This window comes from Plastoroseomonas hellenica (assembly GCF_018129085.1).
Lineage (GTDB): Bacteria > Pseudomonadota > Alphaproteobacteria > Acetobacterales > Acetobacteraceae > Plastoroseomonas > Plastoroseomonas hellenica.
On the sequence record NZ_JAAGBB010000021.1, the window covers coordinates 56,216 to 110,611 of the forward strand.

A 54,396-nucleotide genomic window follows, 5' to 3' on the forward strand; every position below is an offset into this window, starting at 1 on the left:
CTGACGGCGCCAGCCTGAACTCCTAGGCGGTATCGACATTCAGCACCGGGAGGCGCCTGGCGAGGGATTTTTCGCGCTGGCCAGGCGCGCGGCGCTGCCGATGCTGGCGGCACTCGGCAAGCCGCGGGCGACCCCGAAGGCTGAATGTCGATCCGCCCTACGTCGCGGGCGCCGGCACCGGCTGGCGGCGCAGCATCCGCAGCAAGGGCGGCACCGCCAGCACCAGCGCGCAGAGCGACCAGCCCATAGCCTGCAGGTTCCGCGGATGCTCCAGCACCGCGCTTGCGATCGCGGCCAAGGCCAGCACGCCGCCGGCCAGCAGCTCCTCCCGCCCGCCGCCGCCGCGCGGCAGGTCGCGCAGCAGGGTGCGCGCGGCCACCGCGACCAGCGGCACCGCGAAGGTCGGGTAAGGGAAGTCGCGATAGCGCGGATCGACCAGCAGCATCACCTGCAGCACCGCGGCGACCCACAGGAAGACGAATGAGAGGTCGTCGAAGGCGAAGCCCCGCCAATCGCGCAGCGCGCGCCAGCGGAACAGCAGCAGGTCGCGCACCGTCGCGGTCGCGGCGCGCCCGTCGCGCGGCGGCGCCGCGCCTGCGCCCGCGAGGATCATCGCGGCGCGCCGCATCAGGAGTGCCGCGAGCAGCCCCTGCCCCGCCAGGTTGACCGCGACCGCGAGCGTCAGATGCTCGTCGAAGGCATAGGGGATGCCACCGCAGGCCGCATAAGCCAAGGCATTGCCGAGCGCGCCGGCCAGCAGCGCCTCCCGCCAGCCGGCCCCTGGGAAGGCCGCACGCGTCGCGCCGAACAGCGCCAGCGCCAACAGCAGCGCCAGCCCGGCATACCAGGGCCAGTCCGGGTTCTCGACGACCGGGCCGGAAAGCGGGAACTTCTCCTGGCGGTCGGCGGTCCAGAGGCCCCAGGCGGCGCCGACCGTGCCTTCGTTCTTGTATTTCCATACCTGGTCGAAGGCCTCGATCAGGTTGTAGTCGAAGCCCATCTCCTGGCTGAGCTGGATGAATTCGCGGATGAAGACCGCCTGGTTCACGCGCGACGGCGCCGCATCCTCCCGCCAGCGGCCACGGGACGGCCAGCCGATCTCACCGATCGCGATCGGCTTGCCCGGGAACAGCGCCTGCATGCGGCGATAGACGTCGCGCACATGCGCCATGGTGCGTTCGACACCGAGCGGCTCATCCTCCCAATAGGGCAGGATATGGATGGTGATGACGTCCACATGATCAGCGACCTCCGGGAACTGCACCCAGAATTCCCAGACATCGGCATAGGTCACCGGCTGGCGCACCGCCGCCTTGACCTGGTCGATGGCCGCGATGAGCTCGTTCACCGGCAGGTCGCGACGCAGCAGCACCTCATTGCCGACGATGACACGCTCCACCGCCTCCGGATGCGCGTTCGCGGTCGCGATCAGCCGCGCCAGCTCCTGCTGGTTCCGGACGCGGTCCTGGCCGAGCCAGGCACCCTTCCAGACCCGCAGGCCATGGCGCGCGGCGATCTCGGCGACCTCGTAGTCGCCCTCGATGCTCGCATAGGTGCGGATGGCGCGGGTCCGGCGCGCCACCAGGGCGATATCCTCCTCCACCTGCTGCGCGGTCGGGAAGATGTCGCGGAGCGGCGACTGGCCGGGGCGGAAGGGCGCGAAGCTGACCGAGTTGAAGCGTTGGGTCACCATCGCGACATCGCCGGCCTGTGGCCGGTTCGGGCCCCACCAGACGAGCAGCGTGAAGAGGGCCGCGGCGAGCAGCGCGGCGATGGTCGTGATCGGCTTCGGCATGTCGGTGAAGGGTGGCCCGGCAGGAAGTTGACGCGCCAAACTGCCTGGATTGGCTTTGCGGCGAAAGCGTGTGTCTTCATATTGGGCCCTCAAACGCCGGGCGCGGGCTCCGGCCGCTTGGCTTCCGCGCGGTCAGGGCGCATTGGCGACGGCTGGTGGTCGCGCGCGGGGCCGCATTCGCGGCCCCGGGGCATTGCTTCGCTTGCCCCGCAGGAATAGTTGGCGGCCTCTGGCCGCTGGGCCTTCGCCCTCCGAAGCCTTGGCGAAGGAGGGTGCGGCCGCGGGGATGACGGTGGCTTCACAACGCGACCGGCCCGCCGGCACTTGGTCTTCATCGGAGCAGCCTGCGCATGACCGACCCCGAGATCCGCGACCTGCTGCTCAGGACCAGCCGCATCGCGATGGTTGGCGCCTCCAACAAGCCGGAGCGGCCGAGCCATGGCGTGCTCGGTTTCCTGATCGCACGCGGCTATGCGGTGACGCCGGTCAATCCCGGGCTGGCCGGCGGCCATATCCATGGCGCGGCCGTGGTCGCACGCCTGGCCGATGCGGCCCCGCTCGACATGGTCGATGTCTTCCGCCGCTCGGCGGATGCGGGCGCGGTGGTGGACGAGGCCATCGCGTTCGGCGCGAAGAGCGTCTGGCTGCAACTCGGCGTGGTGGATGAAGCCGCCGCGGTCCGGGCACGGGCCGCCGGCGTCACGATCGTGATGGATCGCTGCCCCGCCATCGAATGGCGCCGCCTCGGCCTGCCGCCGCGCATCCCGACAGAGTGACCCCGCAGCAGGGCCTCGAAGTTGCGGCCGCCGGCCACCACCGGTTCCTGCGGAGCGAGGCGAAGCCGATGCTCCGGGGCCGCGAATGCGGCCCCGCGCGCGACCAGCAGGTTGCCGCCAGCGCGCCCTGACAGCGTGAAAGCCAAGCGCGCGTATGCGCGCGCCGGCGATTGAGGCTTGAATATTTCACCCCCTGGATTCCGCTTGAATCCCAGCCTGGTCCGGGCCACTTCGCCCCCAGGGCCGAAACGGCGCGACCAACGCGTCCGGCCCGGCCGGGAGAGGACAGGACAATTCCGATGACTGACGAAGAACGCCGCATCATCACGGGCTATGTGGAGCGGGTCAGCGGCGCGGCGCAGCCGGCCCCGGCCGCGTCCGGTCCCTGGGGCGGCAGCGTGCCGCAGACCCAGGCGCCCCCTCGCCAGCCGCTGCCCCCGGTCGATGCGGAGGCCGACCGGCTGATCGCGGATCTCTTCTCCCGTTATCCGGAGGCCCGCTACCGCATCACCCAGACCGCCTTCGTGCAGGAAGCGGCGCTGGTCGAATCGCAGAACCGCATCCGCCAGCTCGAATGGGAAGTCGAGAATGCCCGCCGCGAGGGCCAGGCGGCCGCCGCGCAGCCGCGCGGCATGTTCGGCGGGATGTTCGGGGGCAATCGCGGCCCGCAGCCGGCGCCGATGCCGCCGCCGCCGCAGCCCCAGTACCCGCCCGGCTACAATGCCCAGGCGCTGCAGCCGGGCCGCAGTGGCCCGGGCTTCCTCGGCACCGCGCTGATGACGGCGGCCGGTGTCGCCGGCGGCCTGGTGGTCGGCAACGCGCTGATGGGCATGTTCTCGGGTGGCGGCGCCGCGCATGCGGCAGCGGGCGCGGCCGGCGCCGGCGCGACCGGCACCGGCGCCTTCGGACAGGACGCGGTGCCGACCTCCTCCCCCTGGACCAACCCGACCGGCACCCAGGACGACGCGACGCCGGCGGCCGATCAGAACGCCGACCAGGGCGGCACCGATAGCTGGGGCCAGCAGGCCGATGCCGGGGCCGATCAAGGCGCGGATGATTACGGCGCCGGCGGCGGCGATGACGCCGCCGGTTATGATGAGGAAATCTAGGTCCTCAGGAGAGTTTGCTCGTCCTCAATCGCCGGCGCCGGCATCCGCCGGCTTGGCTTCCGCGCCGTCAGGGTAGCATCGGCGGCGGCTGATGGTCGCGCGCGGGCCGCATTCGCGGCCTCGGTCTGCATCGGCTGCCGCCTCGCAGCCTGGCCTTTCCGGTGGCGGCCTGCGGCCGCGTAGAATGGCCCTCTGATCAGGGCGGTCGGCCGGCCGATCGTCGTTGGTTGACGTGACGCGTGGCCGGCGGTTCTGCTGCCGGCCATGCGCATTCCCGACCTCGACCTCGACCTGCTGCGCTGCTTCGTCGCCGTCGCCGAGCGTGGCGGCTTCACAGCAGCGGGCCTGGCGCTCGGCCTGACCCAGTCCGCGGTCAGCCTCAAGGTCAAGCGCCTCGAAGACCTGCTCGGCAAACGCGTGCTGGCGCGCACCAGCCGCAGCGCGGCCCTGACCCGCGACGGCGAGACCCTGCTCGCCTATGCCCGCCGCATCCTGGCGCTGAACGACGAAGCGGTACGCCGCATGGTGGCGCCGCCGGTCACCGGCCATCTCCGCCTCGGCGTCGCCGACCATTTCATCCCGCGCAACCTCGCCCCCGTGCTGGCGCGCTTCGCCCGCACCTATCCCGGCCTGAAGCTGGAGGTCGAGGTCGGGCGCAGCCATGAACTGCGGGCCGCCCAGACCAGGGGCGCGCTGGACCTCGTGCTCGGCAAGCGCCGCGACGGCGACACCGACGGCATCCCGATCTGGACCGAGACCATCATCTGGGCCGGCGCCGCCGGCTGGGTGGCGCCAGAGGACCGACCGCTGCCGCTGGCCATGCTGCCGGCCGGCTGCATGTTCCGCGACCGGGCGCTGGCGGCACTGGCCCGCGCCGGAATGGCATTCGAGGTGGTCTATACCTCGGCCTCGCTCCTCGGGGTCACCGCGGCGGCCCAGGCCGGCTTTGCGCTGACCGTGCTCGGCCGCTCCGGCATGCCGGACGGCGTGGTCGAGATCCCCGGCCTGCCGCCGCTCGGCCACGCCGAGATGTGCGTCTTCGGCGAAGCCGGAGGGAGTGCGGCGGTGGTGGAGCCGCTGGTCGGCTTCATCCGCGAGAGCCTCGGGTAACGCGTCCCGCTACAGGGCGAGGATGCGCTGCCACCCGAGCCTTCGGGCGACCTCCGCCGCCAGCAGCGGCGCGCCCACGCCGAGGGTGGTGAGGAGGATCGCCAGTATCACGGGATCGTCGAAGTGGAAGAGCTTGACCAGGACGATCCTGGTGCCCGCGATCACCATGATATGGAGGACGAAGATCGCCATGCTGCGGGAGCCGAGGTAGCGGAGCACGGCCCGCAGACGATGCGGCAGGTGGAACGTCAGCGCCATGGCGGCCGAGAGGCCGAGCAGGGCCGTGAGCGCGTGCGGCCATCCCCAGGCGAGCCGCGTGATGGCGAGGGTCCTGAGGTCCGTGAAATCCACCTCCGCCATGGTCAGGCGGCAGGAGAGCCAGATCGCCAGCAGCGCCAGCACGGCGAGGCCCAGGGTCATCAGCCGGGAAACCGGCGGCGCCGGCGTCATCAACATCGGAGCCCGCCCCAGCCAGATGCCGAGCGCGAAGAAGGGCAGCATCCGGCTCGTCGTGTCGAAGACCGCCGGCAACGCGTTCAGGTCCAGGCAGTACAGGGCGAGCGACAGCAGGAAGAAGCCGGAAGCCCCGACCAGCGGCACGACGATCAGCGCCAGCAGCTGCGCCAGGAGCAGCCCGTAGAGGAACCAGAACTGCGCCGGAGGTTGGGTGAACATCTTCCCCAGCTCCGGCCAGAAATCATGGATCGGGATGTTCGTGTAGCTGGACGCGAGATAGGCGACGAAGGTCTGCATCGCGCCCCAGAGGAAATAGGGCCAGACCACGCCTTTCCCGACTTCCTTCAGGAAGCGGCCCTTCCCCCGGTCGATCCTCGCGGGGACGAACAGCCCCGACAACAGGAAGAACAGGGGCATGTGGAACAGGTAGATCGCGAGCAGCCCCGGCCGGAACCAGTCATGCCCCGGCACGACATCGGCATCGATCAGCCCGCCCAGGACATGGCCGGCCACGACCAGGATGATGCCCACGCCCTTCGCGGCATCCACCCATGCCAGCCGGGGACGCGCATCGGCCAGGATGGCGGACCGCCGCGTTCCGGCCTCGGCGCGGATGCCGGCGATCCCGGGCAGGCCAGCCAGGGCCGGCAATGATGGATTGCCTCGCATAAAAGATACTTCTTAATATTTTTGATACACCAATAGTATGACCTGCCGTGCCTCAGGTCAAGAACGCCTGCAGTTTCAAAGCCAAGAACAACCTAGAGTTGTTTCTCCTCCGCCGTCCCGGCGATCGCTTGCCGCCCTGCGATCAGCGCTGCGACCAGGGCGTCTTCTGCCAGAGCTCCTGGTAGCGCGTACGTGTCGCCGCCAGGCGGCGAAACCAGGCGTCGCCATCCTCGAAGCTCGGGAAGGTGAAGCGGCTTTCCAGCACGCGGACGAATTCCGGATCGCGCGCGATGTCGGCCGCCGCTTCCCGCAGCTTGGCGACGATCGCGGGCGGCGTGCCGGCCGGCGCGACCAGGCCGCGTTCGGAGGCCATCTCCACGGGGATGCCGAGCTCACGTAAGGTCGGCACATCCGGGCGGAAGCGGCTGCGCTCGGCGCCCGCCTGTGCCAGCATTCGCAGATTGTCGGGCGTCGCGGTCACCGGCCCGACATTCAGCCCCATCGCGTCCACCTGGCGCCCGAGGATCGCGGTGCGGAGCTGCGGGTCGCCCTGGAACACCACATGGGTGAAGCGCGCGCCGGTCGCTTCCTGGATCAGCACCATCTCCAGATGATCATCGGTGCCGACGCCGGGGGAAGCGAAGGTGATCGCCTCCGGCCGCGCCTTCGCCGCGTCGATCAACTGCTGCAGGCTGCGATAAGGGCTCTGCTCATGCACCGTCACCGCGCAGGGATCGATGACCAGGTTGGCGATGCCGGTGAAGTCCTCGAGCTTGTACTGCGCCTGCCGCTCGATCGGGATGGTGAGGAAGCCCGGCATGTTGGTGGTCGCGAGGCTGTGCCCGTCGGGCCGCGCCCGCGCCACGGCGCCGAGCGCCACCTCACCGCCGGCGCCGGCACGGTTGAGCACCACGACGGTGCCCCCGATCCGGGGCTCCAGCAGCCGCGCGAAGAGCCGCGCATCGAGATCGGTCGCGCCGCCGGCGACGAAGCCGACGGTGATCTCGACCGGTCGCTCTGGCCAGCGCGCGGTCTGCGCCAGCAATGGCGCGACCTGTGGTGCCGCCAGCAGCGCACCGCCGGCCGCGAGAACTCCCCTGCGTGTAACGCTCACTGCCCCCTCCCCTCGTTTCCCTCTTTCCACGCGATCAGACGTGCGAGCCCTTCCTCCATCTCGACCTGCGGCTTCCAGCCGATCACCCGCTCCGCCTCCTCATGCGCGATGCGGAAAGCGCCGCCGGAGGTGAGCCGGACCTTGCCGGGCTCCTCGCCGACGAAGTCCGGCTCCACCCCGCCGCCAGCGAGCTTGGTCACCATGCGCACCAGCTCGAGCGTCGTCATCGGACGCGGGCCGGAGGTATTCACCGCGACATCGGTCGCCGCACTCTCGAAGGCCATGCGGTTGGCGCGCGCGAGGTCGCCGACATAGACGAAGTGCTTGGTCTCCGATCCGTCGCCGAAGACCTGCGGCCGCTCGCCGCGCTTCACCTTGTCATAAGTCTCGATGATGTAGAGCGCGTTGGCGGCACGGTAGTGCTGGCGCTCGCCATAGACGGTCGAATAGCGCAGCACGACATAGTCGAGCCCGTGCTTGCGCTTATAGTGCCGGCAGAGCTGTTCGCCGATGATCTTCGACGCGCCGTAGAGGATCGCGGCCGGCGGCGCGCCGGCGCTGAAAAAGGGCGTCTCCTCGACGAGGTCGCCCTTCACGCCCGGGCCATAGCCATAGACGGCGTTGGAGGAGGCGAAGACCACCTTCTTCACGCCCGTGGCGCGCGCTGCCTCCAGCGCCTGTTGCACGCCGCGGATATTGACGTCGAGCCCGCCCCAGGCGTCGCGGTCCATGTTGAGCGTCATGTAGGCGGCCAGCAGCAGCGCGCCGTCCATGCCCCGCATCGCATCCAGCAGGTCCGGCATGCGCAGCACGTCGCCACGCACCAGCCTGAGGCGCGGATGGTCCTTCAGATGCGCGATCGCGGCATCCGAGCCCAGCGAGAAATTGTCGAACAGCACCACTTCCCTGGCGCCTGCGTCGAGCAACTCCGCCGCCGTCGCGGAGCCGACCAGCGACGCGCCACCCACGATGATGAATCGACTACCCGCGATCGCGATTGCGGACATGTGCTTCCTCCAGTACCCGATATTGCCCGGCATTCCAGCGCGGCAGTCACGGGACGGCTAGAGGGAAAGCGCGGAGACCCGGAATCGAGGCGGCGTCAGGCCGCGTGATCGCGACGCGCCTGCAGCGCAGTGAGCTCCTCCAGAAAGCGCTGCGCCGCGACATTTGGCGTCCAGGGCTGCCAGGCCTTGTCGCCATAGCGCGCGGCGAGTGGGTCGCGCGCCAGCACGGCACTGCGGATGCCGAGCGTCTCCCGCATCTCCGCCGCGGTCCAGCCGACGACGTGCACGGCTTCCGCCGCCGCGGCGGCGATATCGGCCGCCTTGTGGGCGCGCTTCTCCTCCGGCGCCCAGGCCGGCAGGCGATAGCGGGCGGCGATCGCCTGGGTCAGCCGCGCCACCAGCTCCGCGAAGGCGGGCCCCAGGAAGGGCTTCAGGGGCGAGATGCAGTCGAAGTTGATCAGCCCCTCCTCCGCGTCGTGCAGCAGCTCCCGCAATTCCTCGGCGATGTTGAGCCGGTTGCGGGTGCGGCTGCGGCGCAGCGCCAGCACGGTCAGCGCATGCTGTGCGACCGAGAGCGGCTCCGGCCAGGCCGAATGCCCGCCCCAGCGGAAGGTGCGGGCGAGGCCGATAGCGAGGTCGGCATCGGTCCAGTCGAAAGGCGTCGGCGCCAGGAGGTCGAGGCGGCGTCCCGAAGGCAGCCGCACCCAGGCACGCGCCACGTTCACCCTGGTCCCGCGAGCCTGTGCACCGCGTCGAGATCGGCGCTCGCCACCCGGACGCCATTGCGTGACTGCGCATGGTACAGCGCCATCTCCATCTCACCGGGCAGCCGCACCGGCCGCGCCGGATCGGCGGGCGGCGTCCCACGCAGGATTGCGCCGGCATCCCCGACGCGCGTGGAGAGCGCATCGCCCGGCAGCAGTCGCTTCGCATCGATCAGCAGGAAGACATGGCCGAGATCCTGCGCGGCACCCGGATCCTTGTCCCAGGCCTTCACATGCGTCAGGTACGCAGCGCCCGACAGCAGCCCCGCGAACATGTCGACCATGACAGCGAGGCCATAGCCCTTGTGCCCGGCGATCGCGAGCAGGAAGCCCTGCAGCGCCGCCTTGGGATCGGTGGTCGGCTGGCCTTCGGCATCGGTCGCCCAGCCTTCCGGGATCGCCTCGCCCTTCGCCGCCGCGTTGCGGATCTTGGCGCGCGCGGCGACCGAAAGCGCGACGTCCAGCAGGATCGGATCGGCGCCCGCACCACCCGGGATGCCGAAGCCGAGCGGGTTGTTGCCGAGCTTCGCCCCCTTGCCGCCCCAGGGCGCGATGGTGGTGGTCGCGTTGCTGGCGATGATCGCCGCGAAGCCTTCCTGCGCCGCCAGGAAAAGGTAGGGCATGATCGGCCCGAAATGGTTGGATCCGCGCACGAAGGCGCCGGCCATACCGGTGTCGCGCGCCGCCGCCATCGCCGCCTGCAGCGTCCGCATGCCGATCAAGGGGCCGATGCCGTTGGCACCGTCAACACGGAGCAGCGCCGGCGCCAACGCCTCCACCGTCACCGCGGCGCGGGCGTCGATGCCGCCGAGCTTCACCCGCTCCAGATACTGCGCCACGCGGCTGATGCCATGGGTGCGGATGCCAAAGAGATCGGCCAGCACCATGATGCGCGCCGCATCCGCGGCATCGGTCGCCATCATGCCGCCGGTGGTGAGCGCGCGGGTGGCGAGGGCTTCGAGCTCCGCCGCACCGATCGTGGCCTCAGTCATGGGCGTGCGGGGCCGAGATGTCGAATTCATGCGTCACTGCGAGATCCTCCTCGAACCAGCTCCGGATGCCGGCGCGGCGCTGGCCCATGTATTCGGGCCTGCCATCGGCATCGAGGCGCATCGTCAGGTCATGGCCCGGCACCACCAGGGTGCCCGGCACCTTCCGCCACAGCGACCAGATCACGGCCAGCGAATCGCGGCTCGCGGCCGCGTCCATGGTCATGTCGGTCGTCATCGACAGCAACTCAGCGCGGTTCTTCGCGGAATCGCCGGTGAAGATGATCGGCGCCGCGGTCGCCGTCAGGTAGAAGAAGAGGCAACCCGGCGTATGGCCCGGCGCCAGATGCGCGGTCATGCCCGGCAGCACCTCATCCCCCTCGTCCAGCAGCCGCAGCCGCGGCGACTTCGCGAGGTCCTGCACATAGAGCTCCGGCAGCGGGTTGAAGCCGGGCGGCTCGGCCACTGCCCAGTCCATCTCGGCGCGGCCGATATGCACCGTCGCGTTCGGGAACAGGGTGTAGTTCACCGAATGGTCCCAATGCGCATGGGTCAACACCACATCGGTGACCCCGGCGGGATCGACGCCGCGCGCCTTGAGCTGCTTGTCGAATTCGGGGCGCGTATTGAAGCTGCCGACATCGATCAGCGCCGTCGGCCCGCCCGGCCAGCGAAGCAGCGCGATGGTGCTCCAGCCGAGGCCGCCATGGCAGACGGATTTGCCAGGATAGCCCTGTACCAGGATATCCACCTGCACCATGGCGTCGTTCTCCCAATCCCAATCCGAAGCGGATCGGTCACTTGACCGATCCGAGGCCGCGAATGCGGCCCGCCGGGAGTCCGGCGAGCCAAGGGCGGCGGATGCCGCCCGCCCGGCGCTTGAGGGTCAATCAGTATGTCTCGAACATCCGGGTGATCTCCGCCTGATCCGTGGTCCGCGTCAAGGCGAGGGCCAGCAGGATGCGGGCCTTCTGCGGCGTCAGGTTGTCGGCCACGATGAAATCGCTCTTCGCGATCTTGGTGGTGCGGAAGACACGGCCGGAGCCGGCACGGCAGCCCATGGCGACGACGACACCCTTGGCGCGTGCCGCCTCCAGCGCCGTCACCATCGCGGGCGTGACGAAGCCGGGCGCGAAGCCCGCGGTGACGATGCCCTTGGCGCCGGCCGCGACGAAGGCATCGACCGCGGCGCCATCGGCATCGCAATGCACATAGGCGACGTCGACGCGCGGCAGCGTCTCCAGCCCGGTGATGTCGAACTCGGTGTCCGGGCCGGCGCGGCGCACGGGGCGGCGGTAGAACACCACGCGGTCGCCGTCGGCCTGGCCGAGCACGCCGAAATCCGCCGTGCGAAATGTCTGCATGCGGAAGGTCGAGGTTTTCGTGACGTCACGCGCCGCTTGAATCTCGTCATTCATGAGCACCAGGGCGCCCATGCCGCGCGCCTCCTCGCTCGCGGCCACGCGCACCGCATTGGCCATGTTGATCGGGCCGTCGCCGGAGATCGCGGTCGCCGGCCGCTGCGCACCGGTCAGCACCACCGGCTGACGGATTTTTATGGTCAGCGACAGGAAATAGGCGGTCTCCTCCATGGAGGAGGTGCCGTGGGTCACGACGAAGCCGGCGATGCCGTCATCCTCGGTGGCCATCTGGTGGATGATCCGGTGCAACTCCCGCCAATCGGCATAGCCGAGCTGGGTCGAGGGCACGGCGCGGAAGGGGACCGGGACCACCTCCGCCACCTCGGCCAGCTCCGGCACCCGGGCGACGAGCTCGGCCGCGTCCAGCAGCAGCCCGCGCGCCCCATAATCCAGGATGTCGAAGGGCCCGGTGCCCATGGAGGCGATGGTGCCGCCGGTACCGATCAGGACAACACGCTTCTTCATCATGCCGCTTCCTTCGCCCGCGCCGCCTGCAGGCGCGCGATCACCTGGTCCACCGTCATCACATCCCCGAAGATTTGCCAGAAGGCGGCGAGCGATGCGTTGTGCTCCTGATCCGACAGCGCCGCATTGGCATCCGCCACCATCACGGTGCGGAAGTTCAGCATCATCGCGTCGCGGGCGCTGCTCTCGCAGCAGACATTGGTCACGGTGCCGCCGATCAGCACCGTGTCGAAACCCTCCGCCCGCAGCCGCTCCGCGATGTCCGAGGAGCCCTGGATGAAGGCGCTGAAGCGACGCTTCGTCACACGCCGATCCTCGGGCCGCACATCGAGTGTCGGCCACAGCGCATGGCCGGCGCTGCCCTCGGTCATCGACGCCACGCGGTGGGCGCGGGCTGCCGGCGTCGCCATGCGCTGCATGACGCTCCATTCCGCGTCGCAGCTCGCATCATGCACGTTCTGGACCCAGAAGACGCCGCCGCCGGCATCGCGGAGCGCCGCGGCCAGGCGGTTCACGGCGGGCACGATATGCTCCGCCATGGGGCAGGGCGCATGGCCGATCACCGGGTCGATGAAGCCCACCTGCATGTCGATCACCACGAAGGCGGTGCGTGCGGGGACCAGATCCTCGAAGGGATGTTCGGTGCCGCAGCGCGCGGCGACCCGCGCCGGGATCTCCGGCGGGATGGCGAGTGGGTGCATGGAGGTCTCCTGGCTTGCGATCAGGCCGGCGCGTTCTTCCCGGCGCAAGCCTAGGCTGCCGGCGCGCGGCGGTCACCCCTTCGACGGCGGGTCCATCACCGCTGCGGTCAGGCGCGACACGCAGGCGAGCTTGCCGTCGGCGCGGCGGATCTCGGTCTGCCAGACCTGGGTGGAGCGCCCGACATGCAGCGGCCGGCAGGTCGCGGTCACCACCTGCCCCTTCGGCACGACCGCGAGATGATTGGCGTTCACCTCCAGCCCCACCACCATCTGGCCGGGTGGCGAGGCGCAGGTGGCCGCGAGCGACCCCAGCGTCTCGCTCAGCACCACGGAGACGCCGCCGTGCAGGATCCCGGCCGGCTGGATGTGGCGCTCATCGACCGGCATCTCGGCCTCCAGCCCCGCCTCGGTCACCGCGGTGATGCGGATGCCGAGCAGGCCGGGCGTGGTGCCGGGCATCCGGGCATTGATGGCATCCGGGGTGGCTGGGCGGCGCCAGAGGGAAGCGGGTTCGGACATGGGTGCTCCTGGACGGAATCCTGCCCCATCCGATCACGGCCGCATCCGCGCGTATAGCGGTGGCGGCGAAGGGGGGTAGTATGGGACGCATGACCTCGCCCGACATGACGCGGACCGGCCGGTGCTGATCGCGCTCCTCGCCGATATCCACAGCAACCTGGAGGCCTTCCGCGCCTGCCTGGACGACGCCGAACGGCATGGCGCCGCGCGGCTGGTGCTGCTCGGCGACCTCGTCGGCTACGGCGCCGATCCGCTGGCGGTGACGCGGCTGGCGATGGAGAGGGTTGCGGGCGGTGCCATCGCCATCCTCGGCAACCATGATGCCGCCGCGATCGGCCGCCCGCACCGCATGAACCCGGAGGCGGAGGCCGCGATCCTCTGGACCCGCACCGCGCTCGACGCCGAGGCGCGCGGCTTCCTCGCCACTCTGCCGCTGGAGCGGGAGGAGGAGGACCGGCTCTATGTCCATGCCGACGCCTCCCGCCCTGAGGCCTGGCGCTACATCACCGATGCCGAGGAGGCGCGGCGCAGCATGGAGGCTGTGCCGCATCGCCTGACCTTCGCCGGGCACGTCCATGTGCCGCAGCTCTATGGCCTGACGGCCACCGAGAAGATCACCCGCTTCCGCCCGGTTTCCGGCGTGCCGGTGCCGCTGCTGCGCCCGCGCCGCTGGTGCGCGGTGATGGGCGCGGTCGGCCAGCCGCGCGATGGCGACCCCGCCGCCTGCTACGGCCTCTATGACACCGATCGATCGCAGCTCGCCTGGATGCGGGTGCCCTACGACGTGGCGACGACGGCGGGCAAGATCCGCGCCGCGGGCCTGCCGGAACGGCTGGCCGCGCGCCTCTTCCGCGGCGCCTGACGGATGGCCCGTCCCCGCCTGACCGAAGGCGCGGTGTATGACGGCTTCACCATCGGACCGCTGCTGCATCGCGGCGGCATGGCGATGCTGCACGAGGTGACGCATCCCGACCATCCCGGCCCGCTGCTGATGAAGGTGCCGCTGCTGTTCGAGGGCGAGGATCCCGCCGCGATCGTCAGCTTCGAGATGGAGCAGATGATCATGCCCCGCCTCTATGGCCCGCATGTGCCGCGCTTCATCGCCGCCGGCGACTTCTCCGAACAGCCCTTCATCGTGATGGAGCGCATCCCCGGCACCTCCCTGCTGCCGCGCATCGCGACGCTGCCGCTGCCGGCCGAGGAGGTTGCGGCGATCGCGTCGCGAATCGCGACCGCGCTGGAGGCGATCCATCGCCAGCACGTCGTCCATCTGGATGTGAAGCCCTCCAACATCCTGCTGCGCGAGAGCGGCGAGGCGGTGCTGATCGATTTCGGCCTGTCGCACCACCTGCAGCTTCCCGACCTGATGGAGGAGGAGTTCCGCCTGCCCTACGGCACCGCGCCCTATATGGCGCCGGAGCAGGTGATGGGGGTGCGCGACAATCCGCGCAGCGACCTCTTCGCGCTCGGCGCGCTGATGTATTTCTTCGCGACCGGCACCCGGCCCTTTGGCGACCCGCTGACCTTGCAGGACCTGAAGCGCCGGATCTGGCTCGACCCGGCGCCGCCGCGCGCGCTGAACCCGGCGGTGCCGCCCTGGCTGCAGGAGACGATCCTGCGCTGCCTGGAGGTGGATCCGGCGCGTCGGCACCCTTCGGCCGCGCAGCTCGCCTTCGATCTGCGCAACCCCGACCACGTGGCGATGACCCCGCGCGCCGCGAAGCTGAAGCGCGACGGCTGGCGGCAGAGGCTGCGTCGTCGCTTTGACCCCGATGCGCGGCCGGTGTTCCGCCGTCGCACCGCGCTTCCCGGCGCCGCGCCGATGGCACCGATCCTGGTCGTGGCGCTCGACATCGGAGCCCCGGCGCCGGTGCTGGAGGCGGCGATGCGCGCCACCACCTCCCGCCTGCTGGCGACCCTGCCCGCGGCCCGCGTTGCCTGCGTCAACGTGCAGCGGCATCATTGGGTCGCGTCCGATTCCGCACTCGACGGCAGCGGCCGCAACCGGCATGTGCAGCGCCTGGTCGCGCTCAGGCACTGGGCGGCGCCGCTCGGCCTGCCGGAGGGCCGCGTCACCTTCCATGTGCTGGAGGCGGCCGACCCCGCCGCGGCGCTGCTCGACTACGCCACCGCCAACGCGGTGGACCACATCATCCTGGGCGCCCGCCCGGCCTCGTTCCGCAAGCGCCTGCTCGGCGGCATCTCCAGCGAGGTGGTGGCGCAGGCGCCCTGCAGCGTCACGGTCGTGCGGCCGCGCGCGGGAAATTAAGCGTGCGGCCGCGCGCGGGGGATGAGGAAGCAACCGCGGCGGCGGGTGACCACCCCGGTGCCGTTGCCAGCCGGCCCAGACCGCCGCATCCTGCGCGGAACGGAACGGACAAGGATCATCGCGATGGCGGGCTTCACCTTCGACCACCTGCACCTGCGCAGCCCCGACCCGGAAGCCGCCGCGCGCTTCTATGTCGACATGCTGGGTGCGGAGATCACCGGTCACGCCACCACGCCCGCGGGGTTGCGCGTGCTGATGTCGCTCGGCGGCATCACCATGTTCATCGAGCAGGTGCCTGCCGGCACCGCGGTCGCACCGCCGGCGCCTTACATTGGCAACGAGCATATCGGCCTGAAGGTCGAGAACATCCACGCGGCCGTCGCCGCGATGAAGGCGAAGGGCGCGCATTTCTCGATGGAGCCGAACTCGCCGCGCCCCGGCATCACCATCGCCTTCGTGGACGCGCCCGACGGCGTCCGCGTCGAGCTGCTGGAACGCGCCGCGGCATGATCAGCGCCGTGATTCAGGTACCTGCTTCAGATCTTCGGCCGATCGGCCTCAAGCCGACACGCGCTAGCAGGTAAAGCAGGGGCCGGGAAAACCGCGGCAGCAGGCCGGCCGGCAGGCGGAGAGCGGCAGCAGCCCGCCTGCCAAAGCCGCGATCACGACGACAAGCCTCAACCAGCGGATCATGGCGCGCCCCATCCGTAACGAGATCAGCATGATCCTGGCGCTGGGGTCACGGCAAGCCCGACTTGTCGCGCCCGGGCCGGGGCGCCAAGCTCCGGTCCCAAGACCGCACGAGAAGAACCATGGAAACGTCCCCCATCGCGGCCCTCGACCCCGCGCGCCTGCCGGCCGGCATCAGCAGCCGCATCTTGCCGGGCGTGAACGGCCTCTCCGTTCATCTCCTGGAAACCGGCCAGAAGGGACGCCGCTGCGTGCTGCTGCTGCACGGCTTCCCGGAGCTCGCCTTCTCCTGGCGGCATGTGATGCCGGCGCTCGCCGATGCCGGCTTCCATGTCGTCGCACCCGACCTGCGCGGCTACGGCCGCACCACCGGCTGGGACGATGATTATGACGGCGACCTCGGCGCCTTCCGCATGCTCAACTACGTCAAGGACATGCTGGCGCTGGTCCGCGCCCTCGGCCTCGCTTCCGTGCATGCGGTGGTCGGGCATGACTACGGATCCCCGGTCGCGGCCAATTGCGCGCTGATCCGGCCCGACGTCTTCCGCTCCGTCGTGTTGATGAGCGCGCCCTATGGCGGCCCGCCGGCGCTCAAATCCGGCGATGCGCCGGTGGCGACGCCGCAGGTGCCGGGCGACATCCATGCCGGGCTGGCGGCGCTGGAGCGGCCGCGCAAGCATTACCAGTGGTACTATTCCACCCGGGCCGCCAATGCCGACATGATGGGCTGCGCCCAGGGCCTGCGCGACTTCCTGCGCGCCTATTACCACCACAAGAGTGCCGACTGGGCCGCCAACGCGCCCTATCCACTGGCCGGCTGGACCGCGGCCGAGCTCGCGAAGATGCCGACCTACTACATCATGGACCTCGCGCGGACGATGCCGGAGACGGTGGCGCCGGAAATGCCGTCAGCGGCCGCAATCGCCGCCAATCGCTGGCTGGATGAGGAAGCGCTCGGGACCTATGTCGCCGAGTACACGCGCACCGGCTTCCAGGGCGGGCTGCAATGCTATCGCGCCGGCACCAGCGGCCTCTCCGCCCGCGACCTCCAGGTCTTCGCCGGGCGTGCCATCGAGGTGCCGGCCGCCTTCATCGCCGGCCGCAGCGACTGGGGCGTGCACCAGAAGCCCGGCGATTTCGAGCGCATGCAGGGCGGTGCCTGCGCGCGACTGGAAGCTGTGCACCTGGTCGACGGCGCCGGCCATTGGGTGCAGCAGGAACAGGCGGCAAGGGTGGCGCAACTGCTGACGGAGTTCGTCACCCGCCGGCGCTGACGGACCGGAATTTGCCGCGCGGGCTCAATGGGGCCAATCTCCTTCTTCGCAAGGCGCCGCAGCGCGCCGCGGACGGAGGGAACGGAAGCATGAAGGTCGGCGCCGCCATCGCGGAAATCATGAAGCGGGAGGGGATCGGCATCCTCACCGGCTATCCGGTCAACCACCTGCTGGAGAGCGCGGCGGAGATCGACATCCGCCCCATCATCGTGCGGCAGGAACGCATCGGCCTGCATATGGCCGATGCCATCTCCCGCGTCACCTCGGGCGAGACCATCGGCGCCTTCTGCATGCAGCACGGGCCGGGTGCCGAGAACGCCTTCGGCGGCGTCGCGCAGTGCTTCGGGGAATCGATCCCGGTTCTGGTGCTGCCGATGGGCTATCCGCGCCGCATCGCGCATGTGCCGCCCAACTTCAACAGCGTCACCTCGATGGCGACGGTGACCAAATCGGCGGAGCCGGTGACCCTCGCCGCCGAGGTGCCGAACATCATGCGCCGCGCCTTCGCACGACTGCGCAGCGGCCGCGGCGGCCCCTCGCTCGTCGAGATCCCGACCGATATGTTCAATGAGGAGCTGCCGGACCCGCTCGACTACACGCCGGTCAAGCCGGTGCGCTACGGGCCGGATCCCGTCGATGTCAGTCGCGCCGCAGCGATGCTGGCCGAGGCGAAGCGCCCGGTGATCTATGCCGGCACCGGCATCCATTGGGCCCGCGCCTGGCCGCAGCTCCGTGCGCTGGCCGAGCTGCTGGGCGCGCCGGTGACGACGAGCCTCGGCGGCAAGTCCTCCTTCCCTGAGGATCACCCGCTGGCGCTCGGCTCCGGCGGCCTCGCGATCGCGAAGACGGTGCGGCATTTCCTCGACAATGCCGACCTCATCCTCGGCATCGGCTGCTCCTTCACCGAGACCAATTTCGGCGTCGCCATGCCGAAGGGAAAGACCGTCATCCACGCGACGCTCGATCCCGCGCATCTCGACAACAATGTCCGCGTCACGCTCGGCCTGGTCGGCGATGCGGCACTGACGCTCGACGCACTGCTCGCCGAGCTCGGCGACCGCATCCGCGAGCCGCGCGATTCCAGCGCCACGGCGCGGGAGATCGCGGAGATCCGCGCGGAATGGCTGCAGCAATGGGCGGCGAAGCGTGACCATGACGCGGCACCACTCAACCCCTATCGCGTGCTGCGCGACCTCTGGAATACGGTCGACGTCGACAACACCATCATCACCCATGATGCCGGCAGCCCGCGCGACCAGCTCTCGCCCTTCTGGGTGGCGCGCACGCCGCTGTCGTACCTCGGCTGGGGCAAGACGACGCAGTTGGGATACGGGCTCGGCCTCGCGATGGGCGCCAAGCTCGCGCGGCCGGACAAGCTCTGCATCAATGTCTGGGGCGATGCGGCGATCGGCTTCACGGGCATGGATTTCGAGACCGCGGTGCGCGAGCGCATCCCGATCCTGTCCATCCTGCTCAACAACTTCTCTATGGCGATCGAGCTGAAGGTGATGCCGATCAGCACGGAGAAATACCGCAGCACGGACATTTCCGGCGACTATGCCGGGATGGCGCGCGCCTTCGGCGGCCATGGCGAGCGGATCGAGCGGCCCGAGGACATCGTGCCGGCGATCCGGCGCGGCATCGCCGCGACCAGGGAAGGCAAACCGGCGCTGCTCGAGTTCATCACCTCGAAGGAGACCCAGGTCAGCCGCCTCTGAGCTTTGGCGCACAAGCTTTGGCGCAACCGCAAGGCAGATTCCATCGTTGACGTCTCGTCGGGTAACCGATCAGCGAGGCGTCATGAACAAGGTCTTCGCCCATATCGCGCAGTGGGTGGCGGAACAGGCCGGCCGCCCCCACAGCTTCATCCTGGCGGCTGTCATCGTGATCTTCTGGGGTGCCTCGGGGCCGCTCTTCGGCTTCTCCGACACCTGGCAGCTCGTCATCAACACCGGCACCACCATCGTCACCTTCCTGATGGTGTTCCTGATCCAGAACTCGCAGAACCGCGACACGCGGGCGCTGCACCTGAAGCTCGATGAGCTGATCCGCGTCACATCCAGCGCCAAGAACAGCTTCATCAATCTCGAAGACCACACCGAGCAGGAGCTGGAGGCGCTGAAGCGCAGTTTCGATGACGAATGTCAGGCGGCGCCCCCCCTGACCACGGCGGAGGACGGCAAGCCGCAGCCGTGATAACCAGGCGCCGACACACGCCCGAGGACGCCGCATGCCCCCCTTCGCCACCGCCCCCCGGCGCGGCTTCGTCGAGCGCCCGGATTGCCGCATCGCCTATGAGGTCGCGGGCGAGGGTCCACCGCTGGTCTTCGCGCATGGGCTTGGCGGCTGCCTGATGTCCTGGTGGCAGCAGGTCGGCCATTTCGCGCGGCGCTTCAGCTGCGTGACCTTCTCCCATCGCGGCTTCTGGCCCTCGACCGCGCCCGCTGATGGCCCCGATCCAGCCGCCTATGCCGGGGATCTGGCGGCGCTGGTCGACCATCTCGGCCTCGGTGAGATCCGGCTGGTCTGCCAGTCGATGGGCGGCTGGACCGGCGTCGAATACGCGCTGCTCCGCCCGAGCCAGGTGACGGCGCTGGTGCTGGCTGCGACCACCGGCTCCATCGACCCGCGGCAGTTCCGCGAGCCGGAGCGCGCCTGCATCGAGCCCTGGACCGAGGAAAGCATGGCGGCACGGCAAGCCCTGGCGCGGCGCGGCGTGCACCCTGCCGCCGGCGGCCGCATGGCGCAGGAGCAGCCCGCGCATCACCTGCTCTACACCCAGATCGACAGCCTGAGCACCGGCCTCGACAAGGAGGCGGTGCGCGGCCGGCTGCAGGCCCTGCGCGGGCGTGCGCCCGCCGAACTCGCGGCGGCGGGGTGCCCGGTGCTGTGCATCGCCGGCGGCGAGGATGTGGTGATGCCGCCCTTCGCGGCGGCGGCCATCGCGGCGGCGGTGCCGGGGGCGCGCGCCGCGGTGATCCCGGACGCCGGCCATTCCGCCTATTTCGAACGTCCTGCGGCCTTCAACGCGCTGGTCGACGCCTTCCTCGCCGAAGCGGGCTGACGCGTCGCCGGGGCGGGGCGTCGTCTGGCGGCCGCGCGTGGCGCCTCCAGCCGCCGGATCAGCGCGGCGGCATCGGCAGGCGCCCGGACCTTCGCGTCATTGTCGAAGTAGAGATAGACATCGCGACCCGCGGCGCGCGGCTGCGTCGGGGCCAGCACGCGCTCGGCATCGGCGGGCTCCGCGCCGCGCGCCCAGGCGCGGATGCGATCGGCCCAGCGATCGAGCGCCTTCGGGCCGTAGCCGCTGGCATAAAGTTGCTCCGACCCGTGCAGGCGGCAATAGACGAAGTCAGCGGTCAGATCCATCAACAGCGGCCATTCCACGGTGTCCGCGGTCACCAGCGCCGCGCCGTATTCCCGCAGCAGGTCGATGAAGCCGGCGTCGCGGAAGCTCTCGTGGCGGATCTCGATGGCGTGGCGCAGCGGCTGATCCACGTCGCAGTCGACCCAGGCCCGCCCGTCCATGCGCGCATCGTGCTGCCGCGCCAAGGCGGCGGCGGCCCCGGTGTCGCGCGGCAGCAGCGCCAGGAAATCGCGGAACAGCCCGTGGTCGAAGCGCATGCGCGGCGGAAACTGCCAGAGGATGGGCCCGAGCTTCGGCCCCAACCGCAACGGACCGGAAGCCAGGAAATTGGCGAGCGGCGTCTCCACATCGCGGAGCTTCCGCATATGCGTGATGTAGCGGGAGCCCTTGATCGCGAAGACGAAGCCCTCCGGCGTCTCGTCCCGCCAGCGGCCGAAGCTCTCCGGGCGCTGCAGCCCGTAGAAGGTGCCGTTGATCTCGACCGAGCGGAACTGCCGCGCGGCATGGGCGAGCTCCTGCTTCTGCGGCAGGCCTTTCGGATAGAAGACGCCGCGCCAGGCCGCGTAGGTCCAGCCCGAGATGCCGATGCGGATAGCCCCTGTCGCCACTGGTCGCCGTCCTGCCTCTGCCCGCCGCGGAATGCGGCAGGCACCTGCACAACGTCGATTGGATGGTGCTGGTTACCGGCTGAAGGCGACGGCGATGCTCGGCGGGGCGCCGTGGTTCGGCGTCGGTGCCATCATGGCATCCACCGCCGCGACGGATAGGATGAGTGAGATCCAGATGGTGAGCGGCACAAGACGGTCGCGCATTGTCCCCTCCCTGGTCAGAGGAGGAGCATGAGTGTTGCTGCGATGCACTCGCAACTCATACGTGCAGATCGTTTCGATGGGATTCGATGACGACGATCAACTATCCGCGTGAATCGCAATAGTTGTGACAGAATCGTGAAGCTTTGCGGTGCTGGTCGGTCACGATCAGCGCGGAGGCCGCAGGCCTCACGCAGCAATCGAACCCAGGGTCGCCGCCAGGATCCGGCCCAGCGCGAATTTGTCGACGGTGCGGTAAGGCTCCACCTCGGTCTGGGCGCGATGCACCAGGACGAGGTCGAGGCTCGGCACCACCAGCAGCAGATGGCCACCCCAGCCGCGCGCGGAGAAGCTGTCGCGCGGCAGGATGGCGCCGGGGTAGTGCACGCCGTCGCGGCAGACCCACCACATATAGCCATAGGCGCCGTCCTGCCCGGCATCGGAGATCGGCTGCACGGAGAGCCGCACCCAAGGCGCGGGGACGAGCTGCCGTCCCTCCCAGGCCCCGTCCTGGAGCCAGAGCTGCCCGAACCGCGCGAGGTCGCGCGCCGAAAGCCGGATCGGATAGGCGGGGTGCTGGCTCTCCTCGGAGAAGATGTGGCTGGCATCCTCCGGCGCGAAATCCTCCATCCCCAGCCGTGCCGCCAGCAGGGTCGCGAAGGCTTCGGGGATAGAGCGGCCGGTGGCGCGTTCGTAGATCGTGCCGAGGGCGTTGAAATCCCAGTTGTTGTAGGTCCAGCGGGTGCCCGGCGCATGGGCGTGCCGCGGTGGCTTGATCGCCTTCATCCAGTCGCTCTCATAGCCCGCGGGATGCATGATGCCGGACCGGGCGGTGAGCAGGTCGTAGACGGTCGCCTGCTTCTCGGCCGGCGACAGGCCTTCGCGGTCATCGATGCCGAGCTGTTCCAGCGTCGCGCCCAGGAAGATGCGCCCTTCCTCGGCCGCGATGCCGATCAGGGCGGACAGGATCGATTTGCGGATCGATCGGATATTGGCCTTCCAGGCGGGGTCGCCGAGGCTCGCCACGATCTGCCCGCCGCGCAGCACCAACAGCCCTTCGGCGCCGTAGAAGCGGGCCAGCGCCACGGCGCGGCCGAGCCGATCGGGATCGAAGCCGGCGGCGGCGGGCGCGACCGGCGGCGCGGTGACGGAAGCGGGCGGCATCATGGCCTTCATGATGGCGCGGATAGCCGCGCCATCCAACCGCGGCGCCGTTCCGTGGACGGGCGGTGAAGTTGCCATGCAGCCGCGGCTACCGAACCATCGGGCTACTCCGTCGCGATATAGACGCGCCACCGGCCCGGCGCCGCCTCGGCCAGCCGGTAGTGCCGGCTCGGCGCGAAGGGGTCGCGCGACCAGGCGCCATCCCCGGCGGTCAGCAGCACGGCCCGGCAACCATAGCGCCTGGCGAGCGCGGTGACGTCATCCTGCGTCCCCTCGCCCGCGAAGACGCGCAGGAAGAGCTCGGAGATCGCGGTGCGGCGTTCGGCAGTGAGGGGCGCGAAGGCGACCGCCAGCTCATGCCCCGCGAAGCAGGACCGGCGGTCGGCGAGCAGCGCCCAGGACATGTTCACCGTCCAAGGCGTGATGTCCGCGAGTGCGGCCGGATTATTGGCCACCCGGGCATCGGGCGGCGCGTGACGGCGAAGCGCCGCCCACATCGCCGGCGCCTCGGCAAAGGCAGCGGCGGAGGACGCGGGATCGCCGGCCAGGTTGTTGAAGGCGATGTCGCCGGCATCGGGCAGCGCGGCGGCCGCGACGCCGATCATGGCCGCGGCAGCCCAGGCCGGCCCACGGGAGAACCATCGCGACATGGCCGCGGCAGCGGCCGCGGTCACGATCAGGACGCCGGGCAGCACCGCCCGCCAGCCGAGGTCGTTGTTCTCGCCGGCAGTGCTCACCAGCAGCCAGCCGCCGGCGAAGCTCACCACCGCCAGCACGGCGAGCGCGATCGCCGGCAGCCGCGCCTCCCGCTCCGCCTCGCGTCGTGTCGCCCATCGCCCGAGCGCCGCGCCACCCAGGAGGAAGACCACCGGGAACTCGATCACCAGCAGCACCAGCCAATAGGCCGGCAGGTCGAGCAGCCGGCGCAGCGGGTCGGGGAAGGCCGGGCCCAGCACCCGGAAGGCGCCGATGATGACGGGGGCGCCGCCGCCGCGGGCATCGGCGGCGCGGAGCTGCTCGGCGAGCAACGGCGCCGAGAGCGCAGCGGCGAGGAGTGCCGCGGCGATGCAGCATGCGATGAAGCGCCAGCGCCGGCCCGGCTCCGCTGCGACCAGCAGCGCGACGGCCATCGGCGGGCCCGCGAGGGCAAAGACGACGCCGCCCACCCAGAGCGAGCTGCCGAACCCCGCCGCGACGGTGAGTGCGAGGATCAACGCCGCGAAACCCGAAGGCCGCGCGGCGAGCCGCGCCATCAGCAGCGCGGCTAGCACGGCGCAGCAGGCGGCCGCCACGTGATGCGGGCTCCAGCTCGTCTGGAACAGCCAGCCGGCGAGGCCGGTCGCCGGCCGGAGCAGCCGGTCCAGCAGGTCCTGGCCGAGCAGCAGCGCCAGCACCGGCCGCAGCGATCCCGTGCCGCAGGCGGCAACCGCGAGCAGTGGCGCCATCCAGCGGCCGCCGATCCGCAGCGCGAGGCCGCCCACCAGGCAGAGCGAAGCGAAACCCGTGAACCAGGTCGCGGCGGCATCGCCTTCCCAGGCGCTGGCGCCGGCAAGCCGCGCGAGCTGCGCCGCGCCGAAATGCCAGAGGTAGTAGTAGGCGACACCCGGCGTCGCCCCGTCGCCGCCATAGATCGGGTTGACGGGCGGGACGCCGGCGCGGGAGATCTCCGCGACGAGCGCGATCTTCGCATGGTCATAGATCGGCGCCGCCAGGATGACGCCATCGGCGGTGAATTTCGGCAGCACCGCCGCCGCCGGCAGCAGCGCCAGCAGTGCTGCGGTGACATAGAGCCAGCGCGTCGCCCCTGGCGTCTCCGGTGCCGGTGGTGGCGCCGTCATCAACAGCGCGGCCGCACATAGCAGCGCCGCCGCGCCGAGCATCGTCCAGAGCGAGAGCCCGGCGACCAGCGACAGCGCGAGCGCCGCCGCGTTCTGCGCCGCCCAGCCGAGCGCGGGCGCCATGGGCAGGGCTAGCGCGCGGCCGAAGGGCAGCCGCCGGGCGACCACCCAGCCGGTGCCGGTCCAGAGCGCCAGGCCCAGGAGGGCGCAGAGCAGGACGGAGAAGGTCGAGGCCATGGCCTCTGGCTAGCCTATCCCGGTCATCCCGCCCATCGCCCCGACAGGTCTCACAATCCGCTGTGCCAATTAAAGCCCCGATCCGCCCAGTAGCCACCGGGATAGGTGTTGGTCACCTCGATGGCGCGGATCCATTTCGGGTTCTTGAAGCCGAGCTTCACCGCGGTGCGCAGGCGCAGCGGAAAGCCATAGGGATCGCCGATGGGATCGCCCGCATATTTGGTCGCGAGGATGGTCTGCGGGTGCAGCGCGGAGGCCATGTCGATGCTTTCCATGTAGTCGTCATGGCTGTGGAAGGCGACGTATTTCGCGCCCAGATCCGCGCCCACCCGGGTCAGGAACTGGCGCAGGTTGGGGCCCGACCACTGCCCGATATAGTCCCAGCCCTCGACGCAGATGTGCCGAATGATCTCCTCCTGCTCCGGCAATGCGCGGATCTGCTCCAAAGTCCAGGGGCGCTTGTCCTGGATCAGCCCGGCGAGCTCGAGCCTCCAGGTTGCGGCATCGATCGGCTGCACATCCTCGATCCCGTAATAGGCGTTGAAGCGCGGCGGCTTCAGCACCTGCGACGCCGCATAGCGCGGCGCGAGCTTGTCGGGATCGAAGAGCCGGGCCTGCACCCAGTCGTTGAAGGCGGAGACCGAGCGCAGCACACGCTGCACCTGGTCCTGCTCGGAGACGTCGCAGCCGGTCAGCAGCGTGAGCGCGCCGAGGCTCATCGTGCCGCGCAGAAGGCCGCGGCGGCCGATCTCATCGATGACCTTGCGGTGCTCGCGCAAGATTGCCCGGTCCGGCACCTGCGGTGGGCGGAACCGCGAAGATGACTTGCGGAAGAGCATGGCGGCCTCCGTTCAGGAATGCGCGGCAGGAGAGGAGGAGACGTCACGCGGCGCGGCGGCGATGCGCTGCCCGCCGCCGATCATGGCAGCCAGGGTGCGCGGCACCAGCAGCGCCAGCGTTACATGCACCAGCAGGAACAGCACGATCGCCGCCATGCCGATGAAATGCGCGAGCCGCGCGCCCTGGAAATCGCCGAACAGCACGACCAGCCAGGAGAACTGCACCGGCTTCCAAAGCGCGAGGCCGGAGAGCACCTGCATGATGATCACGAGGATGACGCCGAGATAGAGCGTCTTCTGCACCGCGTTGTAGCGGGTGAGGTCGGGATGATGCAGGCGGAAGGTCAGCGCCGCCTTCACCTCCCGCAGCAGCTCGCGCGGGCGGATCGGCAGCAGCAGCCGCCTGAAGCGGCCGGAGAGCAGGCCATAGGCCAGGTAGACCAGGCCATTGAGGACCAGGATCCACATGCCGAGGAAATGCCACTGCAACCCGTGCTGCGCCCATTTGCCGAGGACGATCGCCTCCGGAAAATGCAGGAAGCCGAAGATCACCTCGTCATTGTAGATCTTCCAGCCGCTCATGATCATGACGATCATGGCGACCGCATTGGTCCAGTGCGTCACCCGCACCAGGGCGGGATGCATCCGCGCCCCCGGCCGCGGAGGCCCGGCCTTGATCTCACTGCCCATGCGTCCAACCTCCCGTCATAGGACCGCCGAAGCGGCCGCTTTCCATTCTTGAGGAGGAGCTCCGATGCAGAGCCTCGCTCGTCTCGCCATTCCGCTGGCCGCGCTGCTGGCGACCGGCCTTGCCCCCGGGATGGCGGCAGCGCAACACGGCGTGGCGGTGCAGGCGCCGGACGGGCTGACACCGGAGCAGCGAATGCAGCGGCGCTTCCCGCAGCCCGCGCGGGTCGGAGACCTCATCGGCCTGCCGCTGCTCGATGCCGATGATCGCACCATCGGTCGTGTGGAGCGTGTGGTGCGGACCGCGGAGGGCCATACCCTGCTGGTGGCGCGCCGCGGCGCCTGGTTCGGCATCGGCGGCGAGCTGGTGCCGGTGCCGATCGAGACCGTCGCCATGCTCGGGCGGCAGATCGCCGTGCTCGATATCCCGCGCGGCGATTTCCTGACGCTGGCCGCCTGGCGTGGCGATGCCGGCATGCCGATCGGGCCGGACGAGATCATCCGGGTCGCGATCACCCGGCGCTGACAGATCTTGGCTCGACACGCCGCCCTCCTCTTCGCAGGGGCTTCGGCGGGCCGGGCGGCAAGGTTACGGCGTGCGTGGCGGCGAAGCTCCCAGCGCATCCGCATGGGCGAGCTCGGCCATGCCCTCCTCGAAGCCGACCATCGGCCGCCAGCCCAGCGCATCCCGCAGCCGGGTGGAATCGGCGGTGATGTGCCTGACATCGCCGAGCCGGTATTGGCCGGTCACCACCGGCTCCGGCCCCTGCAGGGCGCGGGCCAGCGCCACCGCCATCTCGCCCACCGTGCGCGGTGTTCCCGACCCGACGTTAAAGGCGACGAGGCCTGCCTCGTGCCGCTCGCAGGCGGCGACGGTCGCCGCCGCGATGTCGCGGACATGGATGAAGTCGCGCCGCTGGCGACCATCCTCGAACACGCGGGGGGGCTTCCCGGCACGCAGCGCCGAGGTGAAGATCGCCGCGACCCCGGCATAGGGCGTGTCGCGCGGCATGCCGGGACCATAGACATTGTGGTAGCGCAGCATCGCGGCGGAACCGCCGGTCACCCGCGCCCAGTTCGCCACGTAGAATTCCTGCGCCACCTTGCTGCTGGCATAGGCATTGCGGGGATCGAGCGGTGCGTCCTCATCGACCAGCGTCGTGCCGAGCGGACGGCCGCAGGTCGGACAGGGCGGTTCGAACTCGCCCACCGCCAGCGCTGCTTCCAGCCGCGGCGCCGGCCGGACGGCGCCATGCTCGGGGCAGAGGCCGACCCCCTCGCCATAGACGACCATCGAGCTCGCGAGGGTGAGCCGCCCCACACCGACCGCCGCCATGCCAGCCAGCAGCGTCGCGGTGCCGGCATCGTTCGAGGAGGCGTAGTCCGGCAGGTCGCCGACATCGACGCCGAGGCCGACCTTGGCCGCGAGGTGGATGACGGCATCGGTGCCCGCCAGGGCGGCATCGACCTGCGGCCGGTCGCGCACATCGCCGACGATCAGCTCTACGCCTGCGGGTGGCGTCCAGCGCGCATCGCCGCGATGCACATCGGGCCTCAGCGAATCCAGCACCCGGACAGCGTGGCCGCGCCGCAGCAGCTCCGCCAGGACGTGCTGGCCGATGAAGCCCGCGCCGCCGGTCAACAGGATGCGCATGCCGTCTTCTCCTTCGCGTCTATCCCACCGCTGCCCTGCGCCGGCGCAGCGACGCGGCGAGGCGCAGGAAGGTGGTGGTGATCTTCCAGCCGGCCTTCAGCCCGGCGGTGAGATTGCCGGAGACCTTGGATTCTCCGCCGCGGCGGCAGCGGTGGTCGACCGGCACCTCAAGGCAGCGCAGGCCGCCGGCGGCGGCCCGCATCTGCATCTCCAGGTTCCAGCCATAGGTCTGCTCGGCCATGCCGAGCGCGGCCAGGCGGTCGAAGCGGATCGCCCGCATCGGCGACATGTCGGTGCAGCGCACGCCATAGGTCAGCCGCAGCAGCAGGCCCGCGAGCCGGCCGGCAACGATCTGCTGCGGCGTCATGCTGCCTGGCTCCCGCCGGCCGCGCAGGCGCGACCCCATGACGAAATCCGCGCTGCCATCGGCCACGGGGCCGATGACCGCGTGCAGGAAGCCGGGCACGTCGCTGCCGTCACCATCCATGAAGCAGACGATGTCGGTCCCCGGCGCCACCGCCGCGACGCCGGCCGCGCAGGCCCGGCCATAGCCGCGGAGCGGCTGGCTGACGACGCGCGCCCCGGCCGCGGCCGCGACCGCGGCGGTACGGTCGGTCGAACCGTTGTCGACGACGATCACCTCGCCGATGCCTTCCGCCAGCACTTCCCGCACCACGCCGGCGATCGGCGCCTCCTCATCGAGGCAGGGGATGACCACCGCAACCGTCGCGCGGCCCGATGGCGCGCTCATGCGGCGGCGATCCCGGCGCGGCGGCGTTCGACGAAGGCCCGCGTCCAGGGGGCATCCTGCGGTGCCGCGACCGCGAAACCGGGCCGATCACCGGCGAGCTCGGCTTCGAGCAGCGCATAGGTGGCGGCATCGTCGATGTCGTACCAGGGATCCAGGATGACCGCCGGCAGCCCGATCTCCCGCGCACGCTCGAGCGTCAGCGCGAAGACCGCGTCGGTGCTCCAGGGGATGTCCTCGAACAGGCGCGCATGCGGGCGCGTGAGGCCGATCAGCGTATAGCCGCCGTCGATCGCCGGGCCGATCACCATGGCATCGCCGCGGCGGAGTGCTGCGACCGCATCCTGCAGGATGGCGTGCGGCAGGGTCGGGCTGTCGGAATTGACGATGATCGCGCCGGCATGGCCCGCCGCCAGCAGGTCGGCGATGCCCTTGTGCAGGCGCGCGCCGAGATCGCCCTCCCCCTGCGGCACGAGCATGAATTCCACGGGGAGCAGGCCGCGGAGCTGCGCTTCCGACCCAACCGGCGTGTAGACTGCGCCGCCGGCGACGCCGCCAGCCTCCGCCAGGCCACCGATGGTGGCCGCGAGGTCGTGGATGAAGCAGGCGGAGATCTCCGCGCATTCCTCCGGCAGCAGCGGTGGCGACAGCCGGGTCTTCGACCGCCCGGGGGTCGGCGTCTTGCAAATGATCGCGATGGCGACCTTGGCGTCCTCCGCATTCATGGCGCTGCCTCCAGCGCCTGCATCAGGTCACGGAGGAGATCCCCCGGATCCTCGAGTCCGACCGAGAGGCGCAGCAGGTCGTCCGGACAGGGCGAATCTGCGCCTTCGATCGATGCGCGGTGCTCGATCAGGCTCTCGACGCCCCCGAAGGAGGTGGCACGCTCCCAGAGTGCGACCCGCGCTGCGACGCCGATCGCCTGCGCGGCACCGCCCCGCAGGCGGATCGAAAGCATGCCGCCGAAGCCGGCCGCCATCTGCCGCCGCGCGACGTCATGTCCGGGATGGTCCGGCAGGCCCGGGTAGAGCACCGTCGCGATGGCGGGATGCGCGGCCAGGCGGGCCGCCAGCAGCGCCGCACTCCGGCTCTGTTCCCGAACCCGCAGGTCGAGCGTCTTCAGCCCGCGCGCCAGCAGCCAGGCATCGAAGGGGCCGATGACCGCGCCCTGCTGGCTGCGGAACTCCTGTATCCGCGACCAGAGCGCGCCGGGCCGCCGGACGGCCAGCACGCCGGCGACCACATCCGAATGCCCGTTCAGGTATTTGGTGGCGGAATGCATGACGATATCGGCGCCGAGATCGAGCGGCCGGGTCAGGACCGGGGTCGCCACGGTCGAATCCGCGCAGACCAGGGCGCCGGCGTCATGGGCACAGGCGGCGACGGCGGCGATGTCGGTGATGGTCCAGAGCGGGTTGCTCGGCGTCTCGATCCAGACGAGGCCGGTCCGGCCGGGGCGGATCGCCTGCCGGACCGCCCCGGTATCGGCCATGTCGATCGCGGTCAGTTCGTGGCCATGGCGGCCGATGCCCCGCAGCCATCGCTGCAGGCCCCGGAACATCAGGGTCGGGACGACGACATGGGTGGGATCGAGCGCCATGAAGACCGCCGCCGCGGCGGCCATGCCGGAATTGAAGAGCATCGCCGATCGCGCATTCTCAAGGGCCGCGATCTGCGCTTCAGCGTGCTGGACGGAGGCATTGTCCGACCGTCCATAGACGCGACCCATCGGATAGCCATTGTCCGCGTCGCGGATATAGGTCGTCGCCACATCGATCGGCGGCGTCAGGGCCCGTGTCGGCGATTCCTGGAATCGTGGCCCTCGCGCGGCCAGCGTCCGCGGCGAGAGGAGCTCGTCCGGCCCATCATTCATGGCGGCGCCCCTCCCATTCGGATGCGGGACATCCGCATGGTGAAGCAAACACGCGGGCGCTGGCGCCGGCCGTGCAGCCACAACTTCGTGATACGGCGCCGCACCGGAGGGCGCGGCCGTATGACACTACGACGACGATATCCAAGCAGGCCCTCCGCCAGCGACGCCTGGTCGGGATACGCCCGGGGGCCGGCGTCGGTTACGCCGCCCGCGTCACATTTTCGGGGCCTGGCGCTGCCCCTCCCGGATCACTTCACCTGGCGCTTCTCCAGCTTGCGGGCGAGCGTGCGGCGATGCATGCCGAGCCGCCGCGCGGTCTCGGAGATGTTGAAGTCGGTCTCCGCTAGCATCCGGTGGATATGCTCCCATTCCAGCGTCTTGATGCTGGTCGGGCGCGCCGGCAGCGCGACGCCGGCATCGCCGGCCGCCTTGTTGAAGGCATCCTCGATGTCGTCGGTATTGGCGGGCTTGGCCAGGTAGTGGCAGGCGCCGAGCTTGATCGCCTCCACCGCCGTCGCGATGCTCGCGAAGCCGGTCAGTACCACGATCAGCATCGCCGGGTCATGGGCGTGCAGCAGCTCCACGGCGCTGAGCCCGGACGCATCGGCGAGCTTCAGGTCGACGACCGCGCGATCCGGCGAATGCTCCTTCAGGAGCGCGGTCAGCTCGCCGAGGCCGGCCGCCAGCAGCACCGCATAGCCGCGCCGCTCGAAGGAGCGCTTGAGGGTGCGCGCGAAGGCGTCGTCATCCTCTACGATGATCAGCAGCGGTTCAGCGCTCATGCGGGTGGTCTCCAATCGCGAGGGCGTCGAGCGGCAGCACCAGTTCCACGGCAGCGCCGCCTTCGGGGCGGTTGCTGACCGTGGCGGTGCCGCCGAGCTTGCGCACGACATTGACGACCAGGAACAGCCCCAGCCCGCCGCCGCGCCGCCCCTTGGTTGAATGATAGGGCTTGCCGAAATGCGCCAGCATCTCCGGGGTGAAGCCGGGGCCGGCATCGCTGACCCGGATGGTCAGCGTGTTGTCCTCCCGCGCGGCGGCCAAGTGGACCCAGCCGGGCGACGCCTCATAGGCATTGTCCAGCACATTGAAGACGACCTGCTTGAGCGCGGTGTCGGAGACGATGGCGAGATCCTCGTCCACTCCATTCGCGTAGTGCAGGGTGCCGGCCGAGCGCGCCGCGCGCCATTGCGCGACCAGCCCGTCGAGGAAGGCGTTCACCGTCGTCACGGCCGGGGCGTCGCCGCGCGCTTCGCCGGCGGAGATCAGGATGCCGGTCAGGATCTCCTTGCAGCGCTGCACCGCCGCCTGCATCTCCTGGATCTCCTGCGCGAGCTCGGCGTCGCTGGACAAGGCGGGCATGCGCCGCCAGTCGTTCAGGATGACCGACACCGAGGCGAGGGGCGTGCCGAGCTCATGCGCGGCGCCGGAGGCGAGCAGGCCCATGCGCACGATGTGGTCCTCCTCCGCCGCATGCTGCTTCAGCGCGGCCAGGCGCGCGTCGCGTTCGCGCAGGTTGCGGTTGATCCGGGTCATGAAGACCACCACCAGCACCGCGTTCAGGACGAAGCCGATGAGCATGCCGAGGATATAGAGGGTGAAGAGGTCGGGACCATCCGCCGGCAGGGCGAGCGGGCGATAGCGGGCGGTGAGGCCGAGCAGCCCGGCGCAGGCGGTGATCACGATCGCCCAGGTCGACCAGGCCTCCAGCAGGATCGCGCCGAGCGTGAGCTGCAGCAGATAGAGGGAGGTGAAGGGATTGCTGACGCCGCCGCTCAGATGGAGCTGCGCGGTCAGCGCGACGACATCGAACATCAGGGCGATGAGCAGCGCGCGGTTGCTGACCGCGACGCCACGCCGCAGCCAGAGGAGGCTCGCGAGGTTGAGCAGCACCAGCGCGGCGGCCACGATCGCCATGGGCAGGAGCGGCAGCGCGATGCCGAGCCCGAGCTCCACGACCGCGATTGTCGCGACCTGGCCCGCGACCGCGATCCAGCGGAGCTGGATCAGCAGGATCATGTTCTTGCGGTTGGTCGTGTCGTCCGCCGGTGGCACGCCAAGGCCTAGAGCATGATGCGTTCGCTTGCGCTCAGGGATCATGCTCCAGGACTTTGTTTGATCGCGTGATTCAGACTTTTCGGCCGAAGCGGCCTCAAGTCATCACGCTCTGGCCGCTGCATTCGGCTCACCCGGTCAACATCCCTGCCCCGCCCGCGCGCGGACGCAGCCTCGACCTGTCGTATAGGCCATAGCCCAGCCAGCCGGCCAGCATGGCGGCCAGCGCGAACCAGGTCAGCGCATAGATCAGGTGGCTGTCGGGAAAGGCGATGACCGTCAGCCCGCCGATCGGCAGCCCGCCGGGATTGGGCGTGGCATCGGCATCGATGAAATAGGGCGCGGCCCCGGCAAGGCCGCGCGCCGCGGTGATGGCGGCGACATCGCGCGAATACCACCGCTCCGCCCCCGGATCATTGGCGCGCAGGAAGCCGCCGCCAGGTTCGGTCAGCCGCAGAAGGCCAGTGACCGTGACCGCGCTGGCAACCTGGCCGGCGGCGCGTGCGGCGGGGTCGCGCCGCTCCGGCGGCACGAAGCCGCGATTGACCAGGATGGTGAAGCCGTCCTCGGCCACGAGCGGCGTCAGCACCCAGTAGCCGCTGCCGCGCTCGGTCGCGGCCTGCACCAGCGTCTCCCGCCCGTGCAGGAAATGCCCGGTGAGGCGGAGGCGCCGATAGGCATCGCCGGCATCGATCGCCGGCCAGGCGGCCGGGCCGGGCGCCGCCGTGGGCGCCGCGTGGATGCGGCCCTCCACCTGCGCGATCAGGTCGTGCTTCCAGACCCGGCGCTCGAGCTGCCAGATCCCGAGTGCGGTAAGGCCCGCGATCCCGGCCAGTGCGGCGAGGCCGAGCAGCGCCGCCAGCCAGGCCGGACGGCGGCCGGCCATCACCGCATGCCGCTCATGTCGTGCGGCGGCATCATGTTGGTGTTGAGGTGGTACATGACCCAGAGCGAGCCGGTCAGGGTGATGAGCACCAGGATCAGGGTGAAGATCAGCGCCAGCATCGACCAGCCACCTTCCGAACGGCTAGTCATGTGCAGGAAGTAGATCATGTGCACGACGATCTGCACCACGGCGAAGCCCATGATGGTGAGCGCCGTCGCCTGCTGGCTGCCGAGCGCGCCGGTCATGACCAGCCAGAAGGGGATGGCGGTCAGCACCACCGACAGCCCGAAGCCGATCAGGTAGGAGCGCCGCGTGCCATGGGTGTGGCCATCGTCATGAGCGGCCGCGCCATGCGCGGCCTGCGCGTCGGTGCTCATCGCAGCATCCCCATCAGGTAGACGAAGGTGAAGACGCCGATCCAGATGACGTCGAGGAAGTGCCAGAACATACTGAGGCACATCAGCCGCCGCCGGTTGGCCGGGATCAGCCCGTGCCGTGCCACCTGCACCATCAGCGTCACCAGCCAGACGATGCCGAAGGTGACGTGCAGCCCATGGGTGCCGACCAGGGTGAAGAAGGACGACAGGAAGGCGCTGCGCTGCGGCGTCGCGCCGATATGGATGAGGTGGGCGAACTCATAGAGCTCGATCCCGAGGAAGGCCAAGCCGAAGAGGCCGGTGACCGCGAGCCAGGCCTGGGTCGCGGCGCGCCGCCCCTCCTGCATTGCCAGCATGGCGAAGCCGTAGGTGATGGAGGAGAACAGCAGCATCGCGGTGTTGAGCGCGACCAGCGGCAGCTCGAACAGGTCCTTGGGCGCGGGGCCGGCCGCGTAGTTGCCGCCCAGCACGCCATAGGTCGCGAAGAGCACCGCGAAGATCAGGCAGTCGCTCATCAGGTAGATCCAGAAGCCGAGCATGGTGCTGCCGCCTTCGGCATGCCCATGCTCCTCCTCCAGATGGAAGACGGTGCGGTCGATGGTGGCCACGGTCGTGTCCATGGATCAGCTCCGCGCCGCGAGAAGGCGGGTGCGCGCATCCTCGGCCGCGACCACCTCGTCCACCGGGATGTGGAAATCGCGGTGGTAGTTGAAGCTGTGGATGATGGCCGTCGCGATCAGGCCGGCGAAGCAGAGCGCCGCGAGCCACCAGATGTACCAGACCAACGCGACCGCGAGCACGGTGCTGAGCCCGGCCAGCACCACGCCGGCGCCGGTGTTGCGCGGCATGTGGATGGGCCGGAAGCCCTCGGTCGGCCGCTGGTAGCCGCGCCGCTTCATGTCCCACCAGGCATCGCCGTCATGCACCACCGGCGTGAAGGCGAAGTTGTAGGCGGGTGGCGGCGAGGCGGTTGCCCATTCCAGCGTCCGCCCATCCCAGGGATCGCCGGTCGGGTCGCGGAGCGCTTCCCGGCGGCGGATGCTGACGAAGATCTGCACCAACATGGCGACGATGCCGAGCAGGATCAGCACGGCGCCGAAGCCCGCGATCACGAACCAGATCTGCAGCGAGGGGTCGTCGAAGACGCGCAAGCGCCGGGTGACGCCCATCAACCCCAGCACATAGAGCGGCATGAAGGCGAAGAAGAAGCCGAGCACCCAGAACCAGAACGACATCTTCCCCCAGAAGGGGTCGAGGCGGAAGCCGAAGGCCTTCGGGAACCAGTAGTTGAGGCCGGCGAAAAGGCCGAAGAGCACGCCGCCGATGATGACGTTGTGGAAATGGGCGACCAGGAACAGGCTATTGTGCAGCACGAAATCGGCCGGCGGCACCGCGAGCAGCACGCCGGTCATGCCGCCGATGACGAAGATCAGCATGAAGGCGACGGTCCACATCATCGGCAGCTCGAAGCGGATGCGGCCGCGATACATAGTGAACAGCCAGTTGAAGATCTTCGCGCCGGTCGGGATCGAGATGATCATCGTCGTGATGCCGAAGAAGGAATTCACGCTGGCGCCGGAGCCCATGGTGAAAAAGTGGTGCAGCCAGACCAGGTAGGAGAGGATGGTGATGACGACGGTCGCATAGACCATCGAGCTGTAGCCAAAGAGGCGCTTGCCCGAGAAAGTCGACGCCACCTCGGAGAAGATGCCGAAGGCCGGCAGAATCAGGATGTAGACTTCCGGATGGCCCCAGATCCAGATGAGGTTGACGTACATCATCGGGTTGCCGCCGAAGTCGTTGGTGAAGAAGTTGGTGCCGAGGTAGCGGTCGAGCGAGAGCAGCGCGAGCACCGCGGTCAGCACCGGGAAGGCGGCGACGATCAGCACGTTGGTGCAGAGCGCGGTCCAGGTGAAGATCGGCATCTTCATCATCGCCATCCCCGGCGCGCGCATCTTCACGATGGTGCAGACGAGATTGACGCCGGACAGCAATGTCCCGACACCGGCCACCTGCAGGGCCCAGATGTAGTAATCGACCCCGGGATCGGGGCTATAGGCGATGCCGGAGAGCGGCGGATAGGCGAGCCAACCGGTGCGCGCGAATTCGCCGACGAAGAGCGACATCATGACGACCGCCGCCCCGCCCGCCGTCATCCAGAAGCTGAAATTGTTGAGGAAGGGGAAGGAGACGTCGCGCGCGCCGATCTGCAGCGGCACCACGTAGTTCATGAGGCCGGTGACCAGCGGCATGGCCACGAAGAAGATCATGATCACGCCGTGCGCGGTGAAGATCTGGTCGTAGTGGTGCGCGTTGAGGTAGCCCTCGCTGCCGCCGAAGGCCATGGCCTGCTGCAGGCGCATCATGATCGCGTCCGCAAAGCCGCGTAGCAGCATGACGAGGCCGAGCACCATGTACATGATACCGATGCGCTTGTGGTCGACGCTGGTGAACCACTCCGTCCAGAGATAGCCCCAGAGGCGATAGCGGGTCAGCAGGGCGAGCAGCGCGATGCCGCCGAGCGCCACGACCGCGAAGGTCGCGACCAGGATCGGCTCGTGCAGCGGCAGCGCGTCCAAGGTCAGCCGGCCGAACAGGAGGCTCTGCGTCGCGGGATGGTCGGACATGACGGGCCTCAGGAATCGGAGGGCCGGCGCGATCCGCCGAGCCAGGTGGTGGCGGGTGCCGCGGGCGTGAAGGACGGGCGCGGCAGGCCGGCGCCGCGCACCGGTGCCGTGGTGGGGGCTGGCGCCAGGCTCGTGCGGCTCCGCGCCGCGATCGCCGCGGCGGCCGCTTCCTCGACCGAGCAGATGCTCGGCACGAAGCCCGGGCCCGGGCCGAAGACCGCGCCGACGCGGGCGCCGGCCGCATCCAGCGCCGGCAGCACGGCATGGATCCCGGCACGGCCGAGGCCGCCGCGGGCATCGATCGCCATCATCTCGTTCATGCACATCCGGCCGGGCTCGGCGCACATGTTGAGGATGGCGCCATAAAGATCGGGATCGATCCGGCCCCAGCGCCGCGCCGGCTCGTTCTGGCTCGGCCGGGCCAACGCCAGGTAGGCGGGACGGTCGAGCATGGCGTCCGTCGCGCGCGCGCGGTCGACCCAGGCCTCGAACCCCGCCGCGTTCAGGCCGCGGAAGGTGAAGCGCATGCCGGAGAAGCCGGCGCCGCTGTAATTGGCGGAAAAGCCCTCATAATCGCCGGCATGGTTGATGACCGCGTTGAGCCGCGTCTCCATCCCCGGCATGGCGTAGATCTGGCCGGCCAGCGCCGGGATGTAGAAGGAGTTCATCACCGCGCTGGAGGTGATCCGGAAATGGATCGGGCGATCGACGGGCGCGGCGAGCTCGTTCACCGTCGCGATGCCGTATTCGGGGTAGATGAACAGCCATTTCCAGTCGAGCGCGACCACGTTCACATCGAGCGGCCGCACCTCCTCCGGCAGCGGCCGGCCGGCGGCGACGCGGCCGATCGGGCGATAGGGATCGAGGAGATGCGTGCCGGTCCAGGTGATGGCGCCGAGGGCGATGATGATCAGCAGCGGCGCCGCCCAGATCACCAGCTCGAGCTGGGTCGAATGGTGCCAGTCCGGATCGTAGCGCGCCGCCTTGTTCGACTGTCGGTAGCGCCAGGCGAAGAAGACGGTCAGCACCATCACCGGAATGATGATCAGCAGCATCAGCACGGTGGAGACGATGATCAGGTCGCGCTGCTGCGCGGCGACGTCGCCGGAGGGCGCCATCACCACGAAGTTGCAGGCGCCGAGGAGCGCCAGGAGCGGCAGCAGGGCAAGGGTCCGAAGGCGGCGCAAGGCAGGTCCGATCGCGGCAGGCGGGGTTGCCATGCATCGGGTAGCGGCGCCGCAGCGGCGCGGCCATTGGACAATTTGCCCAATCCCCCGCCGCTGCCGGTCAGGCTAGGACACCGACTGGACGATCAGGAACAGCGCCGATGATGGTCGCAGCCGCCGAACCGAGCCCACAGCCCCTCGGGCAGGAGTTGCCGGAGGCCCATGCCCGCCATGGGGAGGTGAACCCGGGCGAGATCGCGGTCGGCGTGATCATCGGCCGCACCTCGGAGTTCTTCGACTTCTTCGTCTACGCGATCGCCTCGGTCGTCGTCTTCCCGCAACTCGTCTTCCCCGATGCCGATCCGCTGACCGGCACGCTCTATTCCTTCGCGATCTTCGCCCTCGCCTTCGTCGCGCGTCCCTTCGGCACCGCGCTGTTCATGGCGATCGACCGCGCGCATGGGCGCGGCACCAAGCTGACCATCGCGCTGTTCCTGCTCGGCTGCTCGACGGTCGCGGTCGCCTTCCTGCCGGGACAGGCACAGATCGGTGCCGCGTCGCCGCTGCTGCTGGCGCTGCTCCGCATCGGCCAGGGCCTGGCGCTCGGCGGCACCTGGGACGGGCTCGCCTCGCTCCTCGCGCTCAATGCGCCGAGGCAGCGGCGCGGCTGGTACGCGATGATCCCGCAGCTCGGCGCCCCGCTCGGCCTGATCGTGGCGAGCGGGCTCTTCGCCTTCTTCCTCGGCTCTCTCTCGGCGGAGGATTTCTTCGACTGGGGCTGGCGCTACCCCTTCTTCGTCGCCTTCGCGATCAATGTCGTCGCCCTCTTCGCACGGCTTCGCATCGTGGTGACGCCGGATTACACCAAGCTGTTCGAGAGCCAGGCATTGCAGCCGGCGCCGGTCGGCGCGACGCTCCGCGCGCATTGGCGTGACGTCGTCATCGGCGCCTTCACGCCGCTCGCCAGCTTTGCGCTGTTCCACATGGTGACGGTCTTCCCGCTCTCCTGGGTCTTCCTGTTCACGCGGCAGGCGCCGGCACGCTTCCTGGCGATCGAGGCGGCGGGCGCGGTGATCGGGGTACTGGCGATCATCGCCTCCGGCATGGTCGCTGACAGGATCGGCCGGCGCGCGCTGCTCGGCGTCACCGCCGTCGCGATCGCCGCCTTCAGCGGCTTCGCGCCGCAACTCCTGGATGGCGGCGACATCGGGGAGGCGGTGTTCATGGCGCTGGGCTTCGTGCTGCTCGGCCTCGCCTTCGGGCAATCCTCGGGCGCCGTCGCCTCCGCCTTCCCCAATGCCTACCGCTACACGGGATCGGCGCTGACCGCCGACCTCGCCTGGCTGGTCGGCGCCGGCTTCGCGCCGCTCGTCGCGCTGATCCTCTCCAGCCGCTTCGGGCTGATCGCGGCCGGCGCCTACCTGCTCTCGGGCGCGGTCTGCACGCTGGTGGCGCTGGCACTGAACCGGCGCCTGGCGCCGCCGCCGGGATAGGGTCCAGCATCCCGGGCAACGATCCCGGGTTCCGTCGCCGGCATCCACCCGCCATCATGCGCCGCCACCGGGAAGCTGATCCGAGCCGCGCATGCATGCCCCGCTGATCGCCTCGATCGCGCTTGGCCTCGTCCTCGCCTTCGCGCTGGGCCTGCTGGCCCATCGCTTCCGCGTCTCGCCCATCGTCGGCTATCTGCTGGCGGGCGTCGTGGTCGGACCCTTCACGCCGGGCTTCGTCGCCGACCAGCATCTCGCGAACCAGCTCGCGGAGATCGGCGTCATCCTGCTGATGTTCGCGGTCGGCCTGCATTTCTCGCTGAAGGAATTGCTGGCCGTCTGGCCGATCGCGGTACCGGGCGCGATCGGGCGCATCGTCGTCGCGACGCTGATGGGCATGGGTCTCGCCTGGCTGCTCGGCTGGGGGGCGGGCGCCGGGCTGGTCTTCGGGCTGGCACTCGCCGTCGCCTCCACCGTCGTGCTGGTGCGCACCCTGCAGGAGCGCCGGGTGGCGGATACCGAGCGTGGCCATATCGCCGTCGGCTGGCTGATCGTCGAGGACCTGGTGACCATCCTGGCGCTGGTGCTGCTGCCGGCGCTGGCGTCCACGGTCCATGGCGCCGCCGGCCAGGGCTTTGGGGAAATCCTGGCCACCGCCGCGATCACGCTCGCCAAGGTCGGGGCCTTCATCGCGATCATGCTGGTCGCGGGACGGCGGGTGATCCCCTGGATCATGCACCACGCCGCGCATACCGGATCGCGCGAGCTGTTCCGCCTCGCGGTCTACGCGGTGGCGCTCGGTGTCGCCTTCGCGGCGTCGGAGCTGTTCGGCGTCTCCTTCGCACTCGGCGCCTTCCTGGCGGGGATGGTGATGGGGGAGAGCCAGCTCTCGCAACGCGCGGCGGAGGAGGCACTGCCGCTCCGCGACGCCTTCGCGGTGCTGTTCTTCATCTCGGTCGGCATGCTGTTCAACCCGGCGGTGGTGGTGACCGCGCCGCTCGCGCTCGTCGCGACGCTCGCGGTTGTCATCCTCGGCAAGTCGGTGGTCGCCTATGCGATCCTCCGCGCCTTCCGCCACCCCCGGGGCACCGCGCTCAGCATCGCGGCGAGCCTCGCGCAGATCGGTGAATTCTCCTTCGTCCTGGTCGGGCTCGGGACCGATCTGCAGGTGCTGCCGCCCGAAGGCCGCGACCTGGTGCTGGCCGCGGCCATCCTCTCGATCCTCGCCAACCCGATCCTCTTCGCCGTGGCGGAGCGGCTGCGCACCGCTTGGCTGCGGCCGCTGCCGGCCGAGCCCGCGCCGGCAGCGCCCGAGATCGAACCGCCCGCGGCGCCGGCGCATCCGCCGGGCGAACCCGCGGCAGCGCCCGCGCCGGCGGACAGGAACGGGCGCATCATCGTACCGGCGCTGACCGACCATGAGGTGGTGATCGGCTATGGCCGCGTCGGCAGCCTGGTCGCCGCCGGCCTCCATGCCGCCGGCCGGCCGCTGCTGGTCTTCGAGGATCTGGAGGCGCCCTGCCTGGCGGCCCGGGAGGCGGGCATCGACGCCGTGCTCGGCAATGCCGCGGATCCGGAGCTGCTGGCGCTCGCGAACCTCGCTGCCGCGCGGCGCGTCTTCGTCACCGTCCCCGAGGCTTTCGAGGCCGGGCAGATCGTGGAACAGGCGCGCGCCGCCAACCCGGCGATCTCGATCGTGGCGCGCGCCCATTCCGATGCGGCGGTCGCGCACCTGAAGAAGCTCGGCGCCGACCGCGTCATCATGAGCGAGCGCGAGATCGCGCACCGCATGCTGGAAGGTGTGGCGCCGCCGGTACCCTGAGTGCCGGTCCGGCGGCAGGCCGCGAGGGCGCGGCGCCCAGCGTCAGAGCCGCTCCGTCGCGCCCCAGGCGCCGAGATGGGTGAAGCTGCCGATCGGGTGGCGGCTGCGTGGCGCGACCTCGCGCGTGGCGAGCGCCTCGGGCAGCGTCACGGGATCGCCGGGATAGCCGAAGGCCATGGCGGCGATCGGGTCGAAGCCGTCGGGGATGCCGAAGAGGCTGCGCGCCTTGGTGGCATCAAAGCCTGCCATCTGATGGAGCTGCAGGCCGAGCGCCGCGGCGGCGAGTGTCATATTGGCGGCCGCCTGGCCGACATCATGCCAGGCATGGCGGTTCGGCGCGCCATTATGGGCGAAGCTGGTGCGCGCGACCGAGAGCGCGAGCGCCGGGGCGTGGCCGCACCAGGCCTGATTATTGGGAGAGAGGCAGGAGAGCAGCGCGGCGAAGGCCTCAGGCTCCGCATCGCGGCGCGCGATGATGAAGTGCCAGGGCTGGTCGTTGAAGCAGGACGCCGCCCAGCGTGCCGCTTCCAGCAGCGACTGCAGGGTGGCGGTGTCCACGGCGCGATCAGCGAAGGCACGCGGGCTCCAGCGTGCGGCGATGAGGTCGGGGATGGGATGAGCTGCGGGGGCGGTGCGATCCATGCGCGGTCCTATTGGCGGGGGATGTTGACGCGCGTCGCGATCTCGCGGGCGCGGGTGATCTCGCGCGGGACGAGCGCCCGCGCTTCGGCAACCGAGGATCCGACCGGGCTGAGGCCGATCTCGCCGAGCCGGGCGGCAAGCACCGGATCCGCCAGCGCGCGCCGGGTCTCGCTTTGGATGCGGGCGAGCACCGCCTCCGGCGTGCCGGCCGGAAAGCCGATGGCATACCAGGTGGCGAGGTCGAAATTGCCGATGCCGGATTCGGCCACGGTCGCCGTTTCCGGCAGGCCGGAGAAGCGCGCCGCGGTGGAGAGCGCGAGAGCGCGCACCTCTCCGCTGCTGATATGGCCGAGCACGGCGCCGACCGTCTCCACGACCACCTGCACCTCGCCGTTGCGCAGCGCGATCAGCGCCGCCGGCGTGCCGCGATAGGGGATATGGGTGAGGCGCACGCCGGCCTGGGCCCATAGCGCCTCGGCCACGAAATGCTGCGTGCTGCCGACGCCGACGGTCGCGACGTTCAGGGCGTCCGGGCGGGCGCGGGCGGCGGCGAGGAGCTCCGCCAGCCTCGCATAGGGGGCATTGGCGGCGACCAGCAGCACCAGCGGCATGGTGGCGACAACCGTCGCCGGCGCGATATCGGCGAGCGGGTCGTAAGGCAGGCGTTCGAACAGTGCGGCGGCGGCGGCGAAGCCGTTGTTGAGCAGCATCATGGTGTGCCCGTCGGGCCGTGCCTTGGCCAGCGCATCGGCGGCGACGGTACCACCGGCGCCCACGCGGTTCTCGACCACGACGGGCTGGCCGAGTGCCTCAGCGAGCAGCGGCGCGAGCAGGCGGGCGAGGATGTCGGTGGTGCCACCAGGAGCGAAGCCCTGGAAGAACCGGATCGGACGCCCAGGCGCCCAGGCCGGCTGCGCCGCGGCCTGGGGCGCATGGCCAAGGGCGGGGGCGGCCAGCAGCGTGGCGAGCACCATTCGTCTGGGCAGCATGGTCCCCCTTCGGCTGGCTGGCCTTGTTTGTTCTTGGACTCGAATAGGTTCTTGTATGTGAATTATCGATGCCAGGTCTGTCAAGCTACGCGTAAGCCGTCAACGGCAGCGCAGCGTTTCATACGGTACTTTCCAGGGTGTTCCGACAGGAACCAGCGCGATGCAGGCCATCGACTTTCCTGCCAGCCCGGCGGTCCTATTCACGTATGAGAACTAACAACGCCGAGGCGGTGGATCTTGGAGAGCGACCTCGCAGCCGGCGCCCTGAGCGCCGGCTCCGGCTGCCATCACAGGTGGCGGCCGCGCTCCAGGATCTCCAGCGTGTATTCGCGGTAGCTCATCCCGAGCTCCTCCGCGCGGGCCAGGCGGCGGAGCGCGATTTCCCGCGGAGCGGACCAGGCCCGCTTCTTCGCCCGCCGCCAGCACCAGAGGCGCCAGGATGCGCCGGGATCATCCTCCTCCAGCGGCGGGCCGCCATTGTGGCCGGCCCGCGGCGGCGCTGCACCACTCTCGTCCATCGGCTCTCCCTGCGCACCGTCACCCAAGGTCCACTATATTGGATCACGAAGCCACTAAAGTGGATAGCTCTGCCCGGCCGGCGCGGCGGGCGCGAAGATTCCTCCGGCGGTCCGTCCCGCTGACTGGTGACACTATATTGATATTAAGAATTATTCGCACTATTCGGCAGCCCAATCGCAACGACGAGGGGTGCCGGCATGCCGCGTGGATCGAGCTTGGGTGGGAAGGCAGGGCGCTGCGCCCTGGCGCTGCTGGCGGCGGGCGCCGTCATGCCGGCAGGCGGCCTCGGCGCGCAGGAGGCACCCCAGGGCAGCGGCACCGCCGTGCTGCCGCAGATCGACGTGACCGGCGGCGCGCCCGCCTTCGGCGCCACGCGCAGCGCCGCCGGCACCAAGACCGACACGCCGATCGTCGAATCCCCGCAATCGATCTCCGTCATCCCCCGCGCCTTCATCGAGGCGACCGGGGCGCAGAGCATGCCGGAAGCGGTCCGCTACAGCGCCGGCGTCACCACCGGCGTCTTCGGCTTCGATCCGCGCTTCGACCAGATCTATATCCGCGGCTTTCCGGTCAACCTGCTCGGCGACTACCGCGACGGGCTGCGCCAGGCCTTCAGCGCCGGGCTGCTCGGCTTCCGCACCGAGACCTATGGCCTGGATCGCATCGTCATCCTGCGCGGCCCCGCCTCCGTCCTCTATGGGCAGGGGCCGGCCGGCGGGCTGATCGACCGCATCAGCCGCATGCCGAGTGCCACGCCCTCCGGCGAGGTCGAGCTCTCGCTCGGCAGCCACCAGCGCTACCAGACGAGTTTCGACCTGACAGGACCGGTCGGCGACGGGCGCGTGCTGTACCGGATGACCGGCGTGCTGCGCGATGCGGAATCCGAGATCCCCGATGCGCCCGACGACCGCATCTACCTCTCCCCCGCGATCACCTGGCGCCCGACCGACAGCACCACCATCACGCTGTACGGCCATTATCAGCAGGACAGCCTGATCGCGAGCGCCGCCTACTACACCCGCCCCGACGGCACGCCGACCCGGGTGCGCACCGACGACCCGTCCTTCGCGCGCTTCCTGCAGAACCAGTACCAGGCGGGCTACCGCGTCGAGCACCGGGCCACCGACGCGATCACCATCCGCCAGCACCTGCGCTACGGCCAGGCAGACCTGCAGGCCGGCTATCTCGGCGGCACCGGCACCGTCGGCAACACCGTCTCCCGCTCCGCCACCTGGCTCGAGGAGAGCCTGCAGAGCTTCGGCGTCGACACCCAGGCGGAGCTGCGCTTCGCAACCGGGCCGCTCGGCCACACTGTGCTCGCCGGCGTCGAGTATTTCCGCCAGCGCTCGGACTTCAACATGGGCGTCGGCCCGGCGCCGTCGCTCAATCTCGCCAACCCGGTCTACGGCCTCGCGGTCGCGCGGCCGGCGCTGACCGCGAGCCGTAGCCGGCAAACGCTGAACCAGCTCGGCGTCTATCTCCAGGACCAGATCCGCATCGCGGACCGCGTCGTGGTGACGATCGGCGGCCGCCACGACTGGACCGAGACGGATACGCTGAACCGCCTCACCGGCGTCACCACCACCCAGGACCCCTCGGCCTTCGCAGGCCGCATCGGCATCGTCTATCTCGATCCGAGCGGACTGGCGCCTTACGCGAACTACTCCGAGAGCTTCTCCCCGCAGCTCGGCACCGACCGCTTCGGCCGCCCCTTCGAGCCGCTGCGCGGGCGCCAGTTCGAGGTCGGGCTGCGCTACCAGCCGCCGGGCAGCGAGAGCCTGGTCACCGCCTCCCTGTTCCACATCAACCTCGAGAACACGCTGACCACCGACCCGGTGAACCGCGCCTTCTCGGTCCAGACCGGCGAGCAACGCTCCCGCGGCGTCGAGCTGGAGGCGCAACTGGTGCTGGGCGGCGGCTTCAGCATGCTCGGATCCTACACCTTCCAGGATGTGGAGACGGTGGCGAGCAACGGCGCCGATCTCGGCAAGCGGCCGGTCGGCATCCCGCAGCACGTCGCGGCGCTCTGGACCAACTGGCAGGCGCCGGAAGGGCGGCTCGCCGGCCTCAGCCTCGGGCTCGGCCTCCGCTACAATGGGTCGAGCTACCGTGACACCGCGAACACGCGGGAGAATGGCGACAGCCTACTGGTCGATGCCTCCATCCGCTACGATGTGGGGCCATGGCGGGCGACGCTCAGCGGACAGAATCTCGGCGACACCGCGACGACCAATTGCCAGCCAGGGATCTGCTACTGGGGGCCGGGTCGCACTGTGCTCGCCAGCCTGGGGTACCGGTTTTGAGGGCGCTCTCCCGCCGCACCGCCTTTGGTCTTGGCCTGAGCCTTCCGATGCTCGCCAGCAGCGCCCGCGCGCAGGGCAGCGACGGGGATCCCGTCGCGATCCCCGGCCTGCGGCAATTCGACCTGGCGCCGCGCACCGGCGGCCCGCCTTGGCGCATCTTCCTGCGCCGGCCGGCGGGCCAGCCGCCGGCATCCGGCTGGCCGGTTCTGTACCTGCTCGATGCCAATGCGGTGATGGGCATCGCAGTGGACGCGCTCCGCGTGCAGGCGGGCTATCCCGCCGGCACCGGCATCCGCGACGCGGTGCTGGTCGGCATCGGCTACCCGACCGAGGAGGCCTATGACAGCGTGCGGCGGTCCTGGGATTATTCGCCGCCGCCCGGGCGCAGCTTCCCGCCGCACCGGCCGGGCGGGCCCGAGGTGCGCACCGGTGGCGCCGACCACTTCCTCCGCTTCATCGAAGACGAGCTGAAGCCCTTCGTCGCCGCGCGCGCGCCGATCGACTCCGCGCGGCAATCGATCTTCGGCCATTCCTTCGGCGGCCTCTTCGTGCTGCACGCGCTCTTCGCGCGGCCGCGCGCCTTCTCGACCTGGATCGCGATGAGCCCGTCGATCTACTGGGAGGATGCGGCGCTGCTCGCCTCCGAACGGCGCTACGCGGCGCTGACGGCGGAACAGCGTGGCACGCCGCGGCTGCTGATGGGCGCGGGCGAATACGAGGCGCGGCTCGCGCCCTTCCAGGAAGCCGCGCCCGACGCCGCACGCCGGCTGGAGGCGCTGCAACGCGGGCGACACATCGAGCATGCGCGGGAGATGGGTGCGCGGCTCGCCGCCCTCGGCCTCACCACCGTGGTCGAGGAATTCCCCGGCGAGACGCATATGTCGCTGCTGCCGCCGGCGGTGAACCGCGCCATCCGCTTCGCGCTGGGGCCGGAGGCGGGCTGAGGCGGATCGCCTGCGTCAGCGCCCCATCCCCTGGGCCGCAAGGAAGGCCAGCACGCGGTGCCGCGCATCGGCCGCCGCCGCGGCGTCGCCGCCGAGCTGCATGCCGAGATAGCGCCGCTCCGGCAGGTCGACGTCGAAGCTGTGCAGCGCGTTCGGATAGAGCACCAGCGTCACCGGCGGCGCGCCCGGCGGCTGCGCATCCCGCAGCGCCTCGCAAAAGCGGGCTGGCGTGACCGTGTCGCCGGTGCCGATCAGCACCAGGATCGGGGCGGCGAAGCGCGCATCGGTGTCGGACTGGCAGCCCGGATAGAGTGCCACCCCGGCGCGGAACCCCTGCCCGTCCGGCGGTGGCCCTGCTTCGCTGAGGCTTCGCAGGGCCGCAAGCACGGTGCGCCCGCCATTCGACATGCCCATCACCGCGATGCGGTCGGCCCGGGCATAGGGCGCGGCGGCCAGCCAGGCGCGCACGCCGTGGGCGTCGTTGGCGCGCTGGCGCGCCCAGGCGGCGGCACCGCGGGTGCAGACCTGGTCGATGCCTCGCGGCATGAAGCTGTCGACCACCGCGACGCCGATGCCCTCGGTATGCAGCGCCACGGCCCAGGGCCGCACCCAGCGCGCCCAGGTATTGGGACGGAGCCCGTTGCAGCCATGCAGCATCACCACCATCGGGAAAGGCCCGGCGCCCGGCGGCAGCAGCACGGTCACCGGAAGGCCGCCGACCTCGGCACGGATGCCGCCTTCCCCGGGCGGCGGTACGGACCGCGACGACGCAGCGCCCCCCAGCCGCGGCGGCCCGTCATCATCACCGCCTCCACCGGTCGCGGCGCAGGCGGCGAGCAGGGCGAGCCCGAGCGCGGCCTGCGCCCCCGACGCCACGATGCGGCGCCATGCCCGCCAGCCCGCCGCTCTCCCGCGCATCACCGCCCTCCTTCCTCGATCCGCCAGCACCGGTCGGCATACTGGCGGAATGATACGGGTCCCGCCCCTCCTTCTTGTGATCCGCCGCCCCACTGTCCCGCATGCCATGCTCTGCGTTGTCGTCCTGCCTGTTCGGGTTCAGGAGGATATCGCATGGCCCCCGCAGCCAATCGCCAGGGTGCCACCCCGATCGGGGAGCCTGGGCCGCAGGAAGGCAGGCACTGGCTCGACGCCGAATGGACCGTCCTGCCGGCCGAGGCGCTGCCCGGCCTGCCGGGTGCGCCGCGCTGTGGCAAGCGCCGTTTCGTGCTGCTGCATCCGGTGCGCGGCGTCGCCATCCTCGACATCTGGCCTTCTGCCGGGGTGCCGGAGGAGACGCCGGAATCGCTCGACGCCGAGCTCCAACTGGCGGGCTTTCTCCGCCGCCTCGACCCGCGGCTGCCGGCGCTCCGTATCCATCTGGCCGAGACGGAACTGCCTAATCTCCCGAAGGTGCTGGCGCGGACCTATGCCGGGACCGGGCCGCTCGAATTGCCGGAGGGCGATGCCTGGATCGCTGCCGTGCACGCCTCCCTCGCAGCACCTGTCCCCGCGGCTGGCAGGGCGCGCCCGCGGCGCCTGGCCCGCCGGCATCACCTCGCCGCCGGGTTCGCCGTCCTGGCGATGTTGACGGGCTTCGGCCTGTTCTTCGCCGATGGGCAAATCTTCGCGGAAGACACGCAGCCATCCCTCGCGCCGGCCTCCGCCTTCGCGGGCGTGGGCCAGGCCCCTTCCGGGCCGGACGAAGCACGCCCGGCGCCCCTCGCCGCCGCCGGCCCTGAGCGCCCCGGCCCCGAGCCGATGCCCACCGAAACCGCGAGCGCCGAGCCGGCATCGGAGTCCGACGCCATCGCCTTGCCGCTGACGGTCGCCAGCCGGGAGGGCGTGGCGGCGGAAGCACTGGCGGAACCCGATGCGCCCCCTCCCGTATCCACCGCCGCTCCACCCGCGGCCTCGTCACCAGCCGCAGGAGTTGCAGGCCCGCGCACGGGGACGCTGCTGAAGCCCTTCGGAAGGCCGATCCCGATGTTCCGGGAGGCGCGGCCCACCCGCTTCACCCAGGCGCAGGAGCAGAAGCCGCCGCGGGCACTGCGCCGCTGACCCGGCTCTACGCCGCCTTCCAGAGCATGACCTTGACCGCCTTCGGGAAGTAGTCGGTGGCGTCGACGCAGGCCTTGCCGTCCCAGAGGGTGTAGTGGCCGGTGGCGTCGGACCAGCCCGCGACCTCCATGCCGATGATGCCCTTGATGCCGATCAGGGTGTCGGTCTTCGCGCCCTCGCCCTTCTTCGCCGTCACGGTGACATTGGGCTTGCCGTATTTCCCGGTCAGGTACCCGGTCAGGATCCGGACGCGGAAGATGTACCAGAGGCCGTCCGCCCCCTTCAGCGTCTGCTGCTTGTCGTCCTCGTCCTTGATAAAGGGGACCTTCGCATTGGAATAGTTCAGCGCCCGCGTCACCCGGAGCGTGCAGGCATTGGTGATGTAATCCGCATCGACCCTGCCGCCGATCAGCGTCTTCACCTGCTCCGCCGCCATGTTCGGATAGGATTTCAGCAGCGTGTCGTAGTCGGGCAGCTTGGCCATGCGTCGTCCTCCGTGCCGGTGCGGCCCGCAATCTGGACGCGGAGGCCGGCGCCGGGGCGTGACGCCCGGCACAGCGCCGCGCGACGGCGGGCCGCGATCAAGGGCAGCGGCAATCACCGCCGACGCGCTGGCGCAGATTGGCCTCGACCCAGCGCGTCGCGTCCGGGCTGAAATCGAAGCTGGGGCCGAGGGTGCAGATGCTGGCGTAGCCGCGATCGCGCCGCATCAGGCCCATGTCGCGCTGCTCGACCACGATGCGGTTCTCGATGCAGTAGACATGGGTCTTGGCGGCCGCCGGCAGCGCCGGAAGGCAGAGCAGGGGCAGGAGCACGAGAGCGTGGCGCATGCCGGTTCCTCCGGTCGGGCGGCCATCCTCGCGCCTCTCCTGCCGCTTCCGCAACGACTGAATGGCGCCCATCTGCCGCCCATGACCCGCGACGCCCCGGCCGCTTGCGCGGCCCGGCCGCCTCTGCTTGGCTGCTTCCGCCGCCCGCGTCGCGGGCGGCCGTAAGCGTTCACGTCAATCAACGCGATGACCCGCCGCCGATTGCAGACGCATCGGTGCGTGGCCAATCGCGAGGCATCATGACGTGACCTTCCCCCGGCCATCATTCCCCTCCCCGCCATCGGGCACCGCCCGGCGCGGCCCGCATCCCGCCAACCCGATCGCATGAGGGAGCCGTTCCATGGACCGTGCCAGCCTGCTCCTCTTCGCCGCCGCCTATCTCGCCGTCCTCATCCTCCCCGGCCCCGGCGTGACCGCGCTCGTCGCGCGCGTCCTGACCCGCGGCGCGCAGGGCGCGCCCGCCTTCATCGCCGGCTTCGTCGCCGGCGCGCTGCTATGGTTCACGGTCGCCGCCACCGGCCTCGCCGCGATCGCCGCGACATTCGCCGTACTCTTCGTCGCGATCCGCATCGCGGGCGCCGCCTATCTCCTCCGCCTCGCTTGGAAGCTCTGGACCGCGCCGGCGCGGCCCGCTGCCGCCGCCGACGCATCACCGGACAGCAACGCCCGCCTCTTTCTCACGGGGCTCGCGATCAATCTCGGCAATCCCAAGGTGATCGCCTTCTTCCTCGCCCTGTTGCCGACGGTCGTGGATCTGCGCACGCTGACGCCGGCGGGCTTCGCCGAGCTCGCGCTCCTCGTCGCCGTCATCGCGTCCGGCGTGCTCGGCGCCTATGCGGTCGCCGCGGCGCGGGCGCGGCGCCTCTTTGCCTCGCCGCGCGCGCTCCGCCTCATGAACCGCGGCGGCGCCGTCGCGATGGCCGGGGCGGCGGCCGCCATGCTCGTCCGCCGCAACCCATAGCCTTTCGTTCGGGCGAGCGGATCCGCGCACGCACAGGCAGGACCGAGGTGGCGGGAACAGCGGCGGCCAAGCATCCAAAGCGGCAGCCTGGCGTTGACAGGCTCTGTTTGGCCACTGGAACGGAGCCCTGCCATGACCGGATCCCCCTGGAAGCGATACGGCTTCGCCTGGGTGACACTCGGCTTTTTCCTGGTGTCCCTGGCCGGTCACTGGGTCTTCGGCTGGTTCGCCTATGTCAACGAGCAGGCGTCGCTGCACGCCACACCCGACGTCTCCGGCTACCTCGTCGAGATGATGCGCGACACGCTCGAGAACTGGCAGTCCGAGTTCCTGCAACTGCTCTGGCAGGTCGTGGGCCTGGCGCTTCTGCTCTACATCGGGTCGCCGCAATCGAAGGAGGGCAATGACCGCATGGAGGCGAAGATCGACGCCCTGCTGCGCAGGATCGACCCCGCCGAGGCCGACAGGATCATCGGCGAGATCGACGAGGTCTATTCAGGCCGGAAAGCCGAGGTGCCGCAGGACCACAGGTGGCGCTGACGCTGGCGCACGAGCACCACGTCATCACGCTTTATCGGCTGGCGGAGAGGCGGGCGGCGGCCGGTGCCGCATCGGGGCGGCCGGCGGCGGCGTAGTCCAGGAAGCCCGCGTAGCCAAGCTGCTGCTGCAGCGTCTCCATAAAGGTGCGGCAGGCCCAGGGCGTCATGCCCTCGTCGACGCAGCGTTCGAGGAAGCGCGCCTCGGCTTCGGGCGCGTGCTCCAGCGACGGCGCGGCATGGGCGAGCCAGGGCAGGATCGCCGCGAGGGCGATCACGGCGGCGATGCGCAGGAGGGTGGCGGACATGGCGAGCATTCCTTGCTGACGGATGCCGCATCCTGCCGCGGCGGCACCGGCCGCCGCTGTACCCTGGGTAACACCACCTGCGGACGCCGCCGCAAAAAAGGCTGCCCGACCTTCCGATCGGGCAGCCCGGCAGCCATGCCGGTCAATGGCTCAGTGCGTCCACATGCCCGGCCGGCCATAGTAGCGGTCGACATCGGCGGGCCAGCCGGCGCTGCGGCTGTACCAGTCCGTCGCGGGGTCGTAGCTCGGCGCGCCCTGGAACTGCTCCTTGGTCATGCCGGTGACGTAGCCGCCCATGTGCGTGTCGTATTTCAGCGCCTTCCAGGGCACCGGGTAGTAGTTGGTGCCGATGCCGAGGAAGCCGCCGAAGGACAGCACCGCATAGGCGACCTTGCCGTCGACCTTGCCGATCATCACGCTGTGGATGGTGCCGAGGTCGTTGCCCTGGATGTCATAGACCGAGGTGCCCTCGACCTTGTCCGAGGAGATCAGGCTGCTGGTCTCGTGACGGGCCACATCGCCGCTGCGGCGGCCTGTCGTTTCGCGTGTCGTGCTCATGGCGCTCTCCTTGTCGCTGGCGAGTGCATGGAGAACGGCGCCGGCCGTGCGGCGGTTTCGGATCGCGCAGGATGTTATCGGCGCGCGCCAGCCGCCTGCCATCGGCAGCCGCTTCGCATCACGGTTCGTTGGCCGGTCCGATCCGCCGCGCCGCGTCTTCCGCGAGTTGGAGCTGCCGCAACGCGCGCTGCGCGATCCGGGCCTCCTCCTCGGTCGCGAACTCCGTGAGCAGCCGCCTCTCAGTGCCGTCCTCGCCGATCTCGATGAGCTGGAAGGAATACAGGTCTGGCCCCTTCTGCAGGGTGACCGTCCGGTAGCTGATCTGGTTCATCGCGCACCTCGTTGCGTCGAAGCAGCCGAGCTTACTCCTCGCCTCTGGCCGGCGGCGGTAAACTTGAGCTTAGCCGCGGCACCCCCTCGCCCGGCGCTCACGAAAAACGTGATCGGCACCCCCGGCCGGCCCCCCTCCCACCCGCGGCGGCGCGACCTTTATCTCCGGCGTCACTGGAGGAGGGGAGCATGCCCTCATTGCGTTCCTTGCAACGCCGCCGTGACGGCGTCGAGCTCTGGGCCATCATTCCGCAACGCCTGGATACCGACAGGAGCTATGTCGTCCGCAGCCCGGCCTCGGTCGTCGCCGAAGAGCATTTCGGCGATCTCGGGGCCGCGGAGGAGGCATTCCGCAGGCGGCTGAAGGACGGCGCACCGCATCGGCGGGACAACTGACGGCAGTGCCCGACGGCAACGCTCAGGATGGCGGCCGCGCAGGACGTCCCGCGCGGCCGCGCCACCTCAGGCCAGGGTGATCGTGACGCCGATATTGCCGCGCGTGGCCTTGGAGTAGGGGCAGGTCTGGTGCGCGGCATCGACCAGCGCCTGCGCGACCTCACGGGGGACGCCCGGCAGGCTGACATTGAGGCGCGCCTGCAGGAGATAGGCGTCGCCGGTCATGCCGAGATCCACCTCGGCATCGACTGCCGTATCGGCCGGCAGCGCGACCTTCATCTTGCCGGCGGCCAGCCCGATCGCGCCGATGAAGCAGGCCGACCAGCCGGCGGCGAAGAGCTGCTCCGGATTGGTGCCGCCGCCAGAGGCACCGGGCGGCGACAGCGCGATGTCGAGGCGCCCGTCAGAGCTGCGGGAGGCGCCGCTGCGCCCGCCCGTGGTGTGGGTCCTGCCGGTGTAGAGAACCTTGTCGATCTGGGTCATGTCAGCGTCCTTGTTGGGGAGTTGGCTCTGCCGCGCGCGCCGGGATCGCCGGATGCGCGGCGTCGGTGATCCGTCGCGACGGGGCGGCGGCGAGTGTCGCCGCGGCGGCGAGTGTCGCCGCGGGGTCGCGGGGATGGGTGTCCCAGGCGCAGGGCGAGGCGAAGACCGCGATGCCGATCAGCGCGGTGAGTGCGAGCCTGAGCCTGGTCCTGCGATCAGAAACCATCGGCATCGATGACCGCCTGGGCGAAGGCCTGCGGGGCCTCTTGCGGCAGGTTGTGGCCGATGCCGCCGGTGATGGTCCGGTGCGCGTATCGGCCCGAGAACTTGTCGCGATAGGAGGCGGGCGGCGGATGCGGCGCGCCGTTGGCATCGCCTTCGAGCGTGATGCTGGGCAGGCCGATCACCGGGCCTGCCGCGAGCTGCCGTTCCAGATCGTCGTGGCGCGGATCGCCCGCCGCCAGGTTCTGCCGCCAGCGGTAATTATGGATCACGATGCCGACGTGATCAGGGTTGTCGAGCGAGACCGCGCTGCGATCGAAGGTGGCGGCATCGAAGCGCCACCGCGGCGACGCCGTCTCCCAGATCAGCTTCGCGAAGTCGCGCCGGTAGCGTTCGTAGCCGGCCTGGCCGCGCTCGGTCGCGAAGTAGAACTGATACCACCAGTCATGCTCGGCGGCCGGCGGCAAGGGGTTCTTCCCGGCCGCGGCGTTGCTGATCAGATAGCCGCTCACGGAGACCAGCGCCTTGCAGCGCTCCGGCCACAGCGCCGCCACGACGCAGGCCGTGCGCGCGCCCCAGTCGAAGCCGGCGATGACCGCCTTCGGGATCCGCAGCGCATCCATCAGCGCGATGATGTCGAGCGCCACCGCCGATTGCTGGCCGTTGCGGAAGGTGGCGTCCGACAGGAAGCGCGTGGTGCCATGGCCGCGCAGATGCGGCACGATCACCCGGTAGCCGCGCGCCGCCAGCAGCGGTGCGACATCGACGAAAGCGTGGATGTCGTAGGGCCAGCCATGCAGCAGGATGACCGGCGGGCCGCCGGCGGGGCCGGCTTCGGCATAGCCGATGTTCAGCTCGCCGGCATCGATCTGCTTGATCGCGCCGAAGGATACGGAGCCACCGCTTTGCGCGGCGGCGGGGCGCATCCCGCCGATGCCGGCGGCGATGGCGGCCGCGGCGCCGAACAGGAAGCGGCGGGGGGAATAGGCGTGGTCGGTCATGATGATCCTCGTCAAGCTGTGGGTTGATGGGAAGCGGGCGCGCCGCGCGTCAGCCGAAGGTGAAGGCGTAGGCCTGCACGCCGGGGTCGAGGAAACGGATCTCGAAGGTCCTGGGCGCGACCGCGCCGTCCTGGCGGATGAGCTGGTAGAGCCGCTGCCCGGTCACCACGCCGGTGCCGTCGGCGGCGACATCCGCGCCACGGCTGGCGCCCGGCGGCTCGCCGTCGATCGTCACCTGAAAGTGCCGCGGCCGACCATCGGGCGCGCCCAGCACCAGGTGCAGGTCGCGGGCGTGGAAGCGGAAGGCGATGCTGCCGCCGGCGTCGTTCAGCGCCGCGAATTCCTCGCCGATCGTCCAGCGGCCGGAGAGGCTCCATTCATTGAGCCGCAGCCGACCCGGCCGATAGGCTTCCGCCGCATCCCGCACAGCGCCGCCGGGGGAGGCGAAATTCGTCGCGTTGCGATAGCCGAGATAGGTCTCCTGCGAGCGCAGATTGGCGGGATCGGCCGGCGCCTGCGCGCCCGCGCGGTCGATGGCGACCGGCCCCA

Annotated in this window: 59 protein-coding genes (1 of these 59 running past the window's edge); 19 read left to right on the forward strand and 40 right to left on the reverse strand. The window is 70.2% G+C overall.

All coding sequences use genetic code 11. The features are described from left to right. Positions 1-157 precede the first annotated feature (157 nt). Positions 158-1,795: a glycoside hydrolase family 17 protein gene (locus tag GXW71_RS17805; RefSeq protein WP_211853897.1), complete on the reverse strand. Its 1,638-nt coding sequence runs from the start codon at positions 1,793-1,795 to the stop codon at positions 158-160. Between the two features lie 350 nt (positions 1,796-2,145). Between GXW71_RS17805 and GXW71_RS17810 the strand changes: the two genes are divergently transcribed. From GXW71_RS17810 to GXW71_RS17820, 3 genes are all read left to right on the forward strand, one after another. Continuing rightward, complete coding sequence (locus GXW71_RS17810) at positions 2,146-2,571, forward strand: CoA-binding protein (RefSeq protein ID WP_211853898.1); 426 nt, start codon at positions 2,146-2,148, stop codon at positions 2,569-2,571. A 299-nt stretch (positions 2,572-2,870) separates the two neighbouring features. Next, on the forward strand, positions 2,871-3,680 hold the full coding sequence (locus tag GXW71_RS17815) for a DUF2076 domain-containing protein (RefSeq protein WP_211853899.1): 810 nt from the start codon (positions 2,871-2,873) through the stop codon (positions 3,678-3,680). Between the two features lie 264 nt (positions 3,681-3,944). Further along, positions 3,945-4,790: a LysR substrate-binding domain-containing protein gene (locus GXW71_RS17820; protein WP_211853900.1), complete on the forward strand. Its 846-nt coding sequence runs from the start codon at positions 3,945-3,947 to the stop codon at positions 4,788-4,790. Positions 4,791-4,799: 9 nt separating this feature from the next. Here the strand turns inward: GXW71_RS17820 and GXW71_RS17825 are convergent, their stop codons facing one another. The 9 genes from GXW71_RS17825 to GXW71_RS17865 form a co-directional block, all read right to left on the reverse strand. Next, complete coding sequence (locus GXW71_RS17825) at positions 4,800-5,897, reverse strand: acyltransferase family protein (RefSeq protein ID WP_211853901.1); 1,098 nt, start codon at positions 5,895-5,897, stop codon at positions 4,800-4,802. Between the two features lie 160 nt (positions 5,898-6,057). Then, entirely contained in the window at positions 6,058-7,029 is a 972-nt protein-coding gene (locus GXW71_RS17830) for a tripartite tricarboxylate transporter substrate binding protein (RefSeq protein ID WP_211853902.1), read from the reverse strand. Continuing rightward, positions 7,026-8,036, reverse strand: coding sequence for an NAD-dependent epimerase/dehydratase family protein (locus GXW71_RS17835; protein WP_211853903.1), 1,011 nt, complete (start codon positions 8,034-8,036; stop codon positions 7,026-7,028). Before GXW71_RS17835 ends, GXW71_RS17830 begins: the two co-directional genes overlap by 4 nt. A gap of 95 nt (positions 8,037-8,131) precedes the next feature. Then, on the reverse strand, positions 8,132-8,755 hold the full coding sequence (locus GXW71_RS17840; protein WP_211853904.1) for an HD family hydrolase: 624 nt from the start codon (positions 8,753-8,755) through the stop codon (positions 8,132-8,134). A 2-nt stretch (positions 8,756-8,757) separates the two neighbouring features. Next, positions 8,758-9,792 carry an Ldh family oxidoreductase gene (locus GXW71_RS17845; RefSeq protein ID WP_211853905.1) on the reverse strand — a complete coding sequence of 345 codons (1,035 nt, stop codon included), beginning with the start codon at positions 9,790-9,792 and terminating at the stop codon, positions 8,758-8,760. Further along, positions 9,785-10,549, reverse strand: a complete 765-nt coding sequence (locus tag GXW71_RS17850) for an MBL fold metallo-hydrolase (protein ID WP_211853906.1) — start codon at positions 10,547-10,549, stop codon at positions 9,785-9,787. Before GXW71_RS17850 ends, GXW71_RS17845 begins: the two co-directional genes overlap by 8 nt. Positions 10,550-10,679: 130 nt before the next feature. Further along, the gene (locus GXW71_RS17855) at positions 10,680-11,678 is read right to left on the reverse strand and encodes an asparaginase (protein WP_211853907.1); all 999 of its coding nucleotides are present in this window, start codon (positions 11,676-11,678) and stop codon (positions 10,680-10,682) included. Continuing rightward, positions 11,675-12,376, reverse strand: coding sequence for an isochorismatase family protein (locus GXW71_RS17860; protein WP_211853908.1), 702 nt, complete (start codon positions 12,374-12,376; stop codon positions 11,675-11,677). The genes GXW71_RS17855 and GXW71_RS17860 overlap by 4 nt, the downstream gene beginning before the upstream one ends. Positions 12,377-12,448: 72 nt before the next feature. Next, the gene (locus tag GXW71_RS17865) at positions 12,449-12,895 is read right to left on the reverse strand and encodes a hotdog fold thioesterase (protein WP_211853909.1); all 447 of its coding nucleotides are present in this window, start codon (positions 12,893-12,895) and stop codon (positions 12,449-12,451) included. 121 nt (positions 12,896-13,016) lie between these two features. Between GXW71_RS17865 and GXW71_RS17870 the strand changes: the two genes are divergently transcribed. The 7 genes from GXW71_RS17870 to GXW71_RS17900 all read left to right on the forward strand — a co-directional run bounded on the left by GXW71_RS17870 (position 13,017) and on the right by GXW71_RS17900 (position 20,192). Beyond that, positions 13,017-13,757, forward strand: coding sequence for a metallophosphoesterase family protein (locus GXW71_RS17870; RefSeq protein WP_211853910.1), 741 nt, complete (start codon positions 13,017-13,019; stop codon positions 13,755-13,757). A 3-nt stretch (positions 13,758-13,760) separates the two neighbouring features. Further along, on the forward strand, positions 13,761-15,164 hold the full coding sequence (locus GXW71_RS17875) for a serine/threonine protein kinase (protein WP_211853911.1): 1,404 nt from the start codon (positions 13,761-13,763) through the stop codon (positions 15,162-15,164). A 123-nt stretch (positions 15,165-15,287) separates the two neighbouring features. After that, entirely contained in the window at positions 15,288-15,674 is a 387-nt protein-coding gene (locus GXW71_RS17880; RefSeq protein ID WP_211853912.1) for a VOC family protein, read from the forward strand. Between the two features lie 302 nt (positions 15,675-15,976). Beyond that, positions 15,977-17,128 (forward strand): alpha/beta fold hydrolase, encoded by a 1,152-nt coding sequence (locus GXW71_RS17885; protein WP_211853913.1) that lies wholly within the window; start codon positions 15,977-15,979, stop codon positions 17,126-17,128. 11 nt (positions 17,129-17,139) lie between these two features. Then, positions 17,140-18,846 carry a thiamine pyrophosphate-requiring protein gene (locus GXW71_RS17890; protein WP_281417381.1) on the forward strand — a complete coding sequence of 569 codons (1,707 nt, stop codon included), beginning with the start codon at positions 17,140-17,142 and terminating at the stop codon, positions 18,844-18,846. A gap of 82 nt (positions 18,847-18,928) precedes the next feature. Continuing rightward, positions 18,929-19,324, forward strand: coding sequence for a low affinity iron permease family protein (locus GXW71_RS17895; RefSeq protein WP_211853915.1), 396 nt, complete (start codon positions 18,929-18,931; stop codon positions 19,322-19,324). A gap of 34 nt (positions 19,325-19,358) precedes the next feature. Further along, positions 19,359-20,192, forward strand: a complete 834-nt coding sequence (locus tag GXW71_RS17900; RefSeq protein ID WP_211853916.1) for an alpha/beta fold hydrolase — start codon at positions 19,359-19,361, stop codon at positions 20,190-20,192. Here the strand turns inward: GXW71_RS17900 and GXW71_RS17905 are convergent. From GXW71_RS17905 to GXW71_RS17925, 6 genes are all read right to left on the reverse strand, one after another. Then, the gene (locus tag GXW71_RS17905; protein ID WP_211853917.1) at positions 20,129-21,103 is read right to left on the reverse strand and encodes a DUF72 domain-containing protein; all 975 of its coding nucleotides are present in this window, start codon (positions 21,101-21,103) and stop codon (positions 20,129-20,131) included. The genes GXW71_RS17900 and GXW71_RS17905 overlap by 64 nt on opposite strands. Before the next feature lie 72 nt (positions 21,104-21,175). Next, complete coding sequence (locus GXW71_RS35210) at positions 21,176-21,307, reverse strand: hypothetical protein (protein WP_281417382.1); 132 nt, start codon at positions 21,305-21,307, stop codon at positions 21,176-21,178. Positions 21,308-21,493: 186 nt separating this feature from the next. Then, a complete protein-coding gene (locus GXW71_RS17910; protein WP_246526671.1) occupies positions 21,494-22,468 on the reverse strand; it encodes a serine hydrolase domain-containing protein in 975 nt (324 codons plus the stop codon). A gap of 104 nt (positions 22,469-22,572) precedes the next feature. After that, a complete protein-coding gene (locus tag GXW71_RS17915) occupies positions 22,573-24,543 on the reverse strand; it encodes a hypothetical protein (RefSeq protein ID WP_211853919.1) in 1,971 nt (656 codons plus the stop codon). A 50-nt stretch (positions 24,544-24,593) separates the two neighbouring features. Then, positions 24,594-25,322 carry a molybdopterin-dependent oxidoreductase gene (locus GXW71_RS17920; protein WP_246526672.1) on the reverse strand — a complete coding sequence of 243 codons (729 nt, stop codon included), beginning with the start codon at positions 25,320-25,322 and terminating at the stop codon, positions 24,594-24,596. 72 nt (positions 25,323-25,394) lie between these two features. Then, positions 25,395-26,072, reverse strand: a complete 678-nt coding sequence (locus GXW71_RS17925) for a cytochrome b/b6 domain-containing protein (protein ID WP_211853921.1) — start codon at positions 26,070-26,072, stop codon at positions 25,395-25,397. Positions 26,073-26,136: 64 nt separating this feature from the next. Here GXW71_RS17925 and GXW71_RS17930 point away from each other — a divergent pair, with 64 nt between their 5' ends. Next, a complete protein-coding gene (locus tag GXW71_RS17930) occupies positions 26,137-26,595 on the forward strand; it encodes a PRC-barrel domain-containing protein (RefSeq protein WP_211853922.1) in 459 nt (152 codons plus the stop codon). 63 nt (positions 26,596-26,658) lie between these two features. Here GXW71_RS17930 and GXW71_RS17935 read toward each other — a convergent pair whose 3' ends face one another. The 11 genes from GXW71_RS17935 to cyoA form a co-directional block, all read right to left on the reverse strand. Next, complete coding sequence (locus tag GXW71_RS17935) at positions 26,659-27,723, reverse strand: NAD-dependent epimerase/dehydratase family protein (RefSeq protein ID WP_211853923.1); 1,065 nt, start codon at positions 27,721-27,723, stop codon at positions 26,659-26,661. A gap of 19 nt (positions 27,724-27,742) precedes the next feature. After that, positions 27,743-28,474, reverse strand: coding sequence for a glycosyltransferase family 2 protein (locus GXW71_RS17940; RefSeq protein WP_211853924.1), 732 nt, complete (start codon positions 28,472-28,474; stop codon positions 27,743-27,745). Further along, positions 28,471-29,196 carry a TIGR04282 family arsenosugar biosynthesis glycosyltransferase gene (locus GXW71_RS17945; protein WP_211853925.1) on the reverse strand — a complete coding sequence of 242 codons (726 nt, stop codon included), beginning with the start codon at positions 29,194-29,196 and terminating at the stop codon, positions 28,471-28,473. The genes GXW71_RS17940 and GXW71_RS17945 overlap by 4 nt, the downstream gene beginning before the upstream one ends. Then, positions 29,193-30,344, reverse strand: a complete 1,152-nt coding sequence (locus tag GXW71_RS17950) for a trans-sulfuration enzyme family protein (protein WP_211853926.1) — start codon at positions 30,342-30,344, stop codon at positions 29,193-29,195. The genes GXW71_RS17945 and GXW71_RS17950 overlap by 4 nt, the downstream gene beginning before the upstream one ends. A gap of 248 nt (positions 30,345-30,592) precedes the next feature. Beyond that, complete coding sequence (locus GXW71_RS17955) at positions 30,593-31,126, reverse strand: response regulator transcription factor (protein WP_211853927.1); 534 nt, start codon at positions 31,124-31,126, stop codon at positions 30,593-30,595. Continuing rightward, entirely contained in the window at positions 31,116-32,399 is a 1,284-nt protein-coding gene (locus tag GXW71_RS17960) for an ATP-binding protein (protein WP_367617326.1), read from the reverse strand. Before GXW71_RS17960 ends, GXW71_RS17955 begins: the two co-directional genes overlap by 11 nt. Positions 32,400-32,529: 130 nt before the next feature. Then, a complete protein-coding gene (locus GXW71_RS17965; protein WP_211853929.1) occupies positions 32,530-33,285 on the reverse strand; it encodes an SURF1 family protein in 756 nt (251 codons plus the stop codon). Continuing rightward, a complete protein-coding gene (gene cyoD, locus GXW71_RS17970) occupies positions 33,285-33,662 on the reverse strand; it encodes a cytochrome o ubiquinol oxidase subunit IV (protein WP_211853930.1) in 378 nt (125 codons plus the stop codon). The genes GXW71_RS17965 and cyoD overlap by 1 nt, the downstream gene beginning before the upstream one ends. After that, positions 33,659-34,282 (reverse strand): cytochrome o ubiquinol oxidase subunit III, encoded by a 624-nt coding sequence (gene cyoC, locus GXW71_RS17975; RefSeq protein WP_211853931.1) that lies wholly within the window; start codon positions 34,280-34,282, stop codon positions 33,659-33,661. Before cyoC ends, cyoD begins: the two co-directional genes overlap by 4 nt. 3 nt (positions 34,283-34,285) lie before the next feature. Then, entirely contained in the window at positions 34,286-36,259 is a 1,974-nt protein-coding gene (gene cyoB, locus GXW71_RS17980; protein WP_456315989.1) for a cytochrome o ubiquinol oxidase subunit I, read from the reverse strand. 38 nt (positions 36,260-36,297) lie between these two features. Continuing rightward, entirely contained in the window at positions 36,298-37,476 is a 1,179-nt protein-coding gene (gene cyoA, locus GXW71_RS17985) for a ubiquinol oxidase subunit II (protein ID WP_246526673.1), read from the reverse strand. Between the two features lie 140 nt (positions 37,477-37,616). Here cyoA and GXW71_RS17990 point away from each other — a divergent pair, with 140 nt between their 5' ends. Beyond that, positions 37,617-38,948, forward strand: a complete 1,332-nt coding sequence (locus GXW71_RS17990) for an MFS transporter (protein WP_246526674.1) — start codon at positions 37,617-37,619, stop codon at positions 38,946-38,948. A gap of 91 nt (positions 38,949-39,039) precedes the next feature. Beyond that, complete coding sequence (locus tag GXW71_RS17995; protein WP_211853934.1) at positions 39,040-40,767, forward strand: cation:proton antiporter domain-containing protein; 1,728 nt, start codon at positions 39,040-39,042, stop codon at positions 40,765-40,767. Between the two features lie 42 nt (positions 40,768-40,809). Here the strand turns inward: GXW71_RS17995 and GXW71_RS18000 are convergent, their stop codons facing one another. The 3 genes from GXW71_RS18000 to GXW71_RS18010 form a co-directional block, all read right to left on the reverse strand. Further along, a complete protein-coding gene (locus GXW71_RS18000) occupies positions 40,810-41,409 on the reverse strand; it encodes a nitroreductase family protein (RefSeq protein WP_211853935.1) in 600 nt (199 codons plus the stop codon). 8 nt (positions 41,410-41,417) lie between these two features. Then, positions 41,418-42,398, reverse strand: a complete 981-nt coding sequence (locus tag GXW71_RS18005; protein ID WP_211853936.1) for a tripartite tricarboxylate transporter substrate-binding protein — start codon at positions 42,396-42,398, stop codon at positions 41,418-41,420. A 287-nt stretch (positions 42,399-42,685) separates the two neighbouring features. After that, entirely contained in the window at positions 42,686-42,916 is a 231-nt protein-coding gene (locus tag GXW71_RS18010) for a hypothetical protein (protein ID WP_211853937.1), read from the reverse strand. A gap of 198 nt (positions 42,917-43,114) precedes the next feature. Between GXW71_RS18010 and GXW71_RS18015 the strand changes: the two genes are divergently transcribed. Continuing rightward, positions 43,115-45,220, forward strand: coding sequence for a TonB-dependent siderophore receptor (locus GXW71_RS18015; RefSeq protein ID WP_211853938.1), 2,106 nt, complete (start codon positions 43,115-43,117; stop codon positions 45,218-45,220). A gap of 47 nt (positions 45,221-45,267) precedes the next feature. Then, positions 45,268-46,164: an alpha/beta hydrolase gene (locus GXW71_RS18020; RefSeq protein WP_211853939.1), complete on the forward strand. Its 897-nt coding sequence runs from the start codon at positions 45,268-45,270 to the stop codon at positions 46,162-46,164. Positions 46,165-46,179: 15 nt separating this feature from the next. On the opposite strand, the gene GXW71_RS18025 is transcribed toward GXW71_RS18020, so the two are convergent. Further along, entirely contained in the window at positions 46,180-47,082 is a 903-nt protein-coding gene (locus GXW71_RS18025) for a dienelactone hydrolase family protein (protein WP_211853940.1), read from the reverse strand. A 153-nt stretch (positions 47,083-47,235) separates the two neighbouring features. Here GXW71_RS18025 and GXW71_RS18030 point away from each other — a divergent pair, with 153 nt between their 5' ends. After that, positions 47,236-48,222 (forward strand): hypothetical protein, encoded by a 987-nt coding sequence (locus tag GXW71_RS18030; protein ID WP_211853941.1) that lies wholly within the window; start codon positions 47,236-47,238, stop codon positions 48,220-48,222. A 7-nt stretch (positions 48,223-48,229) separates the two neighbouring features. On the opposite strand, the gene GXW71_RS18035 is transcribed toward GXW71_RS18030, so the two are convergent. Together GXW71_RS18035 and GXW71_RS18040 are read right to left on the reverse strand one after the other, a co-directional pair. Then, positions 48,230-48,706, reverse strand: a complete 477-nt coding sequence (locus tag GXW71_RS18035; protein WP_211853942.1) for a T6SS effector amidase Tae4 family protein — start codon at positions 48,704-48,706, stop codon at positions 48,230-48,232. 97 nt (positions 48,707-48,803) lie between these two features. After that, positions 48,804-49,052, reverse strand: a complete 249-nt coding sequence (locus GXW71_RS18040) for an RNA-binding protein (protein WP_211853943.1) — start codon at positions 49,050-49,052, stop codon at positions 48,804-48,806. Between the two features lie 340 nt (positions 49,053-49,392). On the opposite strand from GXW71_RS18040, the gene GXW71_RS18045 reads away from it, so the two are divergent. Next, positions 49,393-50,013 carry a LysE family translocator gene (locus GXW71_RS18045; RefSeq protein WP_211853944.1) on the forward strand — a complete coding sequence of 207 codons (621 nt, stop codon included), beginning with the start codon at positions 49,393-49,395 and terminating at the stop codon, positions 50,011-50,013. A gap of 132 nt (positions 50,014-50,145) precedes the next feature. Further along, complete coding sequence (locus GXW71_RS18050; RefSeq protein WP_211853945.1) at positions 50,146-50,553, forward strand: DUF6766 family protein; 408 nt, start codon at positions 50,146-50,148, stop codon at positions 50,551-50,553. Between the two features lie 31 nt (positions 50,554-50,584). On the opposite strand, the gene GXW71_RS18055 is transcribed toward GXW71_RS18050, so the two are convergent. From GXW71_RS18055 to GXW71_RS18065, 3 genes are all read right to left on the reverse strand, one after another. Next, entirely contained in the window at positions 50,585-50,857 is a 273-nt protein-coding gene (locus GXW71_RS18055) for a hypothetical protein (RefSeq protein WP_211853946.1), read from the reverse strand. Positions 50,858-51,007: 150 nt separating this feature from the next. After that, positions 51,008-51,415, reverse strand: a complete 408-nt coding sequence (locus tag GXW71_RS18060) for a PRC-barrel domain-containing protein (RefSeq protein WP_211853947.1) — start codon at positions 51,413-51,415, stop codon at positions 51,008-51,010. A gap of 118 nt (positions 51,416-51,533) precedes the next feature. Continuing rightward, positions 51,534-51,746, reverse strand: a complete 213-nt coding sequence (locus GXW71_RS18065; RefSeq protein ID WP_211853948.1) for a hypothetical protein — start codon at positions 51,744-51,746, stop codon at positions 51,534-51,536. 188 nt (positions 51,747-51,934) lie between these two features. Between GXW71_RS18065 and GXW71_RS18070 the strand changes: the two genes are divergently transcribed. Next, on the forward strand, positions 51,935-52,141 hold the full coding sequence (locus tag GXW71_RS18070) for a hypothetical protein (protein ID WP_211853949.1): 207 nt from the start codon (positions 51,935-51,937) through the stop codon (positions 52,139-52,141). A gap of 66 nt (positions 52,142-52,207) precedes the next feature. On the opposite strand, the gene GXW71_RS18075 is transcribed toward GXW71_RS18070, so the two are convergent. The 4 genes in view from GXW71_RS18075 to GXW71_RS18090 are tightly spaced (at most 49 nt apart) and all read right to left on the reverse strand, a layout consistent with a single transcriptional unit that may run on beyond the window. Then, positions 52,208-52,624 carry an organic hydroperoxide resistance protein gene (locus tag GXW71_RS18075; protein WP_211853950.1) on the reverse strand — a complete coding sequence of 139 codons (417 nt, stop codon included), beginning with the start codon at positions 52,622-52,624 and terminating at the stop codon, positions 52,208-52,210. A gap of 1 nt (position 52,625) precedes the next feature. Beyond that, entirely contained in the window at positions 52,626-52,856 is a 231-nt protein-coding gene (locus GXW71_RS18080) for a hypothetical protein (RefSeq protein WP_211853951.1), read from the reverse strand. Further along, on the reverse strand, positions 52,840-53,847 hold the full coding sequence (locus GXW71_RS18085) for an alpha/beta fold hydrolase (RefSeq protein ID WP_211853952.1): 1,008 nt from the start codon (positions 53,845-53,847) through the stop codon (positions 52,840-52,842). Before GXW71_RS18085 ends, GXW71_RS18080 begins: the two co-directional genes overlap by 17 nt. Before the next feature lie 49 nt (positions 53,848-53,896). Next, a protein-coding gene (locus GXW71_RS18090) for a cytochrome c biogenesis protein DipZ (protein ID WP_211853953.1) crosses the window boundary here: on the reverse strand, positions 53,897-54,396 show its 3' end. Its footprint extends 1,252 nt past the window's final position; only the last 500 of its 1,752 coding nucleotides appear in the window; its start codon lies beyond the right edge, outside the window; it ends in the stop codon at positions 53,897-53,899.

Excerpts from the sequence above, each read along its gene's own strand:
- GXW71_RS17875 (WP_211853911.1), top strand. The coding sequence starts at position 13,761 with ATGGCCCGTCCCCGCCTGACCGAAGGCGCGGTGTATGACGGCTTCACC.
- GXW71_RS18015 (WP_211853938.1), top strand. The coding sequence starts at position 43,115 with ATGCCGCGTGGATCGAGCTTGGGTGGGAAGGCAGGGCGCTGCGCCCTG.
- GXW71_RS17990 (WP_246526674.1), top strand. The coding sequence starts at position 37,617 with ATGATGGTCGCAGCCGCCGAACCGAGCCCACAGCCCCTCGGGCAGGAG.
- GXW71_RS17880 (WP_211853912.1), top strand. The coding sequence starts at position 15,288 with ATGGCGGGCTTCACCTTCGACCACCTGCACCTGCGCAGCCCCGACCCG.
- GXW71_RS18000 (WP_211853935.1), bottom strand. The coding sequence starts at position 41,409 with ATGGATCGCACCGCCCCCGCAGCTCATCCCATCCCCGACCTCATCGCC.
- GXW71_RS18040 (WP_211853943.1), bottom strand. The coding sequence starts at position 49,052 with ATGCGCCACGCTCTCGTGCTCCTGCCCCTGCTCTGCCTTCCGGCGCTG.
- GXW71_RS17925 (WP_211853921.1), bottom strand. The coding sequence starts at position 26,072 with ATGGGCAGTGAGATCAAGGCCGGGCCTCCGCGGCCGGGGGCGCGGATG.
- GXW71_RS18010 (WP_211853937.1), bottom strand. The coding sequence starts at position 42,916 with ATGGACGAGAGTGGTGCAGCGCCGCCGCGGGCCGGCCACAATGGCGGC.
- GXW71_RS17815 (WP_211853899.1), top strand. The coding sequence starts at position 2,871 with ATGACTGACGAAGAACGCCGCATCATCACGGGCTATGTGGAGCGGGTC.
- GXW71_RS18050 (WP_211853945.1), top strand. The coding sequence starts at position 50,146 with ATGACCGGATCCCCCTGGAAGCGATACGGCTTCGCCTGGGTGACACTC.
- GXW71_RS17810 (WP_211853898.1), top strand. The coding sequence starts at position 2,146 with ATGACCGACCCCGAGATCCGCGACCTGCTGCTCAGGACCAGCCGCATC.
- GXW71_RS18055 (WP_211853946.1), bottom strand. The coding sequence starts at position 50,857 with ATGTCCGCCACCCTCCTGCGCATCGCCGCCGTGATCGCCCTCGCGGCG.
- GXW71_RS17915 (WP_211853919.1), bottom strand. The coding sequence starts at position 24,543 with ATGGCCTCGACCTTCTCCGTCCTGCTCTGCGCCCTCCTGGGCCTGGCG.
- GXW71_RS17900 (WP_211853916.1), top strand. The coding sequence starts at position 19,359 with ATGCCCCCCTTCGCCACCGCCCCCCGGCGCGGCTTCGTCGAGCGCCCG.
- GXW71_RS17850 (WP_211853906.1), bottom strand. The coding sequence starts at position 10,549 with ATGGTGCAGGTGGATATCCTGGTACAGGGCTATCCTGGCAAATCCGTC.
- GXW71_RS17950 (WP_211853926.1), bottom strand. The coding sequence starts at position 30,344 with ATGAATGATGGGCCGGACGAGCTCCTCTCGCCGCGGACGCTGGCCGCG.
- GXW71_RS17955 (WP_211853927.1), bottom strand. The coding sequence starts at position 31,126 with ATGAGCGCTGAACCGCTGCTGATCATCGTAGAGGATGACGACGCCTTC.
- GXW71_RS17965 (WP_211853929.1), bottom strand. The coding sequence starts at position 33,285 with ATGGCCGGCCGCCGTCCGGCCTGGCTGGCGGCGCTGCTCGGCCTCGCC.
- GXW71_RS17845 (WP_211853905.1), bottom strand. The coding sequence starts at position 9,792 with ATGACTGAGGCCACGATCGGTGCGGCGGAGCTCGAAGCCCTCGCCACC.
- GXW71_RS18075 (WP_211853950.1), bottom strand. The coding sequence starts at position 52,624 with ATGACCCAGATCGACAAGGTTCTCTACACCGGCAGGACCCACACCACG.
- cyoD (WP_211853930.1), bottom strand. The coding sequence starts at position 33,662 with ATGAGCACCGACGCGCAGGCCGCGCATGGCGCGGCCGCTCATGACGAT.
- GXW71_RS18020 (WP_211853939.1), top strand. The coding sequence starts at position 45,268 with ATGCTCGCCAGCAGCGCCCGCGCGCAGGGCAGCGACGGGGATCCCGTC.
- GXW71_RS17855 (WP_211853907.1), bottom strand. The coding sequence starts at position 11,678 with ATGATGAAGAAGCGTGTTGTCCTGATCGGTACCGGCGGCACCATCGCC.
- GXW71_RS18065 (WP_211853948.1), bottom strand. The coding sequence starts at position 51,746 with ATGAACCAGATCAGCTACCGGACGGTCACCCTGCAGAAGGGGCCAGAC.
- GXW71_RS35210 (WP_281417382.1), bottom strand. The coding sequence starts at position 21,307 with ATGCGCGACCGTCTTGTGCCGCTCACCATCTGGATCTCACTCATCCTA.
- GXW71_RS17995 (WP_211853934.1), top strand. The coding sequence starts at position 39,040 with ATGCATGCCCCGCTGATCGCCTCGATCGCGCTTGGCCTCGTCCTCGCC.
- GXW71_RS18060 (WP_211853947.1), bottom strand. The coding sequence starts at position 51,415 with ATGAGCACGACACGCGAAACGACAGGCCGCCGCAGCGGCGATGTGGCC.
- GXW71_RS18030 (WP_211853941.1), top strand. The coding sequence starts at position 47,236 with ATGGCCCCCGCAGCCAATCGCCAGGGTGCCACCCCGATCGGGGAGCCT.
- GXW71_RS18035 (WP_211853942.1), bottom strand. The coding sequence starts at position 48,706 with ATGGCCAAGCTGCCCGACTACGACACGCTGCTGAAATCCTATCCGAAC.
- GXW71_RS18080 (WP_211853951.1), bottom strand. The coding sequence starts at position 52,856 with ATGCCGATGGTTTCTGATCGCAGGACCAGGCTCAGGCTCGCACTCACC.
- GXW71_RS18070 (WP_211853949.1), top strand. The coding sequence starts at position 51,935 with ATGCCCTCATTGCGTTCCTTGCAACGCCGCCGTGACGGCGTCGAGCTC.
- GXW71_RS17910 (WP_246526671.1), bottom strand. The coding sequence starts at position 22,468 with ATGCCGCCCGCTTCCGTCACCGCGCCGCCGGTCGCGCCCGCCGCCGCC.
- GXW71_RS18085 (WP_211853952.1), bottom strand. The coding sequence starts at position 53,847 with ATGACCGACCACGCCTATTCCCCCCGCCGCTTCCTGTTCGGCGCCGCG.
- GXW71_RS17945 (WP_211853925.1), bottom strand. The coding sequence starts at position 29,196 with ATGAATGCGGAGGACGCCAAGGTCGCCATCGCGATCATTTGCAAGACG.
- GXW71_RS17860 (WP_211853908.1), bottom strand. The coding sequence starts at position 12,376 with ATGCACCCACTCGCCATCCCGCCGGAGATCCCGGCGCGGGTCGCCGCG.
- GXW71_RS18045 (WP_211853944.1), top strand. The coding sequence starts at position 49,393 with ATGGACCGTGCCAGCCTGCTCCTCTTCGCCGCCGCCTATCTCGCCGTC.
- GXW71_RS17895 (WP_211853915.1), top strand. The coding sequence starts at position 18,929 with ATGAACAAGGTCTTCGCCCATATCGCGCAGTGGGTGGCGGAACAGGCC.
- GXW71_RS17865 (WP_211853909.1), bottom strand. The coding sequence starts at position 12,895 with ATGTCCGAACCCGCTTCCCTCTGGCGCCGCCCAGCCACCCCGGATGCC.
- GXW71_RS17930 (WP_211853922.1), top strand. The coding sequence starts at position 26,137 with ATGCAGAGCCTCGCTCGTCTCGCCATTCCGCTGGCCGCGCTGCTGGCG.
- GXW71_RS17805 (WP_211853897.1), bottom strand. The coding sequence starts at position 1,795 with ATGCCGAAGCCGATCACGACCATCGCCGCGCTGCTCGCCGCGGCCCTC.
- GXW71_RS17935 (WP_211853923.1), bottom strand. The coding sequence starts at position 27,723 with ATGCGCATCCTGTTGACCGGCGGCGCGGGCTTCATCGGCCAGCACGTC.
- cyoC (WP_211853931.1), bottom strand. The coding sequence starts at position 34,282 with ATGGACACGACCGTGGCCACCATCGACCGCACCGTCTTCCATCTGGAG.
- GXW71_RS17885 (WP_211853913.1), top strand. The coding sequence starts at position 15,977 with ATGGAAACGTCCCCCATCGCGGCCCTCGACCCCGCGCGCCTGCCGGCC.
- GXW71_RS17940 (WP_211853924.1), bottom strand. The coding sequence starts at position 28,474 with ATGAGCGCGCCATCGGGCCGCGCGACGGTTGCGGTGGTCATCCCCTGC.
- GXW71_RS17835 (WP_211853903.1), bottom strand. The coding sequence starts at position 8,036 with ATGTCCGCAATCGCGATCGCGGGTAGTCGATTCATCATCGTGGGTGGC.
- GXW71_RS18005 (WP_211853936.1), bottom strand. The coding sequence starts at position 42,398 with ATGCTGCCCAGACGAATGGTGCTCGCCACGCTGCTGGCCGCCCCCGCC.
- GXW71_RS17820 (WP_211853900.1), top strand. The coding sequence starts at position 3,945 with ATGCGCATTCCCGACCTCGACCTCGACCTGCTGCGCTGCTTCGTCGCC.
- GXW71_RS18025 (WP_211853940.1), bottom strand. The coding sequence starts at position 47,082 with ATGCGCGGGAGAGCGGCGGGCTGGCGGGCATGGCGCCGCATCGTGGCG.